General features: G+C 42.3%; 53 protein-coding genes and 1 other annotated feature (2 of these 54 cut by a window edge). Of the genes, 12 read left to right on the top strand and 41 right to left on the bottom strand.

Features of this window, described 5'->3' with window-relative positions:
• Positions 1–1433, bottom strand: partial view of a DNA topoisomerase III gene (locus ACY8D0_RS01600; RefSeq protein ID WP_462408768.1) — the 5' portion only. The gene continues 757 nt to the left of window position 1, outside the view; only the first 1433 of its 2190 coding nucleotides appear in the window; its start codon is at positions 1431–1433; the stop codon falls past the left edge of the window.
• Positions 1434–1597: 164 nt separating this feature from the next.
• Between ACY8D0_RS01600 and ACY8D0_RS01595 the strand changes: the two genes are divergently transcribed.
• On the top strand, positions 1598–2866 hold the full coding sequence (locus tag ACY8D0_RS01595; protein WP_462408767.1) for an MDR family MFS transporter: 1269 nt from the start codon (positions 1598–1600) through the stop codon (positions 2864–2866).
• An 85-nt stretch (positions 2867–2951) separates the two neighbouring features.
• Positions 2952–4184: an aminopeptidase gene (locus tag ACY8D0_RS01590; protein ID WP_462408766.1), complete on the top strand. Its 1233-nt coding sequence runs from the start codon at positions 2952–2954 to the stop codon at positions 4182–4184.
• A gap of 32 nt (positions 4185–4216) precedes the next feature.
• Here ACY8D0_RS01590 and ACY8D0_RS01585 read toward each other — a convergent pair whose 3' ends face one another.
• Genes ACY8D0_RS01585 through ACY8D0_RS01575 form a run of 3 tightly spaced genes read right to left on the bottom strand, consistent with a single transcriptional unit; the run spans position 4217 to position 6453 of the window.
• A complete protein-coding gene (locus ACY8D0_RS01585) occupies positions 4217–5464 on the bottom strand; it encodes a hypothetical protein (RefSeq protein ID WP_462408765.1) in 1248 nt (415 codons plus the stop codon).
• A 13-nt stretch (positions 5465–5477) separates the two neighbouring features.
• The gene (locus tag ACY8D0_RS01580; protein WP_462408764.1) at positions 5478–5864 is read right to left on the bottom strand and encodes a DUF6114 domain-containing protein; all 387 of its coding nucleotides are present in this window, start codon (positions 5862–5864) and stop codon (positions 5478–5480) included.
• Between the two features lie 16 nt (positions 5865–5880).
• Positions 5881–6453, bottom strand: a complete 573-nt coding sequence (locus ACY8D0_RS01575; protein ID WP_462408763.1) for a DUF6230 family protein — start codon at positions 6451–6453, stop codon at positions 5881–5883.
• Positions 6454–6664: 211 nt separating this feature from the next.
• Here ACY8D0_RS01575 and ACY8D0_RS01570 point away from each other — a divergent pair, with 211 nt between their 5' ends.
• The 3 genes from ACY8D0_RS01570 (at position 6665) to ACY8D0_RS01560 (ending at position 9300) form a co-directional block, all read left to right on the top strand.
• Positions 6665–8152 (top strand): response regulator transcription factor, encoded by a 1488-nt coding sequence (locus tag ACY8D0_RS01570; protein WP_462408762.1) that lies wholly within the window; start codon positions 6665–6667, stop codon positions 8150–8152.
• A 66-nt stretch (positions 8153–8218) separates the two neighbouring features.
• On the top strand, positions 8219–8608 hold the full coding sequence (mscL, locus tag ACY8D0_RS01565; protein ID WP_462408761.1) for a large conductance mechanosensitive channel protein MscL: 390 nt from the start codon (positions 8219–8221) through the stop codon (positions 8606–8608).
• Positions 8609–8691: 83 nt separating this feature from the next.
• A complete protein-coding gene (locus ACY8D0_RS01560; RefSeq protein WP_462409917.1) occupies positions 8692–9300 on the top strand; it encodes a Bax inhibitor-1/YccA family protein in 609 nt (202 codons plus the stop codon).
• Positions 9301–9340: 40 nt separating this feature from the next.
• Here the strand turns inward: ACY8D0_RS01560 and ACY8D0_RS01555 are convergent, their stop codons facing one another.
• The 10 genes from ACY8D0_RS01555 to safA form a co-directional block, all read right to left on the bottom strand.
• Entirely contained in the window at positions 9341–10678 is a 1338-nt protein-coding gene (locus ACY8D0_RS01555) for a polysaccharide biosynthesis protein (protein ID WP_462408760.1), read from the bottom strand.
• Positions 10679–10766: 88 nt separating this feature from the next.
• Positions 10767–12533, bottom strand: coding sequence for an FTR1 family iron permease (locus ACY8D0_RS01550; RefSeq protein WP_462408759.1), 1767 nt, complete (start codon positions 12531–12533; stop codon positions 10767–10769).
• Positions 12534–12563: 30 nt separating this feature from the next.
• Entirely contained in the window at positions 12564–13850 is a 1287-nt protein-coding gene (efeB, locus tag ACY8D0_RS01545) for an iron uptake transporter deferrochelatase/peroxidase subunit (RefSeq protein WP_462408758.1), read from the bottom strand.
• On the bottom strand, positions 13851–14699 hold the full coding sequence (efeO, locus tag ACY8D0_RS01540; protein WP_462408757.1) for an iron uptake system protein EfeO: 849 nt from the start codon (positions 14697–14699) through the stop codon (positions 13851–13853). It abuts the gene before it with no gap.
• A gap of 131 nt (positions 14700–14830) precedes the next feature.
• Entirely contained in the window at positions 14831–15463 is a 633-nt protein-coding gene (locus ACY8D0_RS01535) for a response regulator transcription factor (protein ID WP_462408756.1), read from the bottom strand.
• Positions 15456–16505: a sensor histidine kinase gene (locus ACY8D0_RS01530; RefSeq protein WP_462408755.1), complete on the bottom strand. Its 1050-nt coding sequence runs from the start codon at positions 16503–16505 to the stop codon at positions 15456–15458. The genes ACY8D0_RS01535 and ACY8D0_RS01530 overlap by 8 nt, the downstream gene beginning before the upstream one ends.
• Positions 16502–17236 carry a cell wall-active antibiotics response protein LiaF gene (gene liaF, locus ACY8D0_RS01525; RefSeq protein WP_462408754.1) on the bottom strand — a complete coding sequence of 245 codons (735 nt, stop codon included), beginning with the start codon at positions 17234–17236 and terminating at the stop codon, positions 16502–16504. Before liaF ends, ACY8D0_RS01530 begins: the two co-directional genes overlap by 4 nt.
• Before the next feature lie 90 nt (positions 17237–17326).
• Complete coding sequence (locus tag ACY8D0_RS01520; protein ID WP_462408753.1) at positions 17327–17971, bottom strand: PspA/IM30 family protein; 645 nt, start codon at positions 17969–17971, stop codon at positions 17327–17329.
• A 147-nt stretch (positions 17972–18118) separates the two neighbouring features.
• Positions 18119–18463: a lmo0954 family membrane protein gene (locus tag ACY8D0_RS01515; RefSeq protein WP_462408752.1), complete on the bottom strand. Its 345-nt coding sequence runs from the start codon at positions 18461–18463 to the stop codon at positions 18119–18121.
• Between the two features lie 146 nt (positions 18464–18609).
• Complete coding sequence (gene safA, locus ACY8D0_RS01510; RefSeq protein ID WP_462408751.1) at positions 18610–19221, bottom strand: SafA/ExsA family spore coat assembly protein; 612 nt, start codon at positions 19219–19221, stop codon at positions 18610–18612.
• Positions 19222–19523: 302 nt separating this feature from the next.
• Here safA and ACY8D0_RS01505 point away from each other — a divergent pair, with 302 nt between their 5' ends.
• Both ACY8D0_RS01505 and ACY8D0_RS01500 read left to right on the top strand, forming a co-directional pair.
• The gene (locus tag ACY8D0_RS01505; RefSeq protein ID WP_462408750.1) at positions 19524–19667 is read left to right on the top strand and encodes a hypothetical protein; all 144 of its coding nucleotides are present in this window, start codon (positions 19524–19526) and stop codon (positions 19665–19667) included.
• A gap of 130 nt (positions 19668–19797) precedes the next feature.
• Positions 19798–21321, top strand: a complete 1524-nt coding sequence (locus tag ACY8D0_RS01500; RefSeq protein ID WP_462409916.1) for an FAD-dependent oxidoreductase — start codon at positions 19798–19800, stop codon at positions 21319–21321.
• Between the two features lie 183 nt (positions 21322–21504).
• On the opposite strand, the gene ACY8D0_RS01495 is transcribed toward ACY8D0_RS01500, so the two are convergent.
• The 10 genes from ACY8D0_RS01495 to ACY8D0_RS01450 all read right to left on the bottom strand — a co-directional run bounded on the left by ACY8D0_RS01495 (position 21505) and on the right by ACY8D0_RS01450 (position 31488).
• On the bottom strand, positions 21505–21639 hold the full coding sequence (locus ACY8D0_RS01495; protein WP_462408749.1) for a hypothetical protein: 135 nt from the start codon (positions 21637–21639) through the stop codon (positions 21505–21507).
• A 56-nt stretch (positions 21640–21695) separates the two neighbouring features.
• Positions 21696–23165: an amidase family protein gene (locus ACY8D0_RS01490; protein ID WP_462408748.1), complete on the bottom strand. Its 1470-nt coding sequence runs from the start codon at positions 23163–23165 to the stop codon at positions 21696–21698.
• A gap of 329 nt (positions 23166–23494) precedes the next feature.
• On the bottom strand, positions 23495–24169 hold the full coding sequence (locus ACY8D0_RS01485) for a DUF2642 domain-containing protein (RefSeq protein ID WP_462408747.1): 675 nt from the start codon (positions 24167–24169) through the stop codon (positions 23495–23497).
• A 29-nt stretch (positions 24170–24198) separates the two neighbouring features.
• Positions 24199–25551: an arsenic transporter gene (locus ACY8D0_RS01480; protein WP_462408746.1), complete on the bottom strand. Its 1353-nt coding sequence runs from the start codon at positions 25549–25551 to the stop codon at positions 24199–24201.
• Positions 25552–25866: 315 nt separating this feature from the next.
• Complete coding sequence (locus ACY8D0_RS01475) at positions 25867–26535, bottom strand: DUF2642 domain-containing protein (protein WP_462408745.1); 669 nt, start codon at positions 26533–26535, stop codon at positions 25867–25869.
• A gap of 132 nt (positions 26536–26667) precedes the next feature.
• Positions 26668–27768 (bottom strand): spore coat protein, encoded by a 1101-nt coding sequence (locus tag ACY8D0_RS01470; RefSeq protein WP_462408744.1) that lies wholly within the window; start codon positions 27766–27768, stop codon positions 26668–26670.
• A 120-nt stretch (positions 27769–27888) separates the two neighbouring features.
• A complete protein-coding gene (locus ACY8D0_RS01465) occupies positions 27889–28965 on the bottom strand; it encodes a CotH kinase family protein (protein ID WP_462408743.1) in 1077 nt (358 codons plus the stop codon).
• A 435-nt stretch (positions 28966–29400) separates the two neighbouring features.
• Positions 29401–29805 (bottom strand): hypothetical protein, encoded by a 405-nt coding sequence (locus ACY8D0_RS01460; RefSeq protein WP_462408742.1) that lies wholly within the window; start codon positions 29803–29805, stop codon positions 29401–29403.
• A 151-nt stretch (positions 29806–29956) separates the two neighbouring features.
• Entirely contained in the window at positions 29957–31093 is a 1137-nt protein-coding gene (locus ACY8D0_RS01455) for a DEAD/DEAH box helicase (protein WP_462408741.1), read from the bottom strand.
• Between the two features lie 98 nt (positions 31094–31191).
• A complete protein-coding gene (locus tag ACY8D0_RS01450; RefSeq protein WP_462408740.1) occupies positions 31192–31488 on the bottom strand; it encodes a DUF5658 family protein in 297 nt (98 codons plus the stop codon).
• 260 nt (positions 31489–31748) lie between these two features.
• On the opposite strand from ACY8D0_RS01450, the gene ACY8D0_RS01445 reads away from it, so the two are divergent.
• Positions 31749–32084 carry a hypothetical protein gene (locus tag ACY8D0_RS01445; RefSeq protein ID WP_462408739.1) on the top strand — a complete coding sequence of 112 codons (336 nt, stop codon included), beginning with the start codon at positions 31749–31751 and terminating at the stop codon, positions 32082–32084.
• A gap of 65 nt (positions 32085–32149) precedes the next feature.
• Here the strand turns inward: ACY8D0_RS01445 and ACY8D0_RS01440 are convergent, their stop codons facing one another.
• From ACY8D0_RS01440 to ACY8D0_RS01405, 8 genes are all read right to left on the bottom strand, one after another.
• A complete protein-coding gene (locus tag ACY8D0_RS01440) occupies positions 32150–32923 on the bottom strand; it encodes an enoyl-CoA hydratase/isomerase family protein (protein WP_462408738.1) in 774 nt (257 codons plus the stop codon).
• Between the two features lie 20 nt (positions 32924–32943).
• Positions 32944–33777: an SDR family NAD(P)-dependent oxidoreductase gene (locus ACY8D0_RS01435; protein WP_462408737.1), complete on the bottom strand. Its 834-nt coding sequence runs from the start codon at positions 33775–33777 to the stop codon at positions 32944–32946.
• The gene (locus ACY8D0_RS01430; RefSeq protein WP_462408736.1) at positions 33774–35663 is read right to left on the bottom strand and encodes an AMP-dependent synthetase/ligase; all 1890 of its coding nucleotides are present in this window, start codon (positions 35661–35663) and stop codon (positions 33774–33776) included. The genes ACY8D0_RS01435 and ACY8D0_RS01430 overlap by 4 nt, the downstream gene beginning before the upstream one ends.
• Before the next feature lie 120 nt (positions 35664–35783).
• Positions 35784–36149 (bottom strand): SCP2 sterol-binding domain-containing protein, encoded by a 366-nt coding sequence (locus ACY8D0_RS01425; protein WP_462408735.1) that lies wholly within the window; start codon positions 36147–36149, stop codon positions 35784–35786.
• 48 nt (positions 36150–36197) lie between these two features.
• A complete protein-coding gene (locus ACY8D0_RS01420; protein WP_462408734.1) occupies positions 36198–37406 on the bottom strand; it encodes an acyl-CoA dehydrogenase family protein in 1209 nt (402 codons plus the stop codon).
• Entirely contained in the window at positions 37366–38529 is a 1164-nt protein-coding gene (locus tag ACY8D0_RS01415; RefSeq protein ID WP_462408733.1) for an acyl-CoA dehydrogenase family protein, read from the bottom strand. The genes ACY8D0_RS01420 and ACY8D0_RS01415 overlap by 41 nt, the downstream gene beginning before the upstream one ends.
• Before the next feature lie 188 nt (positions 38530–38717).
• The gene (locus tag ACY8D0_RS01410) at positions 38718–39320 is read right to left on the bottom strand and encodes a TetR/AcrR family transcriptional regulator (RefSeq protein WP_462408732.1); all 603 of its coding nucleotides are present in this window, start codon (positions 39318–39320) and stop codon (positions 38718–38720) included.
• Positions 39321–39451: 131 nt separating this feature from the next.
• Entirely contained in the window at positions 39452–40468 is a 1017-nt protein-coding gene (locus ACY8D0_RS01405) for a 4Fe-4S binding protein (RefSeq protein ID WP_462408731.1), read from the bottom strand.
• A gap of 451 nt (positions 40469–40919) precedes the next feature.
• Positions 40920–41172, top strand: a binding site (T-box leader).
• A 63-nt stretch (positions 41173–41235) separates the two neighbouring features.
• Here ACY8D0_RS01405 and brnQ point away from each other — a divergent pair.
• Positions 41236–42582, top strand: coding sequence for a branched-chain amino acid transport system II carrier protein (brnQ, locus tag ACY8D0_RS01400; protein ID WP_462408730.1), 1347 nt, complete (start codon positions 41236–41238; stop codon positions 42580–42582).
• 46 nt (positions 42583–42628) lie between these two features.
• Here brnQ and ACY8D0_RS01395 read toward each other — a convergent pair whose 3' ends face one another.
• The gene (locus tag ACY8D0_RS01395; RefSeq protein ID WP_462408729.1) at positions 42629–43615 is read right to left on the bottom strand and encodes a Gfo/Idh/MocA family protein; all 987 of its coding nucleotides are present in this window, start codon (positions 43613–43615) and stop codon (positions 42629–42631) included.
• A gap of 503 nt (positions 43616–44118) precedes the next feature.
• Here ACY8D0_RS01395 and ACY8D0_RS01390 point away from each other — a divergent pair.
• On the top strand, positions 44119–45774 hold the full coding sequence (locus ACY8D0_RS01390) for a glutamine--tRNA ligase/YqeY domain fusion protein (protein WP_462408728.1): 1656 nt from the start codon (positions 44119–44121) through the stop codon (positions 45772–45774).
• Positions 45775–45822: 48 nt separating this feature from the next.
• Here the strand turns inward: ACY8D0_RS01390 and ACY8D0_RS01385 are convergent, their stop codons facing one another.
• The 7 genes from ACY8D0_RS01385 to ACY8D0_RS01355 form a co-directional block, all read right to left on the bottom strand.
• Positions 45823–47013, bottom strand: coding sequence for a hypothetical protein (locus tag ACY8D0_RS01385; protein WP_462408727.1), 1191 nt, complete (start codon positions 47011–47013; stop codon positions 45823–45825).
• 147 nt (positions 47014–47160) lie between these two features.
• Positions 47161–48309: an HD-GYP domain-containing protein gene (locus ACY8D0_RS01380; RefSeq protein WP_462408726.1), complete on the bottom strand. Its 1149-nt coding sequence runs from the start codon at positions 48307–48309 to the stop codon at positions 47161–47163.
• 178 nt (positions 48310–48487) lie between these two features.
• Positions 48488–49726, bottom strand: a complete 1239-nt coding sequence (locus tag ACY8D0_RS01375; RefSeq protein WP_462408725.1) for an ATP-binding protein — start codon at positions 49724–49726, stop codon at positions 48488–48490.
• Positions 49727–49903: 177 nt separating this feature from the next.
• The gene (locus ACY8D0_RS01370; protein ID WP_462408724.1) at positions 49904–51319 is read right to left on the bottom strand and encodes a branched-chain amino acid transporter BcaP; all 1416 of its coding nucleotides are present in this window, start codon (positions 51317–51319) and stop codon (positions 49904–49906) included.
• Positions 51320–51581: 262 nt separating this feature from the next.
• The gene (locus ACY8D0_RS01365) at positions 51582–53090 is read right to left on the bottom strand and encodes an amidase family protein (RefSeq protein WP_462408723.1); all 1509 of its coding nucleotides are present in this window, start codon (positions 53088–53090) and stop codon (positions 51582–51584) included.
• 488 nt (positions 53091–53578) lie between these two features.
• Positions 53579–54028, bottom strand: a complete 450-nt coding sequence (locus tag ACY8D0_RS01360; protein ID WP_462408722.1) for a threonine/serine exporter family protein — start codon at positions 54026–54028, stop codon at positions 53579–53581.
• Positions 54029–54045: 17 nt separating this feature from the next.
• Complete coding sequence (locus tag ACY8D0_RS01355) at positions 54046–54807, bottom strand: threonine/serine exporter family protein (RefSeq protein ID WP_462408721.1); 762 nt, start codon at positions 54805–54807, stop codon at positions 54046–54048.
• A gap of 185 nt (positions 54808–54992) precedes the next feature.
• Here ACY8D0_RS01355 and ACY8D0_RS01350 point away from each other — a divergent pair, with 185 nt between their 5' ends.
• Positions 54993–57068, top strand: coding sequence for a carbon starvation CstA family protein (locus ACY8D0_RS01350; RefSeq protein ID WP_462408720.1), 2076 nt, complete (start codon positions 54993–54995; stop codon positions 57066–57068).
• Positions 57061–57264, top strand: coding sequence for a YbdD/YjiX family protein (locus tag ACY8D0_RS01345; protein WP_462408719.1), 204 nt, complete (start codon positions 57061–57063; stop codon positions 57262–57264). Before ACY8D0_RS01350 ends, ACY8D0_RS01345 begins: the two co-directional genes overlap by 8 nt.
• Positions 57265–57449: 185 nt before the next feature.
• On the opposite strand, the gene ACY8D0_RS01340 is transcribed toward ACY8D0_RS01345, so the two are convergent.
• Positions 57450–57671 carry the 3' portion of a YrdB family protein gene (locus ACY8D0_RS01340; protein WP_462408718.1) on the bottom strand. Its footprint extends 117 nt past the window's final position, so 222 of the gene's 339 nt are visible here — the last part of the coding sequence; its start codon lies off the right edge, out of view; it ends in the stop codon at positions 57450–57452.

Below are 57671 nucleotides of genomic sequence, written 5' to 3'. Positions count from 1 at the left end.
GCCGGAGGCTTTGTTTGACCGGATGTTTGCGCAATGAGACTTGTGTTTAAGGTATCACCTTTTTCAATCCGAGGTAAAATCTGTTCTTTTAAATCATCACTTTCATCTTCATCATCAAAGTGGTTGTTATATACTTCTTTCCAGCCCATCGAAATAATGGTTTTTCCTCTTGCAACAAAATTTTCCTCACCAATTTTCGCCCGAAGCGTTAATTGCTCATACTCAAATGCAGGGAGCAATACGGCCAGGAACCTTTTTATTACTAAGTCATAAATTTTCCGTTCTTTATCTGTAAATGCGGAATAATTCACGTATCCTTCAGTTGGAATGATCGCATGGTGATCGGATACTTTACTATCATCCACAAACGCTTTAGAAGCCTTAATGGGCTGTTTTAAAATTTTGTTAGCTATTGTTCGATAGTCACCAATTGCACACGCCTTAAGACGTTCTGGAATCGTCGGAACAATATCTGTTGAGATAAACCGTGAATCTGTACGCGGATAGGTTAAAACTTTATGCTGTTCATACAGCTTTTGCATAATATTCAGTGTCTCTTTAGCTGAATAACCGAATATTTTATTGGCATCGCGCTGTAATTCTGTTAAATCGTAAAGTCCCGGAGAGAAGGACTTCTTCGGTTTTTTCTCAATCTCCGTTACAACGGCATTTTTGGTTCCCAATTTTTTCACAATCGCATCTATGATATCTTTATTAAAGCTGCGGCTGTTTCCTTTTGCATCCTGCCAAGTCAGCTTCAATTTTTCTTTTGTCTGCGCCTCAATGCCATAATAGGTCTGTGGCTTAAAGTTTTTAATTTGCTCCTCACGGGCTGCTATAATTGCGACAGTAGGAGTTTGGACACGTCCGCAGTTGAGTTGGGCGTTGAATCGAGTTGTTAACGCACGGGTTGCATTAAGACCGATATACCAGTCTGCCTCGGAACGGGCAACAGCGGAAAAATAAAGGTTTTCATACGCCTTTCCTGGCTTCAAAGACTTGAACCCATCTTTAATTGCTTTATCCGTAACAGAAGAAATCCATAACCGTTTTATAGGTTTGTTTATTTTCGCTTTTTCAATGATCCAGCGGGCAACTAATTCACCTTCTCGCCCCGCATCAGTAGCGATGATAATCTCCCCTACATCAGAACGAAGTAATTGGCTTTTTACCGAATGAAATTGCTTACCTGATTGTTTGATAACTGTAAGCTTTAACTCATTAGGTAACATGGGTAAGTCTTCAAGGTTCCATGTTTTATATTTATCATCGTAACTTTCCGGATCGGCAAGTGTAACTAAATGTCCCAGCGCCCATGTAACGATATACTTATCTCCTTCTAAGAAGCCATTTCCCTTTTTATTACAATTCAATACCCGTGCAATATCACGAGCAACAGAAGGTTTTTCGGCTAAAACTATACTTTTTTTCACTTTATAAAAACATCCTTTCAATCACCCATTAAATTATAATATAGCACAAAACATAATATAATTCAGATTCACAGTAGAGGTAAACTCTGCCTCTCTATTTCTTGTATATTCTTCCATGCCGATAGTATGATGGTAAAGCGAGAATTTTTGAAATGGGGTTATCTATGAGAATCAAAGATTGGGATATAAATTTAAAGGTGCGCTTGTTTGGAGAGGCTATGATGAACATCACCTATTGGATGTTCTTTCCCTTTTTAACGATTTACTTTGCAGATGAGTTTGGAAAAAGCAAAGCAGGTTTATTGTTAGTTTTTTCTCAAATATTTTCAGTCATGGCCAACCTGATGGGCGGATACTGTGCGGACCGGTTTGGACGGAAGCGGATGATGGTGCTTTCTTCCATTGGCCAAGGACTTTCGTTCTTGGTTTTTGCGGCGGCCAGTTCGCCACGGTTCCATTCGCCTTGGACAGGTTTTGTTTCCTTCGCCGTCGCTGGGGTTTTTGGCTCGTTTTACTGGCCGGCCAGTCAAGCCATGGTTGCCGATGTGGTTGAGGAAAAACACCGTAGCAATGTGTTTGCGATCTTTTATACCGCCATAAATATTGCTGTCGTCATTGGTCCTATTATAGGAGCAATTTTTTATGTCAAGTATCGCATGGAACTGCTTCTGATTGCGGGAATGGTCTGTCTCCTGCTCGGCATGGTTCTGGCCAAGTGGACACATGAAACAGCCCCCATCCACAAAGCAATGGATCAGGATGTTGATGGAAGATGGTACTACTTTCTTCTCAATCAATTAAGAGATTATCATTTAATCATTAAAGATAAAACGTTTCTTCAATTCATTATTGCCGGTGTATTGGCCGGCCAGACGTTCATGCAGCTGGATTTGCTGTTCCCGGTCTATATCAAGGAAGCTCTCATGGATTCGTCCTTGTTTTCCGTTGGTGATTGGTCCGTATCGGTCAAAGGAGAGCAGGCATTCGGGATAGTTTTGGCAGAGAATGGATTCCTTGTTGCCTTACTGACCGTGTCAGTGACTAAATGGATGTCCAAATATAATGAGAGGAATGTCTTTATCTTCTCTTCCATCACTTATGCTGTTTCGGTTATCCTCTTTGCCCAAACGGATTGGATATGGGGGTTCATTTTGGCCATGGCTGTGTTTACTTTTGGTGAATTAATGGGGGCCGGACTGCAACAAGGCTTTGTTTCAAAACTCTCTCCCGAACATATGCGGGGGCAGTACTTTGCAGCCGCCAGCCTGCGATTTACCATTAGCCGGACGATTGCGCCGTTATCTATTCCCATGACCGTGTGGATTGGCTATGGCTGGACGTTTTTTGTCTTGTTTCTTTTAGCTCTTCTAAGCGCAGTCATGTATTGGGTGATGTTTCATACCTTTGAAAAACAAAAAATAAAGCTGCAGTGATAAATAACGGCATTTCGGTTTCCTTTTCTTTTTCGCATTAAAAACGCTAAAATAATAGAAAGATTCTAAAAAAGGAGAGATACATATGAGTGAATTTCAAAAGAACCTTGAAAAATATGCCGAGCTTGCGGTGAAGGTTGGCGTCAATGTCCAAAAGGGCCAGACATTAGTTGTGAACAGCTCCATCGAGGTCGCTGAATTTGTCCGTCTTGTGGTCAAAAAAGCTTATGAGGCGGGTGCGTTTAATGTCATCGTCAATTGGTCTGACGATATTGTAAATAGAACCAAATACGACCTGGCTCCCGATGAAGCGTTTACGGAATATCCTGAGTGGCGTGCAAAGGAACAAGAAGCATTGGTTGAAAAAGGCGCCGCGTTTATGTCCATAGTGTCTTCAAGTCCGGATTTGTTAAAAGGTGTCAATCCGACCCGGATTGCCAATTTCCAGAAAACAGCCGGAAAGGCATTATCAAAATATCGCCAAGCCATTCAATCTGACAAAGTCAGCTGGACCGTTATTGCGGCAGCATCCACTGCTTGGGCCGCAAAGGTTTTCCCGGACATGTCTGACGGACAGCAGACAGCAAAACTTTGGGATGCCATTTTTAAAGCGGTTCGGGTGGATACAGAAAATCCCGTGGAAGCATGGAAAAAGCATGATGAAACTCTTCACAACAAAGTCCGGTATTTGAATGAAAAACGGTATGCCAAGCTGCATTATTCAGCACCTGGGACTGACCTTACAATTGAGCTTCCAAAAAAACATCTATGGGTGGGGGCAGGAAGCCTGAACGAAAAAGGCGATCAATTTATGGCCAACATGCCGACAGAAGAGGTTTTCACGGTTCCTTTAAAAACCGGAGTAAACGGAACGGTGGCAAGCACAAAACCACTTAGCTACGGTGGAAATATCATTGACCGGTTCTCGGTAACATTTGAGAATGGGAGGATTGTCAATGTAAAAGCAGAAGAAGGAGAAGAAGTATTAAAACATTTGGTGGAGACAGATGAAGGCTCGCACTTCCTGGGTGAGGTTGCCCTTGTACCTTATGATTCTCCGATTTCAATGTCGAATGTTTTATTTTATAATACTTTATTCGATGAAAATGCTTCGAACCACTTAGCTATAGGAAGTGCCTATGCCTTCTGTATTGAAGGCGGCAAGAAAATGACAGCCAAAGAACTGCAGGAAAATGGCCTGAATGAAAGCCTCACCCATGTTGATTTTATGATTGGTTCAGCTGCAATGGACATCGACGGAATCACAGCGGACGGGAAAACGGAACCCGTATTCAGAAAAGGAAAATGGGCGTTTTAAAAGTAAAAAGAGCAGGCCCTCCTGCTCTTTTTCTATGGGGAATAGATTATCGCTCCATCAGGCTCTTTTAATACCTTATCACGCATTTTATAGAGCCGATCCATTGGGTCACCAATAATTCTTCCTAACAAATCAATGAGCCCAAGTGATTTTAATAAGCTCTTTTCCAAGTTCCCAATCACTTGAAATACCGAAGTATCCTCTTGACACACTTGGTTGAGCTGTATCTTTTTGGAAATCGCTTCATCAATTAAATCCAAAGCAAGTTGTTTGTTAATAACTCCTTTGGCATCACGCACCTTGGTACATACGGTTTGAACCACTTTGTCCGCCGTTCCCACGGTACCGCTCACAACCGGTTCTAAAGGCTTCGTTACTTGATTGAGTACCGGCTCTAGTGGTTTCGTTACCGGCTTAAGTATCGGTTCAAGCGGTTTTGTTACTTGCTCTAGTATCGGTTCAAGTGGTTTTGTTATTGGCTCTACTATCGGTTCAAGTGGTTTTGTTACGGGCTCTAGTATCGGTTTAAGCGGCTCCAGTACCGGTTCCAAAGGTTTTGTTACGGGTTCAAGCGTATCCAACACAGGCTGCAACGGGTCCGTGACACCCCCAATAACATCTTGGAGCGGCTCCGTTCCAGTCCCTGGCGATTCCTTCGCACTCATCGACCCGTCACTGCAAGTAAGGGGAAGCTGTCCGGCTGTTATTTTTTCCAACTCTTTGTCCAGCTGGTTGAATGGCAACGTGGCCAAATCTTGTAGAATTTGCAGTTGCCCTGGTTTGTTGGGCTGTGCATTGCCGTTTACTGTTTTTAGTACCAATTGAGCAATGACACTATTATCTGATTTCATATAATGGGCAACCATCACTACATTTTCCATGCCAAGTTGCGGGATGGTTTCTCCCGCTATCAAACACGCTCCCTTAAAAGAGAGGGCGGTTGTGTCAACTGTCATGCCATAAACTGTCACAGGCCCTTTTGCACTTAAGGTTATACTGACTTCGCCGTTACCCGTACTTACTGGTTTCGTTAACTTCATCCCATAAATGGTTGCCGATTCATATTGAATTCGAAGCATGAGTTTACTGTCGCTTTCCGAGGTCTCGCGGCTTACAATGGACGCCTTCATACCAGTGCCAACAACTCTATCCGCCTCGATGATAAATCCGTCGGTATCCGTTTTTTCAGCGGCCTTTATATGATTTACAGGTGAGAGCAATGACAGGCACACAAGCACCAAACTACAAATGACTAAGATTACCTTGCTTTTCCACCACATATATTGCTCTCCTTTAGAACGATTCTACCGTTTCTTCGACCCCCGTTGAATGGGAGGTTTTTACTTTTGCCGGTCCTAAATGCCACGCTGTCAATAAAGAACCCCCGATGATACCAAAGATGGTTCCAAACAAGAACCCCCCTAATGCACCAATAACGGAAAGGATGGAAAGGAAGATGGTGAAGATACCTAAAATCCTGGAGGCATTTGGGAAGAACATCGCAACAATTCCAATCAACGTAATGATCCCGCCAAATAACAAACCAATGACTGCTATAGAACCAGGAAGAAAAGTCGCAAGATAAAGGTTTAATGGTACCCATAAGATGGTTCCACCGCTAATAATTGTTATTAATGCACCCCAAAACGGCCTTTTTTTTCGCCATTTATTTAAACCCATTTATTTTCCCACCTGACTATTTATTAATTTTCTCAACTGTAAGCTTCATTCCGTTCATATTAATGGTCTTTTGGAAAAGATAATGCGTTTTCAATTTTGCATGTTCCAGCACAATCTTGGATGAAGTTTGCTGGAATTGCTTTTGCCAGTCATCACTATGTTTTTCTTGCAGCACTAAGTCTTGGAATGTGGCGTCTGCCTCAATCAGCCCAGCATCATGCTGCAATCCGGTAATTTGCACTGGCTTTGATGCGGTAATTTTAACCCGAATCCACTGATTTCCTACATTAAAATCCTTATATAATTGCAAATTCGTAATCGTTAAGTTCTCAATAAGGTTTGTCCCTTGTGGTGCTGAATCCGCGCTCGAGGTTTCCCCCATTTTTGGATAGAAAGTGTAACCGGTACCTTCCAATTTATCAAACTCAACGTAAAAGTCTCCTACCCCAGCAATTGGAACAGCGTATGCTACACCCGATACACCAAAAGATACCAATAGCAATCCAAGGGCCAATAACCCTGATGCCATTGCTGTCCAAAAAGCTTTCTTACTTGTTGTCCCCTCAACGAGTTGAACCGGACTTTCCATTTTATAACCCCTCTCACTTTTCTGAATTTTAAAAATAATAATTCCTTTCTCTACCATACTATCCTTGTATTACTACCACAATCACGGAAAATATCGTAATATTATTTATAACCCGTCAAATGTCGGGTGAAATATCTGTCACGGACGAATGGGCATCTAACTAAAGAAGAAAAATAAAGGATCGGGTGGGGCTCCAAAAGTGGAAATAAAAATGGAACAGTTGTTACATAAAGGTTTTACCATTATCACAGGTCTTCTGGCTGATTTTTTAAATGAATGGGAACAATTATTACCTTTCATAAAACAACAGAATGAACAGTTAGCACCTAAATACGATGGGATGATCCGATACTCGGTTAAGGGACTATCTTCAGCCAAATCTATTAGCATGGATTCGTATATATTTTCTTTACTGACAGAATGGGAAACACGTTTTTCAAATCATTATGATGAATATGAGACCATATCCTTTATCACAACAATAGAAAATATATTTCATAAACTGATAGCAAAGAATACCGCCAGCACATTTATGGATCATCAGGCAGTACAGGCCTTCTTTTTAAGAATACTGGACCAATCCTTGTTGACACGGGATTCTGCAAGGGGAATTGAACAATGGGCAAGAATGATCATGTCTTCTAACTTTGTCCCTATGAAGTGGCTTGTTGTCGTAAAAAAGGTTCAAGAGGATTACCAGATTAATTGTGTGATTTGCTCCGAACAACACCAAGTGGACAACCAATTAATCGACATGTGTTTAACATTAAAAGCACCGCAACTGGATTATCTCTCCGTAGCTGTCGAACGATTAATCGGTATAAAAAAGGGGAAAACGCCGATTATCCAGATTCCTTGTATAAACGACACACTGCTGGTCTGTTTACAGGATGATGCTGTCATTAACCAGCAGCAAATAGATGTCATTAGAGGCATGTATCTGCGGCAATTGAAGGTCCAACATCTTGAAAATAAAATAGATTGGAAAAATGCCTCCCTGCTTTTCTTACAGCATCTTTTGCCATCAAGGAGCGCCGAAGCAGCAGTTAAAGCGATTACGCGCGCCCTGGTGGAATATATGCCATTTAAGAGATGTGCTATATTCATATACAATCAGTCAGAAGTTCAAGGGATTAGCGTATCGGGGCACAATGTAAGCCTCCCCTCTATTCAGCCAATCAGGGAGAAAATATTCCAATTGCCATTCATCCAAAAATACTTACAGACACTGACCTATGCCCAGCCGCTATACTTTTCAAATGCTTCTGAAGTACTGCCGGAAAAATATATTCAAGCCTTTAAACTAAAAACATTAGTTGTGCTCCCATTGTATGCACCGAGTAAACAGCAACTGTTGGGAATCGCCTTATTGGACCAAGGGGAACATTCCGAGTTTATCGTCGCCCCCCAAACCTTGACCACCCTGATTAAATTTGGCCAATATGCCGGTGAATCTTTGTATTCCATCAGGGAAGAAATCCCCCGGCAATCGGTTGTGCCCAGCACAATCCTTTCACAGCGGGAGCGTGAGGTTCTAAAACTCATCGCTGAAGGGGCTACCATCAGTGAGGCCGCGAAGGAACTCCATTTAAGCAGCTACACCGTCCGGGATTATGTATCTATTATTATTCAGAAACTGTCTGCGAAAAACAGAACAGATGCCGCTGTAAAGGCGATTCGAATGAATATAATCTCCTAAAAATGGGTTGCAAAGGACATGATTCAAAGGTACAATGTCCCCTAAAGAGAAAAGGAGAGGAATAGCATGTGGAAAGAATTTAAGCAGTTTGCCATGAAAGGCAATGTTCTCGATTTAGCGATTGGGGTAATTATCGGCGGTGCATTCGGTAAAATTGTTTCTTCTCTCGTTGCTGATATCATTACGCCAATCATTGTATTATTAACAGGAAGTGTACACGTTGAAGACCTGGCTTATCAAGACATCAAATACGGTGTCTTTTTGCAAAACGTCATTGACTTTTTTATTATAGCTTTTTCCATTTTTCTTTTTGTGAAATTTTTAAACCGGTTTAAAAAGAAAGAAGAACCACAGAAAGTAGAAGTAAAGGTAGAACGGACGGAGGAACTGCTGGCAGAAATTCGGGATTTATTAAAAGAAAAAGAAGATTTATCTAGAAAAAATGAAACATCTTGACCACAAAATCGTATATCATAGATGTAAGAAATTATTCCAGAGGTGAAGAGAAATTGTATACACAAACATCTTCAGTTGATTTTATGCCATCGGTTTTACGGACGTTTGCTTTGTCGCTTGCCATCGCCTTTGTCGGCACCATGGCGGGGTCATTCGTGCCACCCGCATTAATATTGCCGTTATCGATCTTAGAATTCGTTATGATTATTGCAGCAGTGTTTTTTAGACGCAAAAAGGCCATCTCTTATTCGTTCCTATACATCTTTACGTTCATTTCGGGGATTACCTTATACCCGATTGTCGGTTATTATGTGGCGACAGCAGGAGCCAATATTGTCATGATGGCATTTGGAACTACTACTGTTGTGTTTTCGGGTATTGCCGTTTATGCGGCAAAATCAAAGCGGAACTTCTCGTTCTTAGGTGGATTTCTATTAGCCGCTCTGCTGGCATTGGTTGCTATTTCGATTTTTAACATCTTTGTTCCGCTTAGCTCGACCGGTATGCTGGCATACTCGTTTATTGGGGTTCTTGTATTCAGCGGCTACGTTCTTTTTGACATCAGCCAAATGAAACACTACGGTGTCCGGGCGGAACATGTGCCTTGGATGGCATTAAGCTTATACTTGGATTTTATCAATTTATTCATCAGTATCCTGCGCATCTTCGGTATTCTGAACAGCAGGGATTAACGAAAGCAGCAAGGGCCGCCAAGCAATTGGCGGCCCTTTTTTATCTCTCCATGGTTTTTGGCACGATTCCCTTCATGAAAAAACTGAGCCCGATTTTTTTGCAGACTGTCAGGTAATGCATCAGATACAACAGTACGGCACCTGCATTCATCCCAATAATCACGCCGTCCATTCTCCACTCCGGCCTTGCCCCTAGAACAAAAATGATGGCAAAACTAACAATGTGCGACCAAATGATGTGAAAGAAAGCCTCTTTGATTAAATCAAGGCCAAGCAGAAAGGCCTGCAGCGGAATAATAAAATAATGAAACAGGAAAAACGGCCAAAGCATCTGCAAATAGATGGCCGAAGTTTCCGACTTAAAAAACAATCCCGTCAATTGAGGGGCGAAAAAGTAGAACACGGCTACCGCGGCTATGCCATAAACAAAAGTCAGCTTCATGACTTGCTGAAGCATTTTTTGCAGGCTTGGATAATCTTTTTCCGAATGTGTTTTAGACACGGCTGGAATCAGGACTATCAATAAGGAATGGGCAATAAACGCTGGGAAAAAGCCTATTGAAACCGCGATTCCCATCAGCATGCCAAATTGCTCGGTCGCAAGTGTCTCTGTCATTCCGGAATGTTCCAAAGCTGCTTTTATCAAAAACGGCTGAACGGCGCCGGTTAGCGCTGAGAATAAACGCATGCTTGTAGTCGGGATGGACACTGCCATTAAACTTTTTCTAACCGTTTTCCGATTTAAATTGGAAAATGGCATGCTTTTGATATGATGGAATTGGAGCATAAATAGGTAAAACAAGTAGAGGAAAACAATCAGCTCACTGCCGATAAAAGTCCCAATTGCTACGAGCAGGGATGTTCCGGCATCGTAATCAAAAAGCCGAAATAAGACGAATAAAGCAATCAGCTGAACAATCTTCCGCAGGAAGTTCGATACGGCGATTCTCCCCATCTGCTGCCTGCCCATAAAATAGCCTCTTGCTACAGAGGTAAAGGAAATAATCGGTATCAGCAGCAGGACCAGCCATCGGATATACGGGTGGTAAGCATGAAAAATCGGTATGTAGGGAATGACCACTGTACCTGCCAAGAATAGCACCACCGTAAAAACGATTGTAACCGTAATGGCATGGTGCAGGATATTTCGATGATAGCGCTCCTCCCTCTCCGCAATTAGTTTGGAAATGGACACCGGCAGTTCAAAGCTTGCCAAAAGGACTATCAGAAAAACCGTTGGCAGTATAGACATATATACCCCTAAGCCATGAGACCCTAATTCACGTGCCAAGATCATGTTGACCAGAATCTCGATACCCTCTCCCAAGCAGGCGGCCGCCGCTAAAAAGAAAATACTCTTATAATAACCCGCCATCATTGCATCCCCTTTTTAACAGTATACTTTTATTAACTTATGAGACAAGTTCATGAAATAGTAGAAGAATTTAGGCAACAAAAAAAGGCCATTAGGCCTCTTTTATGTTGCCGGCGGTAATTGTTCGTTTTTTAACCAGCCAAGTCATTGCAACAATGATAAGAATTAAAACTAATTGAGTTATTGTCGTTTCCCAAGTTGGATATAACCCCAGCCAATCGACAAATGGGAGTGTTTGGACCGAGCTTGTCGGCAAAACATTGGAAATTTGCAAAGCATGGATGCTGATTCCAAGAATTTTAAAAGCCAGGATGTAGATTAAAATAGTTGCCGCTTTAAAAAATAGCCTAATCGGTATTTTCACACTATAATTGATAATCACAAAACCAACAATAACGAGAATAATAATGGCTGCTGCCACACCTATTACAAGCTGCTGCAAGCTTATATACGGGGTAATTCCTGCATAAAAAATAATTGTCTCTGCACCTTCACGGAAAACGGATAAAAAACTGATAAAGGAGAAAGAAAACAAGCTCCCTTTGGCAATTGCCTGCTGCATCTGCTGGTTGATAAACTTATTCCAGTTCCCGATGCTAGATTTGTTATGAAGCCAAGCTCCGATCGTCAACATCATAATAACTGCCACAATACCGGTAATGCCCTCAATATATTCCCGGCTGGAAGCTGCAGCAATCTTGGAAAAGACGAGATTAATCACTACCGCTAGACCAGCGCTTGCGGCAATTCCAATGGCAACTCCTGTCCATATCCACCTTTGTTTATCTTGCTGCCCCATTTTCTTAAGAAAGGCCATTAGTGTAGCCACTATTAATAAAGCTTCCAGCCCTTCTCGTAATAGGATAAGGGCCGCATCCCAAAAGGAATAATCTGTTTTGCTTGTTAAAGGTGCCAGTCTTGAATTCAAGTCCTTCACAATATCCGTTGCTTTTTGTGCATCTACTTTTTCGGAGTTTAAAAGGCTGATAGCTGAAGGAACTTTGGTTTCTATATCGCTATACAGCTGGTTGTCTCGTGTTTGGACATCCCCTTCTACCATTGGCCAAATGTTGAGAATCTCATTCAAGCTGCTGCTCGCATTTGAATAATTCTGATCGGAAATCTCCTTTATTGCCTGATCAAAAAGATTAGCTAAATCTGTTAAGGTATAGTTGCCCTCAATCTGCTTAGCCGTTTTACCGGCCATAAAGTTTTCAACTTCTTGTTTCAAAAGGGCTGTATTCTGTTCCGCTCCCGTTATATCCGCAGGATCCTGTGTTATCGCAATACGGATTAGAGCCATATATTTTTCAATATTACCGTAAGCTGCGATGCTTTCATCATGAACAATTTTTTCAGACGTATTCCATTGATTAAGTATTGCTTGATACTGAGAGGTTAAGGCTGTCTGATTCCCCGTTTTAATCGATTGACTTAATTGGCTGATCAGCGGCAGCAGCTGCTGTACTTGTTCTCTCCCTTTTGCTTTATCCACGGGATTTTGCTCTTCATCATACAACACCACTGAACTCGATAAAGCGGAAAGACCTTCCGAAAGCTCCTCATTTGCTGTGTTTCCATCCGCTAGGGATCTTTGAACCTCTTTTAGTTCTTGATCAACCTTTTTTGCCTGTTTACTTTCAGGTTTCCTAATTGAATTCCATAATTCGGCAAACTGATTGATATTTTTTGCAACGGTTTCCCGGTCACCCTCTTTGGCTTTCATTAAGCTGTCCCCTATCAGGACGAAAAGCTCGTCATGATTTGCTGCGGCAGCTGCTGGCTGAAATAATTGAAAAAACACCAAAAATGCAGCAAGCACCGCCAATAGATGCTTAACTTTCTTTAATCCATTCATCTCACTCTCTCCTCCATAAATCGAAACCCTTTAGTTAAATAACGTTTCTCCGATAAAACCGCCTTCTTTGGTTCCGGGCAGGCAGGCAAAAAGCGCACTGCCGCGGTGGGAGGTATATTCATTCAACTTATCCATTTTTGCCAGCCGTCCTTGAATGGGGATAAATTGCTTACTTGGTGACCGCTGAAAACAAATAAACAGCAATCCTGCATCAAAGCTTCCTGTCTTGACATCCATACCATCCGAATAAGAGTAGGACCGGCGCAATATTTGCTGCGACCCATCGCCATGCGCTAACCGGGTATGCGAATCCACCGGAATCATATAATCGCCTTTGTCATTCTTCTTTTCTAAGTCAAGCTTTTCAAATTCATCTTTTTGCCCTAATGGGGCTCCGCTGTCACGATATCGGCCAAATGTGTTTTCCTGTTCCTTTAATGTTGAACGATCCCATACCTCAATAAACATTTGGATCCGTCTTACCACTAGATAGCTTCCGCCTGCCAGCCAATCAGGGCCGTCCCCAGGCTGGACATATATATGCTCGTTGGTTTGTTTATCGCTTTTCACGTCTGGGTTTACAGTACCATCTTTAAAACCAAATAGATTCCTTGGCGTTTCTTCCTTTGAATCTGCCTGTTTGGTTCGCTGAAAACCCGTTTGTGCCCATTTCAATGCAGCTTTTCCTCGAGCGATCCGAATCAAGTTCCTTATCGCATGAAAGGCAACCTGCAAATCATCAGCACATGCTTGAATACACAAGTCCCCTCCGGTCCATTCTGCTTCTAAAGCATCGAACTCGAATTTAGGAAGTTCCACTAATTCTTTCGGCTGCTTTTGTAATAATCCAAACCGGTCGTTGTTGTCTTTTAGAAAAAGACTTGGTCCCACTCCAAAGGTAATTGTTAAATTGGATGGTGATAAGCCTGCAGCTTCCCCTGTGTCCTTTGGAGGAAGATATTCATTGCTGGAAAGTTCACCGACCGTTTTTCCTTCCGTCATCAACGCGGCTGCATCAGTCCATTCTTTAAAAAGCTTTATTAGGTCTTCCTTTTTGGTGGCCGTTACATCTAAGGCGGCAAAATAAACATGGTTTTGAGGCAGTGTCGTAATTCCGCTTTGATGCTTACCGTAAAACGGGACGATATCTTTGTTGTCCTTGTTGGTTGCTTTTCCTTCAGTGACGGCCATTACCCCGCCAAGTCCCGATGCACCCAGCAGCACCCCTACACCGCCTATACCAGCAGTTTTAAGAATATTCCGCCTCGAAACCTTTTTTTCATTTAGTGCATCGAAGATGTTCGTTTCCTTTTCCAATTAGGACGCCTCCGTTACAATTCCTATTTGAGAAAGCGGCTCAGCCAGTGCATCAATAGCCTGACTCAGTTCTTTTACTTCGGTTTCCGTCAGGTCAGTGTAAACCTTATAGCCGTCCCCTTGCTTATGTTTATTCAGTAGACTGTAGACATCATCAAAACGGGCTTGGATCTCCTTGGCGAGGTCCTCATCCTGCTCCTTTAAAGCCGGAGTTAACAGTTTATATATTTTTTCAGCCCCTTCGACGTTGGCTGCAAAATCATATAGATCGGTATGGGAATAGCGATCCTCTTCTCCTGTCACTTTTGAGGTAGAAACCTCATTTAGAAGATCAACTGCACCAGTGATTAACAATTCTGGTGTAACCTCAACAGTATCTACCTTCGCTCTCAATAGATTGACATCTTTCATTAGCTGGTCCGCATACTGTTCGTATCCCTTTGTTGTGTTTTCAGCCCATAATCCTTTTTCAATTCGGTGGTAACCGCCCCATTCTCCTTCAGGTACATCGCCTTCGCGGGCATCAATTTTAGGATCGAGGTCGCCAAACACTTCGGCAATCGGTTCTGCGCGCTCGTAATGCATTCGGGATGGGCCGTACAATGCCTTCGCTTGATCGATTTCCCCGTTTTTAACGGCTGTTGTAAATGCCTCTGTTGCTTTGACAAACTCTTCAATTTCTCCGAGAGCATATTGGCGGTACTCATCCGTGACCCCTTTTAGAGCATCAGAAGATGGATTCTTTATTTCCTTTTCCTTATTAGAAGTTGAGCTTTCTTCGTTATTAGAACAGCCAAACAGCAGACTGCTAGAAATGAATAGAATACTAGATAATTTGATTAGGTTCATGGCTAATGAATCCTCCTAATAATGATAATCATTTTCATTTACTATCATATCAGCAATTGAGAAGAATTTTCAATTATTTTTTAAAATAATGAAAAAAAGACCTTCCAATCTCTGTTTGGAAGGTCTTCATTTCATTTTATTAGGGAATGTTTAAAAGCATATATTACCGCCTGGGTCCGGTCTTGAACACCAAGCTTGCTGAGAATGTTACTGACATGGGTCTTGACCGTTTTGAGGGCGATAAATAACTCATCGGCGATTTCCTGATTGGTTTTGCCCTCTGCCATTAGCAGCAGAATTTCCAACTCCCGGCTGGTCAGCTCTTCATGAGGCAAATGCTGAGATTTCTGGCGCATTTTTAACATCATTTTTCCAGTAACCTCCGGTTCAAGAACCGATTGGCCATGGTATGTATCCCGTATGGCATTGGCTATGTCACTGGCCTTTGAGGTTTTTAGCATATAACTGGCCGCCCCTGCCTCTAATGCTGGGTAGACCTTTTCATCGTCGAGAAAGCTGGTTACAATAATTACTTTTGCTTCCGGCCACTCTTCGATGATTTGTTTAGTGGCCTCAATTCCATCCATTTCCTTCATGACTAAATCCATGAGGATGATATCAGGTCTTAGCTTGAGTGCCAGTTTTACCCCTGTTTTTCCGTTATCCGCCTCACCGACTACCTCAATATCCGGCTGGGCAGAAAGATAGGCGGAAACCCCGATTCGAACCATTTCATGGTCATCCACAAATAAAACCCTAATCATGTGCATGCTCTCCCTTATTTAGCACTGGAATTTTCACTTCCAGCCTTGTCCCTTTATTTTTCACGCTGATGATCTTGACCGTTCCACCTATTTCCAAGGCACGTTCATTAATGTTCTGCATCCCGTAGGAACCTGCCTTATCTTCTCCGGTGTCAAAACCGACTCCATCATCGACCACCCGCAATATCACTAGATCTTCCCGTTTAATCAACAGGACTTCTAAACTACCCGCCTTTGAATGTCTCAATGTATTGGATACAGACTCTTGAAGAATGCGGAATAAATGGTCTTCTACCCCTTTATCAAGCGGAAACTCTTCAACCTTCCAATTGATATTCATCGTCACTTTTTGGGATAGTTCCATTAACAGTTCTTCAATCCCCTCTTGCAGCGATTTATTTTTAAGCGGGACTGGACGCAAATGAAGGAGGAGGGCACGCATTTCCAGCTGGGATTGGTGGATCATCTCTTCGACCATTTTAAGCTGTTTTGTTTCATAGGTTTCCTCAGCTAATTGTTTCGTTTCGTTAATCGCCGACATCATCATTGACGCGGCAAATAGTTGCTGGCTGACAGAATCATGCAATTCTCGGGCAAGCCGGTTTCGTTCCTGCTCAATGATCTCTTGGATTCTTGATTCCTGTTCTTCGACTTTCTCTGTTGCTAACCGCTGCGAAAGCTTGGCCTGTTCTGTAATTTGCCTGCCGATTTTCTCGATTCTGCCGGCAATTGTTTGCATCTCCGTAACAGACGGTTTTCCACTAATAGCAACATGCTTTCCCTCTTCTAATCGATGCAGCGATTGGTCGATGGTTAAAAATTGCTTTCTCCAATAAAGGCCGGATATGGCCCCTAGGATGATTCCCGTTGCAATGCTAAAGACAGGAATAAACACCACGATAGGTATGTCCATGAAATGTCTAGTCCATAATTCCGACCAGTTGTTTAACGGAAAAACGAACATAAAAACCGCACCGAGAATGATAGAAATCACAATGGCAAAGCCGGCAGTCCATACTATTTGGCGTGCTGTTGCGCTCATATCCGGCTCACCTCGATATTACCGACGATAATGGATGTAAAGATTTTCACCTTTTGTTCCGCCTCATCATAGCCAGATGTTTTAAATTGGTACGCCTGATTAAAAATTTTATCCTCGTGATTTTCAAATATCGTTGTGGAACCCGCAAAACAAGAATGATGGACACCCACTTCTATGTCATAGGGGACAAGGATCTTTACATTGCCAATTAAGCTTCGAATGAAAATAACGGTTTCCCCTTTAGGCAGCATCGTATAGCTAAGATCAATCACCGTATCCCCAATCCCCGTTTGTATATTGACATCATTCCAATCATAGACACTTGCAGGCGTTTTTTGCTGTCCGATCAAAACATTCCCGAACATTGGGTTTGTTTTAATTAGTGATTCTTTTTGGGGTGGGATAGTAGGTTCCTTCAGATCAAGGGATATTTTATTCGGCTGTCTTTTGGAGTTTAAATATTGGATAAAAAAGTGCAATAAAATAGCAAGCAATAAGAACTTAAACGTCATCATATTCAAAACACTGACGGCCAAGAAAAAAATCCCGCCATAAAACAGCAACTTACCACTCTTTTTCCCGCGCTTATTCCTGCCTAAATAGACCATCCCGCCTGCAATAAAAAGAGAGAATATCAGCCCCCGGTTAAAAAACAAGATTTCCAGCAGCAGAACAACCGCACCAATAAACACGAGCCATCCGGTATATTCATTTTTAAAATTTTTAAACATGGGCTCACCCTCCCTTATATCATTTTTGCAAGCATCTATATAGGCAAAAGGCGTAGAACCCTACGCCTCTAAGCATACCATGAATTGGCATTAAATGGACTTGCTTTCTTCCAATTTCATGTCTTTTTCAATTTCGGCAATTCTTGCGTCAATCGTACTGCGATAATACGAACTATTCACTTGATGCTCTAATCGGTCAAGATACGATTCGATTTCCCCAAACCGTCCGTAAGCCTTGTTGGACGCCTGGTTGGCATCCAACACTTGATTGATTCGATGGTTCGCACGAGCAATATTTTCCCGCCCCATCAGTTCCATCCTGCGCAGTTGCATATCTTTCAATTTGTGCTTCATTTCCTCATATTTTCTTTCCAAATCATTCAGGCTGGCCTGGGCCTGCTTGAGAGAAGCATCGAGCCGTTGTGCCCGCTCAGTGTATTGCTGATGTTCTGCTAATGCGAATTGATACAATTCAGTTTCTCCGGCTTTTGAGGCAACCTCTGCTTGGCGCTTGCGTTTTTCAGCCAGTTCAGCTGCTTGGTGATATTCCCTGGCAAACTCCTCTCTCAGCTTAGATTGGCGTTCCAGCAGCTTGCGGACTTTTTCTGTTTCCTGCTCGCATTGGCGAAGATATTGGTTCAGCATCGCGATAGGATTTTGGCTTTCTTTTTGATCCATTGCTTCATGTAAATCGGCCACCACTGTGTTTTTGATTCGGGTAAATAGGTTTGTCATTGTTTTTCTCTCCTTTTTTGTAAAATGTATTTTTTATCCAATTTTTTGGTGAATAACTGTGTTGGTTTGTAGAATAAGTAGTAACTTCTGTGGAATCCTTCGCCGCTTTTGTAGAATTTCGTTTCCCCAATTTCAGCGAGGCCTGTTTTAACGGTTTAGCTCATTCCACTGTTTCTCGAAGTTTACGAATGGGTCGGAGTCATCATGGTTGTTTGTGTATTTGTTCTCGTTCCACTTTTTATAAACCAGGTAAAGAACATATGCTGCAGCCACTCCGATTAAGGCTGGAACATGATGGAGGGTCGCCATCAGAACGATAAACCCTATTCCCGCAAGGCAAATTTTTGCAAACACCGATTCCGTTTTTAAAAATTGCTTGAAGATGAAATACAGTAAAACTAAGCTGATCAATAAACCTGCCATCGGGCCAATGGTTGACAACAGAACAATCGCTGCAATGCCTCCTGCCAAAAGTAATCCGAATCTTTTCATTTCCTTTTCACTCCTTTTCTTATCTTGATTTCATCTTACCTTTTTTCATAAACTTTCATAATTGCGCCTAAGCTTGATTTTCAACTCGGTCTTAAGACGTAGAAAAGGTCAGTCCCTTAAAATTTAGAGACTGACCCTCTCAACAATTATTTGGAAATAAACATCTGTACCCAATAATGCCCGTAAGACCCGCCTTTGGCATAACCCACGCCAATTCGGGTGTTGGCACTTAAAATATTGGCCCGATGCCCTGAACTGTTCATCCATGATTGGACCACGGCCTGCGGTGTGGTCTGTCCTGCTGCGATATTTTCGGCTGCAGAACGATAGGTGATGCCAAAGGCCTTAATCATGTCAAACGGACTGCCATAGGTTGGGCTGGTATGGCTAAAATAATTTTTATCTCTCATATCCATTGCCTTGTAGCGGGCAACCCTTGAAAGCTCCCAATCCGCCACCATTGGTTTTAAACCATTTTTGGCACGCTCTTGGTTGGTGAGAGTAATTACTTGGCTTTCAATCGACTTAATGCCACTCAAGTCAGGGATGGTGACCTTTTGGCCCGGATAAATCAGCGCCGGATTTTTAAATTGCGGGTTGGCAGCGATAATCTCCGTGATTCCGACTTGGTACTTTACTGCAATTTTCCAAAGTGAGTCACCCGGCTGGACGGTATAGATTTGCTGGGCAAACGAAACACTTGGGATACAGAAAATAGATAACAAAAACAGTAACCCAAACCATAATGATTTCTTCATTTTTTCGCCTCCTCCGAATATATATTTTTGATTTAACGTTCAAAATATACAGGAAAATTTGTGCCCGCTAAAGAAATTACATTTTGTCCCAAAAATAGGTCGTAATGATACGATTTAAGGTCGTAACGGTTTAATATAGGTCGTATTCAACCAAAATGAGGTCGTTATTGATAAGAGATTAGGGTGAATGAAAAAGTGGCTCGCGGAAAACCTTATATCATATTTGGCAAAAACAATCTCCTTGCAGCATATATCTTTAGAAAGCACATTCTTAACGTTCTAAAGATAAAGGAGGATGTTCAATGGCTCTCTGGTGGGTCACAACAATTGGCTTTGTCATTTGCCTTGGTATTGTCGGCGGGATAATGGTTCATTTTTTAAGAACGGCACTTGATACAGAAGATTCTGTTCGGATTGATAAGCTTGACAGTCCGAAAGACCAATAATGAAAACGAATAAAACCCTTGATAAAAGGGTTTTTAATTTGCAATAAACTTCCATCCTTTCACATGATTTTTGAAATTCAGGAAAAATTAAACAAGAATACATTTTTCTTGCTGGAGGGTATAGATGAATATGAGTGAAAAGATCCCGCAATTTCCGAAGCCATATTGGCGCGATCTTAATTTGCCTTCTTTTAATAAACTGGACAAGGATATCACTGTGGATGTGGCGATAGTTGGAGCGGGAATTACCGGAATAACGGCCGCCTATCTGCTGGCCAAAGAAGGAGTCAAGACGGCATTAATTGAAGCAGGCAGTGTGCTAAACGGGACAACTGGCCACACTACGGCTAAGCTTACGGCCCAACATGATATTATTTATGATGAATTGATCGGCCACTTTGGGGAAGAAAAGGCCAAGCTTTATTACGAATCTCATATGGAAGCATTAAAATTTGTTGAGAATACAACTGCTGAAAACCAAGTAGATTGCGATTTCAGCAAGCAGGATGCCTATGTGTATGCAACCACCGAACAAACATTGGGCAAACTCAAAATCGAACTTGAAGCTTATCAAAGACTCGGGATCCCCGGGGAGCTAAAAGACTCGATTCCATTTGACATTCCGGTTAAGGGTGCCCTGGTGATGCAAAACCAAGCACAATATCACCCGCTAAAATTCCTGCGCGCACTATTGGAGGATGCGGTAAAAGCAGGTTGTTCCGTATATGAATACACTACGGCCACCGACATTCAGGATGACGAATCGCAGCCGACAGTCATTACCAAAGGAGGGCATAAAATAACCTGTCAACATGTCATTATGGCATCACACTGGCCATTCTACGACAAGCCAGGATTGTTTTTCACGAGAATGTATGCTGACCGTTCCTACGCGATTGGCATTACGACTGACAAATCGTACCCAGGCGGCATGTATATCAGTGCCGACAGTCCCTCCCGTTCGATTCGTACCACTCCATTTAATGGGGAAGAACTCCTGATTATCGGGGGAGAAGGACATAAAACCGGCCAGGGCATTGACACCATGGTACACTTTGAAGCGCTCGAGAAATTTGCGGAAGAAGTTTTTGGCATTAAAGAATACAGGTATCGCTGGTCGGCTCAGGACCTGGTAAGTCTCGATAAAGTCCCTTACATCGGACCTCTCACGGAAGACAGGGAGCATGTTTTAGTGGCGACAGGATATAAAAAATGGGGCATGACGACGGGCGTTCTGGCTGGGCATTTACTGCGGGATTATGTTTTGAATAGGAAAAATCCATACAAAGAGTTATATTCCCCTTCCCGGTTTCAAATGGACCCTGGTATGAAGAACCTAATCACTGCCAATGCCGATGTGGCAAAGCATTTGATTAAAGGAAAACTCGAGTTTGTGCCAAAAGAAGCCGAAGACTTACAGCCTGGCGAGGGTTGTTCTGTCATGTATAATGGAAGCCGGGCAGGCGGTTATCGGGATGAGAACGGCAAACTGTACGTTGTCGACACCACCTGCACTCATCTAGGCTGTGAATGTGAGTGGAACCATGGGGAAAAGACATGGGATTGCCCGTGCCATGGCTCACGTTACGACATAAACGGAGAAGTCATTGAAGGGCCGGCAGTCAAAGCTTTGACCTTGCTGAAAGAAGAATAAAGAACGCCTCCCAATTAGGGAGGCGTTCTTTTGTATCTTCCTTGGGCAACGAAAGAAAGACCAACTCTCAGTGACCTTCAGAGCACTTTCTTTTGCTCTGGGTACTGGGAGTCCCGCTCAGTGACCTCAACTACATTTTTTGCTCCAGTGGGCACTAAGAGACCTAGCCGTCACCTTACTTTGTTAATTATCCTTTGGACGGTTTCTCTTTAGTGCTTCACCAGTTTCAAACTCAACTAATTCTTCGGCCGTGCGCATGGCTTTTTTCCTGTTGTTGTTCCGCTGGGCATTGGCATTTCCTAGTTTCTGTCTTCCCACATATGACATCTCCTTTAAAAGAAATTCAGTCATAGTATGAGTGAAAAAGAAACGGGTTATTCTTTCTCCAAAACAGGCGCCTTGCGATAACGAGTCATCTGCTCAAACGCATAGGCTGCTTCCATTAAAATTGGTTCACTATAGGCTGTTCCGGCAAAAGTCATTCCTACCGGTTCCCCATCAGGTGTATAGCCTGCGGGAACGGCAATTGATGGATAGCCAAGCATGGCACTGATGATGCACCCTTGCTCGTAAGGAAAAATCAGCAAATCTAAATTATTGGTCTCTAGCGCGTAATCTATACCACGTTTTGAGGCATGATAAAAATTGAATTCTAACGAATTAATATATTCGGCTTCCTTCAACGAGCCGCTGGTTGCTTCAGAGGCCAATAGGACTTCCTGTCCGTATTTTAGCATGGTCTTCTCATTTTGCTGGTTAAACTCAATCAGATCTGCCAGAGTCCGCACTGGCACAGAAGGGTGGAGTGCGCTTAAATAGACATTCAAATCTGGTTTGAATTCGTATGTTAATACATTGATGTCCCAGTCCACTTTGGCGCAAGGTATCTCAATATCAGCAATCACATCAGCCCCCGATGCGGCGAAGGCCTTGATGGCTTCCTGAACCACCTGTTGTTTGTCTTCTGGCAAATTTTCAATAAACCCACTTAAGGCAATTCCGATACGTTTTCCTTTAAGACCATCTTTTAACAAATGTTCTGTAAAGTCTTTCCCCGTAAACGGATTGGTCTGCGTTATCGGGTCCCGCTCGTCTATTCCGCATAATGCACTCAAAAGGATGGCAGCATCTTCGACAGTCCTGGCCATTGGGCCCGCTGTATCCTGTGTATGGGAAATTGGAATAATCCCCCTGCGGCTGATAAGCCCGACTGTTGGTTTAATACCAACAATAGAGTTTTTACAAGAAGGATTAAGGATAGAACCGGAAGTTTCCGTTCCGACTGCCGCTGCAGCAAAATTGGCAGCTACAGCTGCCCCTGAACCCGAGCTGGAGCCGCCCACATCAAATTCCCCCGGTCCATACGGGTTCAATACCTGTCCGCCGCGGGAACTATAGCCATTCTTCATGTTTTCAGCCATAAAGTTGGCCCATTCCGTCATATTGGTCTTTCCCAAGATAATGGCTCCCGCTTTGCGCAATTGTTCGGCCATGAAGGAATCCTTCAGGGCAATCGAGTCTTTTAATGCAAGAGAGCCGACACTTGTATGCATTTTGTCATGGGTATCAATATTGTCCTTAATTAAGATCGGTATCCCATGCAACTGGCTGCGCGGGCCAGTTAGTTTCCTTTCTCTATCCAATGCTTCTGCAATGTGTAAGGCGTCAGGATTGATTTCTAATATCGAGTTCAATTTTTTATCAAAAACTGATATTCTATGTAAATACAAAAGCACCAATTCTCTTGAGGTAAGCTCACCACTCTCAAGTTTTTCTTGCATTTCATGAATGGTTGCTTCCTCTAGCCATTCCTCACTAAAACGAATTAATTTTGGATTTTCCACTTGTTCTCCTCCCTTGTTTCCATCATTATATAGGAAATTCTCCAAATATTCTTTGCTTCCTTTCTGAGATTTGACCAAAACAAAATAAAAAATCCCGGTTCTCTAGTCCATTTGTCACTAATTTTCCCCAAAAACATATCTTAGCAGTATGAGGTACAATAAATAGGATGACCGAGATGATCACATCACGGTCATGTACAACTCAAGTTATGAATAAATAATCCATCTTCGTCTGGAAATACAAGGTGGATTATTTTTTTTTGGTTGTCGAAGGAGAATCCCAACTGACTCACCGAAAAAAATGGAATTTCTATCCTGCAACATCTTCATCATGCTAATTGTATCATTTTAATATGATCCAAATTCCAATAAACCGTATCCCCTTCAGCTGTAATCAGCATTAATTTGTTATTTTGTACCTTTTGGAATAAGCCAACTTTTTCGTGATTATCGCCGCCATCAAGAATGACCAATTGATTCTCAAACTTTTTCAGTTGTTCGACTAGAGAGTTGGCTGCGGAAATTGTTCCTGGGGTGACAGCCAGATTTTGATTATCTAAAGCATAGAGTGATTTATTTGGCGGATAAGGAATCATCCATTTTATATGGTTCATTGATATAAACATGGTTTTATATACTGGGGAATGAAATATGATATAATCGTTTATCATACTTGTTATATAACCGTGTATGGATTTATTGCCAGTTACATAAACCTGCACGAATATCCCTATAGCATTCGTAAATATTTTTCGGCAAGAGATTGCTTCACCATCGATCGGTTTTTTTTCTGGAGGGTCATAAGTTGCATCCTCTTCTTGTAAAGTGATTTCTTTCAGGCGCTGCACATGGGCAAATGGAATGTAGAGAAAATGATTGTTTGCCCCATCGTATATGACCACAATGTCCAAACCAGAATCAATCAGAATCCCTCGGTGAAAATGGCCGCCTGAAATTTCAACTTCCACATGATTTCCAATTAAATTTAAAAAATCAATAAGCATCTTCCTTCATTCTCCTTTTCATTACTCGCTTAACGCTGAAGTGTATCGCTAAAAAGCCAAGAAACCCAATAATAGAGGACCACTAAAGTAAATAATGTCGCTGGCGGGATAACTACTGTAGTAATTTTCACATATTCCTTCCAGCTAATCATTACCTTCCCTTTCCTTACAATATGCATCCACATAAGAGTAGCCAGTGTTCCCATCGGTAGAAGCAATGAACCCATATCACTGCCGATAACGTTTGCCAGATAGGCAATCTTTAGAGAAAGGGGAACGAGATCCATATTTGTTAAAGTGAGCGTTCCAACCATTAGAGCGGGGTGGTTATTAAAGATATTCGACAGGACCGAAAGCAGGACACCCATTAACACACTTGCATGGAGCAGGCTTCCGTTAACCATGGGATGCATAAATTGAATGAGCCATTTAGTAAGCCCTACATTATTCAATCCGTAAATGACCACATACATGCTAAAGGCAAAAACGATGATATACCACGGCGTTTTTTTCAACATATCGCTCGGAGGAATCTTTAGATATGCCCATCTCCAGCCTAAGAGGATTAAGGAACCGATAACCGCCATGAGAGAAACAGGGATGTGTACAAAAGATGCAACAAAGAGACTGACGCGGACAGCGAATACGAACAACAAAACGTTACGCATGAATTTGGAACGTTGCTTTTCCGAATCATGGTTCATCGGACTGGATTTAAGCGGGTGATAGGAAGGGAGTGTCAGGCCTGAGACCTTTACAGGAACCTTTTTCGGAAGGACTTTTCTAAAACGAAGGAATAGTAAGCAAGTGAGAAGCAACAGCCCAAGGGTTGCCGGAACGAACATCATCGCGGTATGCAAATACAAATCCATATGCACGATTTTAAGGGCTATCAGATTGACGATGTTACTGACACCGATGGGAGCACTGGAAGCTGTCGCAATCAAGGCCCCCGACAATAGATATGGAATTTTTTGACGATTTTTTAGTCCCATATTATTCAGCAGCATAACCAAGATAGGTGTTGTGATTAAAATGCTGCCGTCGTTATTAAAAAACAGGGTCATCAGAAAACATAGTAGATTAACGTACCAGAATAAGCGGATTCCTGACCCCTTGGCTCTTTCGGCAAGCTTTTCCGCTACCCAGTGAAAAAATCCAAAGCTTTCCAAAACGATGGCCATTACGATGGTCGCCATGATGGTAATGGCTGCACCGCTTATCGTTTCGGCTATAGTTACAAGATCGGATAAAGAAACACTGCCACACAGGATCACAATAACTGCTCCTATTGAGGCAGGCAGAGCTTCGTTGATCCCTCTTGGTCTCCAAAGAATAAACACTAATGTGATTAAAAAGGTTAATATTGTAATCCAAACCACTACATATATTTCTCCTTTCTTTCAGTCGATCAATTATTATCAAATGTTGGGGCATCCTTTGATTCCCTCTGCTCCAGATGTCCCCCCCTTCCATCTATCACTGTTGTGATGTTGTACTATATCTATATGTATGGCACATCAGACAGGCCATAGGTTTGTACCCTATTTTTCAAAATTCCACTAGAGTCTATTACAATCTCAATTAGGCAATCAATATTGGCGGATAACAAAAAAGGCGAAATTTTCATTTCGCCATAAGGGTCTGCATATGTACTCATTACTTAACCTGCCCTTGACCCTAGGACAGGTTAAGTTTTATGGCCAGTGAACTACTTTGATATGAGGGACTTTCCAAAAGACGGTTTCCCCGTTTGCTATATTAAGTTCTGCAATATTATTATGAACGAGTTTTAATAAGCCAATTTTATAAGGGTGATCTCCTAGATCAAATACCACTAAGCTTCCTTCCAGTTTTTTTAGTTGATCTTCAATGGAGCGCTGCAGCGGAATAGAAGTTGGCTGAAGCGGCAAATCTTCATTTGGGAGTGTGTAGGGGGTAATATTGGATTGGTAAGGAGTAAGCCATTTTAAATGGTTTAAGGAAACCAGCATAGTTTTGTATACAGGCGAGTAAAAGACAAAATAATCGTTCAAGACACTGGTGACGTATCCATGAATCGATTTATTGCCTGTCACAAATATTTCTAAAAATTTCCCCTTGGCATTCATGAGTGTTTTCCTGTAGGAAATGCTTTTCGATTCTTCTGTAATCGGTATTTCTGGTGGGGTTCCCTCATATTCCAATTCAATTTGGTTATCCGCTCTTATATTATGAATATGGAGAAAAGGAATATATAGATAATCTTTCCCATTAAAAATGACAACGATATCCTGACCTATATCGATAAGGATACCTTGAAACAAGGTTTTTCCGGAAATCTCCATTTCGACTTTTTGCCCTTTTAAAGTGATTAAATTTTTCACTGAGATTTCCCCTTTTCAGCTTGGTGTATCCAATAGCCTCATTCTCTAGAATTTTTAATTTGGTACAATGAAGTCAATAGTATTCCAGGCATCCTTTTTAAACTCAAGAATGCCTGGTTTTGTGGTAAGCGATTAACGTGGCTTCCATACATAGTCGATTTTTTTAACGACTCTTTCGCGTCTGTAGTGGTCCGAACTGCTTGAGCTGCTGGAGGATTTGCTATTATCTTTCCTGGATTTTTTGCTGCTGGAATTATTACTTTGCCCGCTTTGGTTATTTTGATTTTGTTGCTGGGACTGCGAATTTTCTTGATTTGAATTTGAATTTGAATTATCTTGCTGTTGCGAATTGTTATTGTTGTTTTGTTGTTTCATGGCACCTTTAGGGCCGCTGCTAATGCTTTTAATATGATAAGGATTAATCCTTAGCACTTCATCATTGTTTACAATCGTGTAGTGTCCGCCCATCCCTTGGACTAAAACGCCTTCGATTGCCTCTGGTCCTCCCCTATTGATGGATACCCATTTGTGGCTCATCTGGCCAAATAGGTCGTGGAAATCATCAGCATGGACGTATTCAGGAATTTGCACCTGCTGTCCGGATTCTTGAGAATTATTATTATTATTGTTGTTGTTATTGTTATTGTTATTGTTGTTATATTCACTAATGCTCTTGATATGGTGGACGTTGTAATAAACGACACCGTCATCTTCGGTTAAAATCGCTACATAGTTGCCTGAACGGTCAAGAAGCATACCTGCTTTAGACTCAGGACCTCCAAGGTTAATCTGAACATACTTTTGAGTAAAATTCTCCATTAACATATCAAAGTTGCCCGCGCTATAGAATTCATTCTGTTCTTGTGTATCACTCTGATAGCGTGGCATCGAATTGGATTTAGTGTTTTCACTAATGCTTTGGAGGTGCTGAGTGCGATAATAGACAACGGTTGACTGTTGGTTTTGGTTTTGGTTTTGATTATTTACGTTATTATTTTGGTTATTATTTTGGTTGTTGTTATTCTTGTTATTATTATTGTTGTTATTGTTGTTTTGGGCCAGCACACAAATATAATCAGATTGTACATCCAATAATGTCCCTTGTTTACTTTCAGGACCCCCTTTATACACTTGTACCTGTTGACCCACTAATGATTTTAGAAATGAATGGTATGCATCCAATGGAATAGATTGATCTGATTGGTTAGATTGATTGCTTTTCCTTCCCGCCATTTAGTTTTTTCCTCCTTGTCAAATATCCATAGGGGATAGTTATACTTCATGTATACGTACCCTAGTTCTTGAGTGCGATGAAGAAATTGCCTATTTATTAAAAAAGTTGCTTACGCCTATTTATTCCAAATCGATTACATGTTTTTTTAGGTAATTTCGCCTAGCTTCAATAAACCGAAGGATAAACTCAGGTTCCTTCTCAAAAACATTGAATTGGCCTTTAAGGTAAGGGTCTTGGTTATAATGGGGATGAATAGCAGAGTGTAATTTGTAAATCTGAGGTTCCATTGCTTCCGTCGTAAAATTTTCAGTTAAGATTTGATTCAGTAAATTGGCATATTGCTTTCTAAACCTATCCACATCCAAAAGCCTTGCGGTTAGTGTGTTAAATCCTTGGATTCGTACATAATCATACTCCATTTCCTCTCCATGGATATCCCTTCCCCATGTTGCATCATAGTCCCAAGGAATGATTTCATAGAGTCCTGTTTCTCCATTCCGATATAAGGCGTAATTGTGAACAAATCCATCATAGTTCTGAGTACAGACCACCCCCGCCAGCCAGCGAAAGTACTTATTAATATCTAACAGTTTGGGGATATCGGCTTCGAATTCTTTCTTTAAGGTTGTATTCAATCGATATATAAAATCGGCCAGGCCGAGTAAATCTTCTTTTGTCCCTATTTTTTCCTCATAGCCTGCTGAGAGGTCAGACTTGGCTTTTTCGTCCACAGGGCTCAATAATGAAAAATTGGCATCATCATTAACAGCATAAAAGATGGGGCCAATGGGAAGTTTCCTTTTTTTCAAAAAGTTTTCATCTACTGATTCAAGTTGAAGGTAAATTCCTTCAGCCTTTCCGTTAATAGAGAGGAGAACATGCCTGGAGGATGGGGAAAGACAACCAATTTGGTGAAAAAAATCAAGGGAAAGTTTATTTCGAAGCAGGGAAGGGTCCTTGTATTCCGAGTTTAAATGAATCTCTTTTATCCCCATAAAGTTGGACTTGAAAAGTGAAATATGAAATGACTTCTTTTTAAATTTTCTTATATGAGAGCCCCTATAAGAGATGTCAATTTCTGCCCTTTTTTTTCCTATCCTTAAAGAAGCCGGTAACGGGTCATCGTTCCATATATCAGATTTAAGTTCCCGTAAATCGGCAGGGTTAATAAATAGTTCTATTTTTGGCAAATTCATAGCTAAGCCTCCTTTTGCACTCAATAAATCGTATGTACCAATGCAAAAAGAAGTTCTTAACTAGACAAGAGTATATTTTTATTTAAACTGTATGTTTGTCTAATCAGTACCTATCTTTGAAACGTAACTTGTAGTACAGGGTGGATGATTGAATTATCTGATTCCGCCTTAGGAAAATGAATGGGGGTAAATTTATGAAAGTTTACGAGGTATGTGATATCCAGCAGGCGGTTGAGGATGTAACTACCCAGGGAATGGATGAGTTTCTAATCCAAGAACCTTATTCTAACAGAAGAAGGCGTTCTCGAAGATCAAGCCGCGGTCGAAGTTCTGGCCGCACTGGCCGTACTGGCCGTACTGGCCGCACTGGCCGCACTGGCCGCACTGGCGCTACTGGCCGCACTGGCCGCACTGGCCGCACTGGCCGCACTGGCGCTACTGGCCGCACTGGCCGCACTGGCCGCACTGGCCGCACTGGCCGCACTGGCCGTACTGGCCGCACTGGCCGTACTGGTCGTACTGGTCGCTCCGGCCGTTCTGGTCGCTCCGGCCGTTCTGGTCGCTCCGGCCGTTCTCGTCGCTCTGGCTCTGGTCGCTCTCGCCGGTCTCGTCGCTCTGGCTCTGGTCGCTCTCGCCGTTCTCGTCGCTCTGGTTCCGGCCGCTCTCGCCGTTCTCGCCGCTCTGGTTCCGGCCGCTCTCGCGGGTCTCGCCGCTCTGGTTCCGGCCGCTCTCGCGGGTCTCGCCGCTCTGGTTCCGGCCGCTCTCGCGGGTCTCGCCGCTCTGGTAGAAGACGGAGAAACAGAAGACGCAGAACTTCAGGGGCGCAATCCAATTACACAACGGAAAGACGTTATTGGTATAATGGTAACATGGTTGAATTAAGATTAAATAGGTAACAACATACAGGCATGCTAAAATGGCATGTCTGTTTTTCTCTATTAGAAAACTCTATCAAAAGTGGCAATAGAATAAGGCATGGAATCCATGCCTTTTACCTATTTAACTTCTGCCCTTCATCCGCAATTTGACCTTTATAAAAAACTCGTTTATGAAGTGAAATCTTTAACTCCTTGCAAAAACGTTTCAATTCTCTTTCTTCCCTTTCCGTCACTAGCGAAATGACAATGCCATTTGCCCCCATGCGCCCGGTTCTTCCTGCACGGTGAACATATTGAGCCAAATCCTTCGGAAAGTCAATATTCACCACATGAGTAACTCCTTCAATATCAAGTCCTCTTGCGGCAACATCGGTCGCAACCAGCATGTTCATTTTCCCGTCACGGAAAGATTTAAGTGTTGACTGACGGTCCAGTTTTTTCATATCACTATGCAGGACCCCAACTGAAAGTTCCTTGAAGTTCAATTTCTGATTGAAAACCTCAAGCTCACCAATGTCATTGATAAACGCCAGCGACTTACTTTTCTCTAATCGGGATATCTTTTCCAACAGCTTAACCTTGTCTCTTCTATCACATAAAAAATAGATATGTTCGACTTCCCCGGCTGTAGCAGCCGCCTGTTTATCGATTTTAATGGTTTCAGGATCATTCATTAATTCCTTGGCTTTTTGTTCCGTTTCCGGCTTAAGTGTAGCTGAAAACAGGACGATTTGACGATCCCCCATGGTCGACTTAATTATATTCATTACAGTGCCGTAATGTTCTGCAACCAGGAGCTGGTCCCCTTCATCCAGTACGACCATTTTCACTTCATGCATCTTCACTTTTTTCTGTTTGATTAATTCAAGTAATCGCCCCGGCGTTGCAAAAATAATCTGGGGGCGTTTTTTTAACTTTTCCAGCTGTCGCTTCGGGTTGGCTCCTCCGATAATCGAAACCCCTCTAATGCCGCTGTTTTCTGACCATTTTTGAAATTCCTGGAATATTTGCATGACCAGCTCCTGGGAGGAAGCTAAACAAATAGCTTGCAAAGATTGGGAATCTGTATCTATTCGTTGTAGCAATGGCAGGAGATACGCAAGGGTTTTGCCTGTGCCTGTCGGAGATTCAGCCAGCACATCTTTCCCATCCAAAATTACAGGTATTGCCTTCTCCTGAATGGCAACTACCGATTGAAAGCCTGATTTTTGCCAAGCTTCTTGAATAAAAGGTTTTAGCGTGTTTAACATGATTTGCTCCTTTTTTCCAAACATTTTTCTTATTATTACCTAATTTTCATATCGTATTGATACTACCTTAACGGATGCCTTAGTGTCCAATATTTCTGTTACATGCGAAAGGTGTAGAGGGCAATCCAAGTCAGGTGATAAAGGAGGACGGAAAAATACAAGATGCTTGCCGAAATCAAGAGCTTTTTCATTAATGCGGTGATGGGGTGAACGATTAAGAGCACTATTAATACGACTGGAAGGAGAATTTTGATGAGATAAAACAAGGACCAGTTTTTTTCGATAACAAACTTCATGACGGGATTTCCTTCTTCAATCACGCCGAATTGGATTCCAAAATGGGTCAAACAGGCATCCAATATTCCCGATAACAGTAAGAACAGACCAAGTTTCATAGCATTCCCCTTTCATCCATCAACATTTTCTGGCTGTACTAATATGTATGTATCGATCATTTTTTAAACACTGGTTTACACTGTGTATTCAAATGATACCATAAAAAGCTTATTTTGTTCTCAATTAAGAACAATTTGTGAAGATTTATCGACTTGCTTTTTGAAAGGTTTGTGAACATTGCCCTGAAACTGATTTAACCTATTTAAAAGGATGTTAGAATAAGGCAACAAAACTTAACAATATTATGGAGTTGGATATAATGTTTAAAAAAATTAATATAATCTTCTCCATGTTGTTTTTTCTATTGGGAACGAATGTATTGGCAGATTCCAATTGGAAAAGTGCCTCCTATCAATCAGGATTGGGCATTTCTGAATTTGCAAGCGGGGAAGCAGCAGGATTAAAAGAACAAGCAACAGCTAAACTAAATGCAGCGAAGGAAAAGACTGTAGCAGAATCGGCAGCAGTCAATCAATCTGCGGAAAATAAACAGCCAGCCATTATTAACTATATACTTCCGGTCCTTGTTGGGATTGTTAGCGTCATTGGGATTGCAAGTTACTGGCTGATTTTCCGCAGGAAACATATACATTGATAATTTTGAAAAAAAGCGTATTCCAAATGGGATACGCTTTTTGGTTCAAATAGAGTTGCAGCAAGCTATTTTCCTTTAAATTCCGCTTTTCGTTTAGTAAAAAAGGCGGTAACCCCTTCAATGGCATCTTCACTGTTTTGAACGGCCAACATGTTTTCGAGTTCAATCCCGGTTCCATCTTGAATCGGGAGTTCCATTCCGCGGTTAACAGAGTCAAGGATGCCCTTCATCGCAAGCGGGGGACCTGCGGCTAATTTTGATGCCCAGTCCAAAGCTTCTTCCATCAGCTTTTCCTGCGGAACAACCCGATTAACTAATCCGTATTCTAATGCCTTATGGGCAGAAATCCTATCCCCGCTCAGCATGAGTTCGACTGCCCGGCGTCTGCCAATGAGCCTGGGCAAACGTTGGGTTCCTCCGTATCCTGGGATAATGCCAAGCCGTACTTCCGGAAGGCCAAATTCGGCAGTCTCAGAAGCAATCGCTAAATGGCAAGCCATTTGCAGTTCGTTTCCACCGCCCAAAGCCTTGCCATTAATACAAGCGATTACTGGCTTTGGAAAACGCTCTAGCCTAAAAAAGAAATCATGAATCTGCTGAATATTGGTTCGCGATTTTTTTGGGTCGCTCATGTCACCGAATTCAGAAATATCTGCTCCGGCGGAAAAAATTCGATCACCTGATCCTGTCAAAAGAATGGAACGGATGGAATCATCCTTTTCTAGTTCACCTAATATCGAATCCAGTTCTGCGAGAGTATCTCGGCTTAATGTGTTCATCGGCGGGCGATTAATCGTTACCAAGGCAACCTGGTCCTTCTTTTCGAGTAAACAATTCATCAAACTTGTCTCCCATCATATTAAAAAGTAAAAAGGTCAATTCCTCCGGTAACGGGAAGACCAACCCCCGTGATATATCCAGCCTGTTCAGAAACGAGGAAGCAAATCGCGTTGGCAATATCCTCTGGTTCGCCGGGACGTTTGAACGCGGTTCTGGCAATCATCCGTTCCCGCATGGAAGGGTTGGTAAATTCAAACGCTTCCGTTTTGATGATACCTGGAACAATGGCATTGACTGTAATATTGTACCGAGCCCCTTCCAATGCAAGCGATTTGGTCAAACCGAGGATGCCGGCCTTGGTTGTCGAGTAACTTGCCTGTCCGTAACCGCCCAACGTTCCGGCAACCGAGGCCATGTTGACAATCCTGCCCCAATTCTGCTCCTTCATGTACGGCCAGACGGCTTTGCAGCAATTATAGGCCCCCGTTAAGTTCACCCGTAAGTCGCGCTCCCAAAAGCCGTCATTTTGATCCTCAATCCTTGCCGTGTGATCCAATGTCCCTGCATTGTTAATCAGGATATCAATCTTTCCAAATTGCTCCTTTACCTGTTTCATGACAGCTTCCACTTCAGAACGGTCGGTCACATCCATTTTAAAGGCTGCCGCCTTCCTTCCCATTGCCCGGATTTGTTCAGTAGTCGACTTGGTGTATATTTGTTTAGTTTGTGTCATGATTTGCGCAATGGGTCCAAGTGATTCCGAGGTATCTTCTAGATCTTGGCCGTCCTCTATTAAAATGTCGGTGACAACCACATCCGCCCCTGCTTCCGCAAGCTTTAAAGCGTCCGCTCTTCCCAGCCCTCGGGACGCTCCCGTAACCAAGGCGACCTTTCCTTCTAAAGGCAGTGTCATTTTCCTCTCTCCCCTTCTGCATATTTCAATGATAATCCTACTGCCACTTCATTTGCTGCGGTCAGCAAATCAGTGAATCCTTCCTCTGCGTAGGCAAGGGCAATTACTTCTTGATATTTTTTCTGAATCTCCGGTAGACGTACTTTTAGGGATGGAGTAAGTTCCCCGCCCTCTACTGTCCATTCCTTTCCGAGAATAATAATTTTTTTCGGCTGCTCATGCTTCGGAAACTTGCTAGTCAGTTTTACGACTTCTCTCGTTAACAGCGCTTGTGTTTCTGTATGTTTGACTAGCTGGTTCACATCGGTTGAAAGCCCTTTCTTTTTAGCCCAAAGCAAAAGATATTCAATGCTTGGCGTTATCATGGCAATGACATACTTTTGGTCTTGACCAATCAGAACGGCATTTTGGATATGCATACTTTGTGTCATCGCATTTTCCACTGGCTGCGGAGCGACATTTTTGCCCGTTTTCAAAACGATGATTCGTTTCTTGCGATCAACAATTTTTAGATAGCCTTCTTCATCCAGGCTCCCAATATCACCGGTTAAAAACCAGCCATCCTTGAATACCTCAGCAGTTGCTTCGGGATCTTTGTAATACCCCATCATCACACTGGGGCCTTTGACCATGACCTCTCCATCCTGGGCTATGGCCACTTCAAGATTTGGAAGCGGCCTACCCACCGTTCCTACTTTCGTCCGCAGCATAGGATTGGTACAGACGACCGGAGAGGTTTCCGTTAACCCGTACCCCTCAAGCGCCGGAATATCGACGGCCCAAAAGAACTTGCCAATCTCAGGATTTAAGGCACCGCCCCCGGAGATCAGCCCGCGGATTCTCCCTCCTAATTTCTGTTTCACTTTGTTATAGACCAAAGCATTGGCGAGCTTCCATCTTCTCTGAAGTTTCTTTGGTAAAAATCCGTTCCTCATTAACCCATCAAAGGTCTGATTCTGGTAGTACTCGTATTTCATCATTCCAACATCAATGGCCCAATTAAAAATCTTCTTTCTTAACGGGGTGCCCGATTCCACAAGCTTTTGGGCCTGCGCATAGACTTTTTCAAACAATAGCGGCACGCTGACTAAAACAGTGGGCCTGACCTCCAAAAGGTTTTCCTGCACTTTCTCGATTCCTTCCGCATAGGCAATCGTAGACCCGGCGGATAATGGCATAAACTGTCCTGCCATCCGTTCAAACACATGGGATAATGGCAGATGGGACAGCAAAACATCATCAGGTCTTGCTTCCAATACCCAGAATTGAACGCCTTCGATGTTGGCCAAAATGTTTCCATGGGTTAACATGGCCCCCTTCGGTTTACCGGTCGTTCCGGAAGTATGGATAATAGTGGCAAGTTCCTCTCTTGAAATGGCACTATACCCGGCTTCCCAATGATAAATGGGATGAATGGACCCAAGATAGGCCAAGTGCTCAATAGTTAAAAGTTGGTCTGTATTCGTAAAATTCGCTGGTGGATAAAAGATCGCTGTAGGCAGTGGTGCGGTGGCGTCTGTGTGGATGATTTTTCCCAAATGATGTTCGTCCTGTACAAAAAGAAACATACAATCGGCATTCTTTAAAATGTAGGCAATTTGCTCTGGAGGCAGTGTGGAATGGATGGGCACGCTGACAGCGCCCAAACTCATAATCGCCAAGTCGCTGATGGGCCAATTGGGATTATTTTCTGAAAGAATCGCTACTTTATCATCTTTTTTCACTCCAAAGTGTGCAAGCCCGGCGGCTACCTGTCTCACTTTAGTCCAAAAAGAGAAATAACTGATCCCTTGATATCTTCCATTTTTCTTCCACAAAAAAGCATCCTTATCGGAATAACGCTGTACCGTCCGGGACACCATTTCTACTAAATTATTCGGCTTCATTTGACACCTCCAATCATATACATTGGGACTATCCCCCACCACTTTAACGCTTTACTAGGTTGGGGGACAGGCCCCCACCGCTTTACCGCGTTACTAGATTGGGGGACAGGCCCCTTAAGTTTATAGGTGTTCTTTAACGTTATATTGGCGGAGGATGCTTTCGATTTTAAGGGCTTTGCCTATGTCCCCTTTGATTTTTAATTTTCCGGTCATAAAGGCGACTGTTCCGTTTAACTTGCCCAGCATAAAGTCATGGAAGCTTGCCAGGGACATACTCAAGGTGCAATCTGCTGGTGTGTCAGCGCCCGCTTCCACGGATGCTTTGCCATCTTGGAAACGAAGCTGATATTGTCCGCCGTCATCTCCGGTGATATCAAACAGGTAAGAGGCAGTGAATCCCTCAATTGGCCCGGAATTTTCGTTTAATGTTTCCTCGATTTTGTTGAACAACTCCGCTAATGAATACTCTTCAATTGTTTTTGTCATGGTTTCATCCTCCAATATAGTAAGTTATGAAAATATGGCTGAAAAAGATTAAACTCGGATGCCAAAAGGTTCGTATAAATGTCTCGCGATAATGAGCTGTTGAATTTGGTTGGTTCCCTCAAAGATGTCAAAAATTTTCGCGTCGCGGTACATTTTTTCAACAATGTGGTTTTCCAACCCAGTCGGCCCTAGCAGCTCCAGGCATTTTGAAGTGGCTTCTAGTGCCATTTTCCCCGCAAACGCTTTGCACATGGCCGCCTCTTTGGCATTCGGCAGACCTAAGTCCGCCTTCCATGCAGATTCCCATGTCAAAAGCCGTGCGGCCTCAATTGATTGCTGGATGCTTGCAAGTGTTTCCGCCGCCATTTGGAACTGCCTTCCATGTAGCGGATACTCCTTTTTGATTAAATCGATGGTATATTCATAGGCTCCTCTGGCAATCCCGGTGGCCATGGCCGCAATAATGGGTCTTGTGGTATCAAATGTTTTCATTGCCACACGAAAACCGGACGGGCCGGAACCTTTATTTTCATAATACGCTTCACCGCCAAGCAAATTCTCTTCTGGAACAAAGCAATCTTCAAACACCAGCTCAGCCGTTTCTGAAGCCCGAAGTCCCATTTTATGGGCAACACGGGAACAGGAGAAACCTGGTGTGCCTTTTTCCACAACAAAGGCACGATGCCCGGCCCGGCCCAGTTCTTTGTTGACCGTGGCGAACGCAACAACCCAGGAAGCCCGTTTGCCATTGGTAATAAAGATTTTCTCACCGTTTAAAATATATCCGCCTTTTGTTTTCACAGCTGTTGTCTGGATGCCTGACACATCCGAACCTGCCTCCGGCTCCGTCAAAGCATAGGCACCCCAGCGCGGTTCCTCATCCCTGGAAAAGATGGATAGGAACCTCCTTTTTTGCTCTGGCGTCCCGCTATGCTGGATGGGGGGACCGCCTAATCCTGGGCCGGGAAGTGTCAGAGCAATTGCGGCATCTCCCCAAGCCAGCTCCTCAGTGGCGATGACAGCGAGTCTGTTCCCCTGCCGCTCCTTCTTCTCAACCTTCTTTTTCGATTCGTCCCCTTCTCCTAAAGTGGAAGTACTCATGGAAATGCCGATACTGTTGACCTTTCTAAGCCATTCATCCGGTACACTGGCTAACTTGTCAGCCAGCATAGAGATTGGCCGCATTTCATTTTCGGCAAACCAGTGGACAATCTCTTTAACTTGTTGCTGCTGTGGTTCCATTTCGTAGGATATCATCAGGTTCCCTCCTTTCTTTCCCTAGTAACAGATATTCACCGCTTTTCACCAACAGTTCCTTTTCGCTGTCCCATAAATTCACTTGTGCTTGGGCATCCCGCATCCATTTTTCGACTGGATGATCCTGAACATATCCATGTCCGCCCAACAGTTGAACGGCAGAATCTGTAACAAATCGGACTGCACGATGGGCGAAATGGAGCGCGGACAGCGACGCCTGAACCCCATCCGGTTCTCCGTTATCCAGCTTTTTGGCGGCTGCCCAAACCAAATTCCGAGCCGCTTGGGTTTGCATCGCCATTTGCGCGGTGTTAAAAGAAACTCCCTGGAACTTAGCAATTTCCTGGCCGAAAGCTTTTCTTCCGGCCGTATATTCGATCGTATAGGTTAGAGCAGCAGCCATAATGCCAATCTCTTTTGCGGCTTCAAGGACACGAATTCTAGCTAACGAGCCTTGAATGACTTGACGGGCAGCCTCCCCTCTCGCCAGCACGTGGTCTTCGGACACTTCCAATTGATCGAATTGTAGGCGCGCGCATTTTGATGCTAGTAAACCCAGACGGTAATCGCCCCTGACCGTATGCCACTGGTGTGTCCCGCTTTCGAGCAGAAGAAGTACATCCTCCCGATTCTCATCCTCCCCGGCAATGACTACCCCAGTTGCAGCCTCTCCCATTTTAATAGGAATGGACACCCCATCTAAACGGTAGCCTTTGTCATTTGTTTGAATGGAGATTGGGCGATTCGATTGGTTCGCCAATAAGGATATTGTTGGCCGACTGCCGCCTTTCTTTAAGGGAGCAAATAATGGATTACCGGGAAGCAGCCGGATAAACGAAGCCGCTTCATTTAATCCCGGTAAGCCTTGAATGGCGGCAAGGTCGCCAAAGCATAGCGCTTCGAGTATTTGGGCCTGCGACACCAACGGCAGTTCCAAACCATCATAGTCTTCCGGCAACTCAAGTGTTGTGAATCCCAACCCGTGTAACTTTTCTGAGATGTCTTCGGGAACTTTTCCCGTTTCTTCTATTAATCTTGCTTTTGGGCGTATATGTTCAATGGAAAAGGCTCTAGCAACCTCAACAAAGGACTTTTCATCCTCACTCGGCATAAAGGAAATCATCGGTTCCCTCCTTTTTATTAAAATATTCAAAATATTTTATTATAATTAAATGATACCAATACGTATTCGTACTACACAACAAAAACTGTTCGACTATTTTCGACCACCTCTTATACTAAATGTGAACAAAAAACATGCATGGGTCATTTCCCACCCATGCATAAAAAGGATACTATCATGATTTTTTTTCAACTGGCCAAACTCACAAATGATGCGATAACAATTCGGTTCAGAAGTCGGGCAAGGTCATCAAAATGAACAAGGCTATCTCCGTCTTCATTATAGTTTTGGATCACGACTTCATTAATCGCCCCAACCATGCCCTGGGAAACAATGCGAATTTCCTGTTCTGAAACGGTATTTGGCAACACGCCTTGAACCATCTCAGCCATCATTCCAGCAAACCGGCGATGGGCTTCGCTGCGGACTTTTTCAACCTCTGGAGACACCCCCACCGATTCTACCAGTACAAGATTGGCAGCTTTTATATTAGTAAAGCAAATTTCAATGTAACGGTGAATCCCTGCATATGCTTTATAGGCGGTTCGGTGTTCGTTGCTTACGGCGAGTTTTACCTCTTCCATGATTTCTGCAGCCAAAACATCAAAAAGATATGCCATCAATTGTTCCTTACTGCTGAAATGCTGATAAAAGGTGGTTTTGGATACTCTTGCCAATTCGACTATATCAAGCACTGACGTATTTTTAAACCCATCATGAGTAAAAAGCATAAGGCCGGCAAAGAGAATTTTTTCTTTTGCCTCTTTCGGCATTTCAGAAATAAACAGCATGTTCATCCATCCAATCTTTTTCAACAGTACGAGTTAGTATCTTCATTGTAAAAAAGATTCTTCTGTTTCACAACCTGGTTTTCAAAAAAAATAAGCAGCCCCTGCTAAAGGCTGCTCACTCCTTTTAAAAATTAATGACCGACCTCACTTGCAATGGGAATCAACTGCTCCCATTCCTGATAGGTAATAATCGAGTTCCAGTGGCCGGTGATTTTTGCAACGGTCACCACAACAAAAAATAAACCAAGAAAGCTAACCGGAATAACCCATTTATTAACCTTCTTATTAACCACCGTCATGTTTAGGGTATCTTTTATCGGACAGGCTTCCACGCAAGACATGCAGGCATTGCAATTAAGCGAATTGACAGCCTTTTTCGTATGAACCTGAAGTCTTTGCGGGCAAACCTTGGTACACATTTCACAATTGGTACAAGTCGCTTCATTACGGCGGACTTTGGTAATCCTAAAGAGAGACCCCAACCCGATTAAAGCACCATACGGACAAAGAACCCGGCACCAGAAGTTTCGGAAAAACAGGGATAAAACAAATATCACGAGTAAGAATTTCAAAGCAAAGCCGCCAATATTAAAAAAGAATAGCAGCATTTTCACATCTGAAATTTTGTTGTATGTATCATTGATAAATACCTCTGCCTGGTAGGTTGGCATGGCAATAATCATGCTGATAAAAAAATACAGCAGCACATATTTTAACGGTGTCAGCAGCCAGGTTAACCATTTTGGCATTTCAAAATTCTTTTTAAATATTTTTTTCCCAAGATCGGCAATAAGTCCGCTGACTGTTCCAACCGGGCAAATCCAGCTGCAAAACGCCCTGCGAAACAAAAGACCCGAACCAACGAAAAAGGTTAATAGGACAAGGCCGGCTGGATGAATCGTGTCAAATTGTCCTGTAGTTACCCAGACCTTGAAGGCAACAAGCGCACTAATAGGCAAAAATCCTTCAACCGCAGAAGGTCGCTTGACAAAAGGTTTTTCCCCCAATGATTCGAAATGCATATAAAATTGATAGAATTGGAATCCTACGTACAGTAAAAACAGGAGAAAAACAGTTTGAATCACATATCTCGTGATTTGCACCGGCTTTCGTTTCAACTGCTTTTTATACCATGCTTTAGACTTCATATCCTTCCCTCCATATTGTTTTTACATATACCATTAACTCTTTTCAACGATAATATTAACTTTTTAAACTCTATTGATTGGAGCGGATAAGCTCGACCCCTGCGGGAGTACGGGGCCGAGGAGGCTCCCCGGCACGCCCGCCGGTTTTGCTGAGCGCCTGAAGCGGAGACCAACAGCCTAATTAACAGAGTCTTACCATTAAAACCATACCCAACCTGTAATGTGAAGTAAATCATCTAAGAGATGGTTTCAAAAAGCTGTCACAAGGGTTTTCTCAAATATGTCAAATTAATTTTAATAATATTGTAATATTATATTTTTTTAAAATTTAATAAGATTTTTCAGAAAAAAATCACTTGCAAAACTATTAAAAAATAATATAATTAGTTTATCAAAAATACTTTTAATCAAACTTTCCCGCTGAATCAACTAAATCTAGCGGGCTCAACAATGAAAATCAATGACGAGAAGAGTAGCTTGGTACCCTTGACTGCAGAGAGCCGGCGGTTGGTGAAAGCCGGTGTCAACAAACAAGTGAAAATCATCTCTGAGATGCCGGGTCGAAATGTTCATTTCACGAGTAGGCCTTGCCGGAACTTCCTGCCGTTAACACAGGACACGTATGATGGTACGTTGATCGAGAGCCGCAAATGCTATTTGTTTGCGGAAGTAGGGTGGTAACGCGAGATAAGCTCGTCCCTATTACGGGGGCGGGCTTTTTGTATGGATTTTTATTGTTGTCAAAGGAAAAAAGGAGAGCGAAAGAAATGAAAAAAAGAGACACTTTTTTTGTAGGTTTAATGTTATTTTCGATGTTTTTTGGAGCCGGAAACTTAATTTTCCCTCCATTTTTGGGAATGGGAGCCGGCACCGTTTTTTGGCCGGCCATCATCGGTTTCATTATTACGGCAGTTGGATTGCCGGTCCTTGTCCTCATTTCCATCTCCCTTGTAAAGGACGGCGCGAATAGTCTTGGAAGCAGAGTGCACCCATGGTTTGGACCGGCTTTCACCATCATCGTTTATTTATCAATTGGGCCATTTTTTGGAATCCCCCGGAATGCCAACGTAGCCTTTGAAATGGGGTTAAAACCGTTTCTTGGAAACGTTTCTGTCAACTCATCCCTGCTGTTACTTGGTTTTACAGTCGTCTTTTTTGCCTTGGTCTATCTGCTGAGCCTCAATCCTTCCAAGGTTATCGATTATATGGGGCGTTGGATTACCCCCGCATTATTGTTATCGATTGTTATCCTTTGTGTTACCGGCTTTGTCAAATTGGACAAGCCATTGCAGCCACCAGTTGAAACCTACAGGACCGCCTCCCTGTTTAAGGGATTTATTGATGGTTATTCCACCATGGATGCACTTGCGGCACTTGCATTCGGGATTGTTATTTTAACGGCCATAAGACAAAAAGGGGTGACAGATAAGAAACAATTGACTGCCTATACCATCAAAAGCGGACTCGTAGCCGGGGCAGCATTGGCTTTGGTTTATGTCGGGATTGGCTTCCTGGGGGCAAAAATGTCTTCCTATGGAAAATTCGAAAACGGAACTGACCTTCTATCATCCGCTTCCACGCTTCTTTTAGGCGGCGGCGGCAAAATTCTTTTGGGCGCCATTTTTACGCTTGCCTGTTTTACCACCTGTGTGGGTCTTACCATCGCCTGTGGCCAATATTTTTCAAAAATTGCTCCAAAAGTAAGCTATCGTGTTGTGGTCACTTTAGTCACTGTTGCCAGCTTTTTAATTGCCAATCTTGGCCTGAACCAAATTATCACGATCTCTGTGCCATTCCTCGTTATGGCCTATCCAATCACCATCGTACTGGTGAGCTTGGCGTTTTTCCATCGTCTCTTTGGCGGATCTCACAAGGTCTACACTGGTGCTATCCTATTAACCGGTCTGGTTAGCTTTTATGATGGAGTGAAGATGTTTGGATTCAAATGGGATCTGTTAGATTCCTTCATCGCTTATCTCCCACTTGCGTCAGTTGGCCTTGACTGGGTTATTCCAGCGCTTGCCGGAGGTTTGGCAGGCTTCATCCTGGAAAAAATAGCACCCGCCCAAAAACTTAAAGAGAATGAAGTTCTTGATCTTAAACAAGCATCCTGATAATAGCGCAAAAAATGCCAGTGGACGTTTCATCCACTGGCATTTCTTATTTTTCTGAATCAAAAAGGATACGATTCTGCTTTCTTGCTTCTTCTGTTATTTTAAGGACGATCTTATTTAAGCTTTTTAGCTCTTCATATCGTTGGTTATCTTTTGTAGCAATGATATTCGCTATGTTGATACATTCGTATACCATATTATCCTTTTCTAGTTCCTCGCTTAATACCTTGGATTCTTTTGTATGACTGTCGATAAAAGTAATACTGGATATGGGTGCCGCATCCTCCAACAGGAATGTACCCTTCTCTCCATGAATTTCACACGGAAGAACCGAGTGGGATACTTTTGAACAAAGGATTGTGCAGACAAACTCATCATATTCTAAAACCAAGGTTCCGCTGCCGTCCACTCCGCTCCGTAAAATCACGGGATGATAAGTGACCTTTTTAGGTTCCCCAAACAATCCGGCTGCCAAGTAAATCGGATAAACCCCCAAATCGACTATTGCTCCGCCAGAATGCTTGGCGGAAAAGATGTTCGGCTCTTCTCCCTGCAAGAATGAATCATAACGAGAGGAATATTGAATATACGGAAGCATGGTGCTCCTTAAAGTCCCTGCCAGATGAAGCTGTTTCTTTAAAATCTGAAAATTCGGCGTGTGAATGTTGCGAATCGCTTCGAACAAATAAACGCCATGCTCTTCTGCCGTTTGATAGGCGATTTCCAGTTCCCGTGTGTTTGAAAAAATCGGCTTCTCACAGATGACATGCTTGTTATTTTTCAAAAACAGCAGAGCTTGGTCAAAATGGACTGAATTAGGTGAAGCGATATAAACCACGTCAAAATCCTTATTTTGAGCCATTTCCTCTAAATCAGTATAGATAGCTTGGGCACCAAATTTGTCGCCCAGTTTTTTTGCTTTATCGTATGAACGTGAGTAAACACCGATAAGCTGCAGCTGCTTACTTAACTGCGCTGCTTGAATAAAGCTTTCTGTTATCCAACTTGTACCTATAGTTGCAAAATTAAGCATTGACTTGACTACTCCCCTCGATGTATGGTTTCAACATCCTATTTTAGCGGTTTTCCCGCCAACTTACCAATTTTGTTTTCAAAAACAAATGCACAATCGCCCTCGTCAGCGCACGACAGGCCTGGAGCCTCTCCAACTGAGATAAAGTGAAACTTCAATCAGCGAGCGTTTTTCTCGCAATTTGTTAGTTGAACCAATCGGGTTCTTACGGGCAGTTGAGAATCTACTGCCCGTTGAACGGGATAAAGGAAACACGAAGAGCCGGAGGCGCATTCGTGCTTGACTTATCGTAGGGCGGAGAGCGAAGGACACTAGGCGCTAGGGTGCTGGAGCTGGACGTGTCTCGCTCAGAATAAAGTTTTCCACAGAGTTATAATATACAATTTCCTATACTATAAATAATTTTCTCCTCTATTTTTCGGATGATTTGCGGACAACAATGGAAAAATATCATTATTTATGGTATAGATAAGAGATAGATATGAAGAAAGAGGTTGAAAAGGGTGGATAATCAAACATCTAATTTTATAAAAGATATTATGGTAAAGGACTTAGAATCCGGAAAACACAAGACCATTGTAACCCGCTTCCCTCCGGAGCCAAACGGTTATTTACATATTGGACATGCTAAATCCATTGTCTTGAATTTCAGCTTGGCTGATGATTTTAACGGAACGACCAACCTACGTTTTGATGACACTAATCCAGCAAAAGAGGATATTGAGTTCGTCAATTCTATTAAAGAAGATGTAAAATGGCTCGGCTACGAATGGGAAAATTTATGTTTTGCCTCGAATTACTTTGACGAGATGTACAAACGTGCCGTGCTTTTAGTTAAAAAAGGGCTGGCATATGTGGATGATTTAAGTGCCGACGAAATCCGTGAATACCGCGGGACCCTAACCGAACCAGGAAAGAATAGTCCTTACCGCAACCGTTCCGTTGAGGAAAATCTTGACCTGTTTGAAAGAATGAAAAGCGGTGAGTTTGGCAACGGCGAAAAGGTGCTTCGCGCTAAAATAGACATGACTTCACCTAACATAAATTTACGTGACCCTGTTATCTATCGTATTTCCCATTCTACCCATCACAATACGGGCGATAAGTGGTGCATCTATCCAATGTACACCTTTGCGCATCCACTGGAGGATGCCATTGAAGGGGTTACTCACTCCATTTGCACAATTGAATTTGAGGACCAGCGACCATTTTATAACTGGGTGGTTGAGCAATGCGAAATGGAAAGCACCCCACAGCAAATTGAATTCGGCCGGTTAAATGTAACCAATACTGTGACGAGCAAACGCAAGCTGAAACAGCTGGTTGAAGAAGGATATGTGGACGGCTGGGATGACCCGAGGATGCCGACAATCTCCGGCATGCGCAGGAGAGGATTCACGCCTGAATCTATTCGTCATTTCATTAAAGAAACGGCGGTTTCTAAACATAATGCGACAGTCGATGTCGAAATGCTCGAACACTTTGTTCGTGAAGACTTAAAATTGAAAGCCCCCCGGACAATGGGTGTGATTAACCCATTGAAGGTTGTTATTACGAACTATCCGGAAGGCCAAATTGAGCTATTGGATGCGGAAATCAATCCAGAAAATCCCGAAATGGGCATGAGAAAAATTCCATTCTCCCGAGAGCTTTATATTGAGCAAGATGATTTTATGGAAAGTCCGCCGAAAAAGTATTTCCGCCTCTTCCCTGGCAATGAAGTCCGGTTGAAGCATGCTTATTTTATCAAGTGCGAGGAAATCGTAAAGGATGCAGATGGTAAAATCGTGGAACTTCGCTGCACTTATGATCCGCAAACGAAAAGCGGCACCGGTTTTACAGGACGGAAAGTCAAAGGCACGATTCACTGGGTGGAAGCCACTCATGCTGTGCCGGCTGAATTTCGCCTGTATGAACCCCTAATCATGGAAGATTCTGAGGATGAATCAGATGAAGGGAAAACATTCCTAGATAAAGTTAATCCTGATTCCATTGAAATCCACCAAGGGTTTGTTGAGCCGAATATGAAGGAAAGTATGCCAAACGATAAATTCCAATTCTTCCGGCACGGGTATTTCAATGTTGACCCTCGGTTGACCACCGTTGAAAAACTTGTGTTTAACCGAATTGTATCTCTGAAAAGCTCATTTAAACTATAAAGCAAAAGAGCCAGGCTGTCTTACCCAGCCTGGTTCTTTTAAATTCATTTAAGTCTTATTATGCTGATACTTTTTACTCCATGATTTAATTAAAATTATTAATAATACCGAAATCTGTAGTGAAAAAAGAAGTGCGTCCCAAAAGTCAATATTTGTTGGTCCTTTCAAGAAGCCTGGAAGTATCCTCTGTTTTCCAGCATATAATAATTCTGGTACATAATATTTACCGTATAAAGCAATAGTCAGAAAGATACCCGCAATATAAAAAATAGTATATAAGAAGATAAATTTCCTTTCAGTTGAGTAAACAACCTCTTCTTGACTACTGTTTTTGTAAAGCGGAATCCAATCCCTAATCTTCTTGTTTGCACTTTCCATTAAATTATAACAACCAGAAACGTTTTCTAGTACAAAATATAAATCTGTTTTCATATAGATACAACATTGATAGATAATTCTTGTGATAATATCAAAGACAGCAAGGCTGGATAACCCTAAAATAATTTTATGATCTTCCCCAAATTTCATTTGGCAGATTAAAGAAATCAATAGGATAACATTATCGAAGCAAAGGCCGGCAAAAAATAACACGTAGCGATTTTTTGATGGGAGTTTCCAAATCGACGACAGCTCTGTTTCAAACACGACAAAAAACAAGCGGTGGCCAACCCCTAATTTTGTCGGCAGATTGACAGCCCTCATGGCCAAAATATGACCAAATTCGTGAAAGAGGACTAAAATGAAAGTGAACGCCATCCACAAAATTGCATTAAGTACCATGACATCAAAAACGAATATATCAGTATACTCAGGGAAAAGAGATGGCCTGATAACAAAAAGGATGATATTCAACAAAAAAACAGCAATATAGAGAAGATATGCGAATTTATTAAAGAAAAATTTTCCGACTTTCGGTGATATCCACAAAAACCCAGATGTCTCACTTTTAGGTTTATTAAACTCCACTCTGTGGCCATCTATTTCTTCAATTAAATCAAGATCAATTAGTTGGCTGACAAAATCCAAAAGATTTACTTCTTCCTCAGGATATTGACAAGAAAGTTTTTTCTCTATTTTGTCTAGGGTCTCGCCTTGATTCATTAATCTTATGGCTTCAATACAAATTTCGGGCATTTCAAAAAACTCACCCGAGTATTTATCCTCTATAATGTAATGCTTCTTATCTTTGCGTATTTCTATTGGTACTAGAGATATATGTGATTCAAGTGTAACGTACATAAAAACACCCTTTAAATAGAATAAAGAAGGATGCATGGCTTACGCCAGCACCCCTCCTTTCAACCAGTTACTCCCAAGAACGGGCACCACCAGCACGTTGTCTTCACTTTCTTTAATTTGCGGATTTTCATCATCAATCCACCTCCTTTAGTACCCATATTTTTTTTGCCATGGAAACTTATCATGAAACTCGACCCACGCCGGATATACTTCTTTAAACTTTTCAACTAGCGAAGGATCAAATTGGGTACCCGTTCCACTAACGATACGTTTATATGCTTCATCAACTTGCATTGCAGCACGGTAAGATCTTGATGATGTCATTGCATCAAATGCATCCGCAATGGCAGTTATTCTAGCAAGTAATGGTATATCTTCACCTTTTAGTTGATCAGGGTATCCTTTTCCATCCCAACGTTCATGGTGAGATCGAATTACTGATATACTCCCATTAATCCCCTCAACTCCCTGAACTGCCTTAGCACCAACTGCTGGATGAGATTTAATGATTTCATATTCATCATTCGTAAGTTTCCCTGGTTTCATTAGAATCGAATCAGGAATATGGACTTTTCCAATATCATGCAATAAACATGCATGATAAAAAGATTTTTGTTCCGCTTTGGATAAGTCGCTACTGTGCTTTGCAAGTAATAACGCATAATAAGCCACCCGTTCACTATGCCCCTTGGTATAAGGGTCCTTTAACTCCAATGTAGCAATTATTCCTTTCACTATTCCTTCGAGTTGCTTATCGTAGGAATCACCAATTGCCTGAACATACCCCTGGAAACGTACTAATAAAAAGAATGACATAACCGATAAAACCGCCATTAATATTAATGGCATTATAACGTAAGAGGTATTTAAAATTATACCAGTCAAGGAATATTTAATGATTTCTCCTATACTCACAACCCAAAAGTATTTTCTATCTAAGAAAAGGGGCAATACAAGGATTAAAAAGACTTCTACCATATTCCCACTTGTGTAAGGAACATCATTTCCAATGTAGGACAAAATATCGACCATAAATACTGTTAAAAAATAGCTAATAATAAATACATACTTTATTAAAAATACTCTATTGGTTTTATTTAAAAAGTGTATGACGGGTATTAATAAAATTAATACTGCATAGTTTAAAAACCAAATTTTACTAGGAAACCCTACCTCTCTTTGAGTGGTTATTACTCCAGGTGCAATGTAATAATAAAAAACATCATAACTTACCATAATAATATAAAAAAATATAAGAAACCATTTAACGGTTCGCTGTTCTTCATGCGGAATCATACAATCCTCCAAAATATACCCATCATTATACAAACTACCTTAATATTTTTTCAAGAACACACCGATTTACATTTTATTACAAATTTCACCAAAATTCATCCATTTATACTATTATAGCTTAATAAAAAATACAGTAAAACATTTTAATAATGTAGTATTTGTAGATTTTATGCATCTGTTAAACTAATGTTATTGGTAATATAACACTAACTTTGGTTCCATTGTCAATGTTGCTCTCGATAGTAAATTCACCCTTATGTTCTTTGATAATCTGATTAATTACCATTAATCCTAAGCCAGTCCCATCCTTCTTAGTTGAAAAAAATGGTTCTCCAAGATTAGGCAAGTGTTCCTTCGATATTCCGTACCCCTCATCCTCAATCGTTATTTGCAGCTCTGAATCGTTAATAGCAGCCGCTTTAATTTTAATATGGCCTCCATCAGGCATTGCTTCTATTGCATTTTTTATGATATTAATGAAAACCTGTTTCAACTGGCTTTTATCGCAATCAATCCTTGGTAATGCTTCTTCAAATTCTGTTTCGACAGATATACCTTGATCTATAGCCCGTTGGTTTGACAACGAAGCGGTATAATGAATTATTTCTTCTATACTAACTTTTTCAAGATTCAAACGCCTAGGTCTGCCGATATACATTAAATCATTAACAATGGTGTTAATTCTATCAATCTCCTGTACCATGATTGAATAGTGATCATTTGTATTCGGATATTTTTCATTCTGAAGCTGAAGAAATCCCTTTAGAGAGGATAAAGGATTTTTTATTTCATGTGCAATGGCTGCCGACATTTGTCCCATGACAGCCAATTTTTCCTTTTTCCGTAGTTCTTCATATACTCCAGTTAAGGATTTAATATAGGAATCGAATCTATTTAGAAAAATATACGCAATGATTGACAAAATAATAATTATTACAATTGGTGACAAAACCGAGGAGTCTTGAAGGATTAACCCAATTAGTACATATTTTCCAGTGATTCCTAGCGTTGCAGCCCAAAAGTATTTTTCACTAACAAAAATGGGTGAAAATAATATAAAAAGCAATTCTACAATGTTTCCCGAAGCGAACTCCAACGTTGTTCCAAAATAAATCAGTACATTATCAATTACATCCACTAATATATAGATGAATAATATTAAATACTTTACAAAAAAAGTATTACCCTTTTTCATTTGATACAAAGAGAAGGGTAATAAACATAGGATAATGAAGTATAACCAAATTCCTAATCCTTGATGAAATAATTGTTGGTTTCCTGCTCCATTAAACTTTGGCAGTATATAAAACCAAAATATTTCAAATCCAAAAAAACAAATATAAAACAACCACAAAAAGAGCTTTAAAGCTTTTTTTTCTTCGTAAACCAACCTAGGGCTGCTGACTCTGTCTTTCATTAACTAAACCCCTTATTCCAAGTGCTCTATCACAAAATATTACATTTTCTCCTACCATTCTACCATCATTCCGAAACATTGTGACAAATTTTTAGAAAAAAATCGATGATATTCGACAAATTTTTCGCCCACCGTCACAAAAAAACAGGAATCCCTTCAGTTAGGATTCCTGCTTTCTTAGCTTGCTTTTTTCATTTGTATGGAAGTCTGATTTAAAGTCGAATGCTTTCTGCCATAGCCAAAGTATACTACCAGCCCAATTACCAGCCATACCGCAAAGCTAATCCATGTTAAAGCAGGCAATTGCACCGCTAAAAATCCACAGAATAAGAAGGCCAAAATAGGAATGTACGGGACAAAAGGAACACGGAAGCCAGATTTTGGCGCCTGCTTGCTTTTACGAAGAACCAATATCCCTACAGAAACAGTCATAAAAGCAAATAGCGTCCCAATATTCGTTAATTCCGCCAGCTTACTTAACGGAATCAAACCCGAGAAGATACTGACAAGGATACAAGTAATCCATGTATTGGCCATCGGTGTTTGGTTCTTTTCATCCACTTTTGAAAATACCTTTGGAAGCAAACCGTCCCGGCTGATGGCGTAGAACAATCGTGTCTGTCCATACAACATGACTAGCAGCACGGTAGTGATTCCAACTATCGCCCCAAGCGATATAAAACCTGCCACCCAATCTTGATGGATGTAATTAAGCGCAAAGGCAACCGGATTTTTTACGCCAAGCTTCTGGTAGGGAACAATTCCTGTCAATATGGCAGAAACCGCAATGTACAAAACCGTACAAACTAATAAGGAGGCAATAATCCCAATTGGCATATTGCGCTGGGGATTTTTTACTTCCTCCGCAGCGCTGGACACCGCATCAAAGCCAATATAAGCAAAGAATACAGTAGCCGCTCCAGCCGTTACACCGGAAAATCCAAAAGGCATAAACGGTGTCCAGTTGGATGGTTTTACATACCAAACCCCCACCACCATAAACAATACAACAACGGCCAGCTTGATAATAACCATAATTGAATTGAACCGGGCTGACTTTTTGACGCCTTGTGTCAGTAATAAGGTAATCACAAAAACGATTATGATCGCAGGAACATCGATGAATGTTCCATTTGCTGGATCATAGGCGCTCGTTATTGCCTTGGGAAAATGGATACCAAACCCGGCAATCAGCCCCTGGAAATACCCTGACCAGCCGCTTGCAACCGCAGAAGATGCCAGGCCATATTCTAAAATCAAATCCCATCCCAATATCCACGCAATAATTTCACCAAAGGTGGCATAGCTATACGTATAGGCGCTTCCCGAAACCGGTGCTGCCGATGCAAACTCGGCATAGCATAGGGCTGCAAACACACAAGCCAATCCGGATAGGACGAAAGACAGAATCAGTGCGGGACCTGCATGTTCAGCAGCAGCCACTCCTGTCAGTACAAATATACCCGTTCCAATAATTGCCCCAATCCCAAGCATGGATAAATCAAATGCTCCCAAATCCTTCTTTAACGTAACATCTTTATGTTCAGCTTCTTGTATTAGAGTCTGTATCGACTTTTTTCTAAATAATTCCATAAGGTATTCCTCCAATATATATCATGCAATATGCAGTATATTCTTAAAAAAAGGTATATTGGAATAATATTATCTTTTTATTAAAAAATCAATATTTTTTGAAAAATTTATTAATTTCAATATAATCCCAGTTATACCAAAGGAGAACAACAATCAATGACCCATATCTTTTTCCGGTAATTATTTTAGTATATTATTTTTAATTTTTCCTTAAATTAATTTGTGATGCAAAATAAAAAGAAGGCAGTTAAGCCTTCTTCGATTAAGATTTATCCTTATAAAATGAATTCTTCTCGACCGGAATCCAAGAACCGGTTTGCTCCAGCTGCCCGGCGAGCGTATATAGTAGGTCTTCCCTTCCCCTAGCGGCCATAAATTGAACACCGACAGGAAGCTGGTCCTCTGTGAGATGAAGTGGTACCGTCATGGCTGGCTGTCCGGTTAAATTCGCCAACTGGGTGAACGGTGTTTTTTTCAAATTATTTTCCGCCACCTGTTCCACTATCCCAAGTTTCTTGAGGATGCCTCCTGCTCTGAGCCTGCCAGCAATTTGCATGGCCATTCTTTCCGAACGGGTCGGTGAGAGCTCGCCAATTTCTGCCGGGGGGAAAGCAGTTGTCGGTGTCATGTAAAAATCATAGGCTTCATGGAAATGCTCCATCGCCCGTGCTGCTTGGTCCCATTCCCGAATACTTAAAACCACTTCCTCCGCAGAGGTTGCTTTTCCCACTAATCCTAAAATCCAAGTGGTTATTTCCACATCACTCATCACAGCTTTTCGGCCAAGTGTTGCTTCTAAAGATGTCAAAGCGGCAGCTACCTCACCGAAATACATCGTTAAATAACTTTTGGCAATTTTGCTTCCGTCAATTGGGGCATCTTTTTCCTCAACGTGGTGTCCCAGCGACTCCAACAGCTTGGCAGTTTGATACACGGCCTGTTTGCATTCGGGATGGACCTCTGTCCCCATTGGCGATTGTACGGAAAATGCGATAACGAATCTTTTGACGGGTGGAGTTTGCAACTGTTCCAGGTAGGATCCTTGAAAGGGCGGCGCTTGAAAAGCGGCAGACTTTTCAAAGAAGCGAATCTCATCGAGCATGGCTGCACTGTCTCTTGCCGTTCTGGACAGAATATGATCTACAGAAGCACCTTGCCAATGGCGGCCATAGTAAGGCCCAACCGGAGTTCTGCCCCTTGTCGGCTTCATGCCGAAAAGGCCGCAATAAGCACCGGGGATCCTAATGGAACCGCCCCCGTCGTTCGCACCGGCAATAGGTACCATTCCGCTGGCAACCGCAGCGGCCGAGCCTCCGCTCGAACCCCCAGGTGTGTGCGCCAAATTCCATGGGTTTCTTGTCGGACCGTAATACTCCGGTTCAGTGATCCCCATTAGCGCAAATTCCGGTACATTCGTTTGCCCAACAAATAGAACCCCCGTCTTCCGCACCAGGTTTACATATAGTGAATCACCTTTCGACCGGTAGTTTTGCAGGGATTTTGAGCCTGAAGTGATTTTTTCGCCTTCCATTTCTTGAACGATATCTTTTAACAACATAGGCACTCCGGCAAACGTTCCTGTCAAATCCATGTTTTCAGCCGCAGCTTTCGCTTTATCGTAAAATTTATTAATGACAGCATTTAATTGGGGATTATGCTGTTCAATCGTCTTTATCGCCTCATCCAACACTTCCTTAGGAAGGATTTGTTTCTTTTTCATTAATTCCGCCAAACCAAGAGCATCATAATTTTTATAAATAAATCCGTCCATGTTGAATACTCCTCCAATATCTAAAATCTGTCCTGTTTAATCATATTGGCTTGAGCGATAAAAAAATCCTGCTTTCTATCCTTCCGATTATTTGCAACGCAGCAAAATAAAAAATAGTATTGACATCATTTACAACAGGGTGTATTATTAGTAATTGTGCTTGATATGAAAGTAACTTGAACAGAGATAAATATGTGTAAGATTTTTAATACTGGCTTTTCACTAATGTTTTATCGGAAAGACTTATTCACACTGGAACGGCTTCGGAGCCGTGAGGATGTAAGAGAGGTAGGGCTTACGTCGTTTAGGTTTATAAAACCTTACAGGTGAAAAATTGAACCGCGGCAAAAATTGTTGAAACACAATAATTTGAAATACTTACATGATATATACACTTAAAGATTGTTGCAGCCATTCAAGTTACCAAACTTAAATGCGAGCAAAAAAGAAGGCAGAGGATTCTAGGTCCCCTGCCTTCGCCCATTTTATCAGATTTTTTTGGGTTCATGGTTGGTGATTTTACGCAGGATTTGGTTAATGACCTCTGAAAAAACAAGGCCAAAAGCAATGGCCCCTGCCAGCAATAGCGTTTTGGCTGCCAGCCCAAGCGCACCATTATAATCATTCTCAACAAATTTCCTCATGGCATCATAAGCCAGTCCGCCGGGTACCAACGGGATTACGCCGGCAACACTAAAGATAATAACCGGCGTTTTATAGACCTTTGCCATTTCCTGACTAATGACAGCTATAAAAATCGTGGCAGCGAGTGTGGCAAAAACAGCATCCCCCATACGCCCTTCCAGAATATAATAAACAAGCCAGCCACCCATCCCAATCAGACCGCATTTTATTAAAGACTCCTTCGGTGCATTGAAGATGATTCCAAAAGCCCCCGTAGCAATAAAACTTGTCATTAACTGGGCTAAAATGTCCATCTGCCCTGCCTCCTGTTTTACAAAAATGTTAAGACCACAGCAATTCCTGCCCCAATGGCAAATGCCGTCAAAAAAGCCTCTGCCCCTTTTGATAACCCTGCAATCAAATGGCCCGCCATTAAATCCCTAATGGCATTGGTGACCAGCAGTCCGGGAACGAGGGTCATAACAGAGCCGATAATGATTTTATCCAGTTCCTTTCCGAGGCCAAGTCTTACAAAGATCAGCGAGAGCAATCCAATAATGAATGCGGCCAAAAACTCCGAGAAAAATTTAATGGGCACAAAGCGATGAAATCTCACAAAACTAAGGTAGCCCATGCCACCCGAAATCATCGACGGAATAAAATCATTCCAACTGCCCTTAAACATAATCATAAAACAGCCGCTGGCTAATGAGGCGGCTGCCGTTTGAACCCAAAGCGGGAAGGTGATATTCATCTTTTCAATTTCTTTTAAGTGATGAAATGCCTCTTCTAAGTTGAGCTCCCCGGTCGTGATTTGGCGGGAAACACTGTTGACCAATGCTACTTTTTTTAAGTCTGTCGAGCGTTCTGAGATTCGGATGAGTTTGGTTTTAGTTGGCTCATCCCCTTCTGCCGAGAAAATGATTCCTGTCGGCGTCACATAGCTGTGGGTTTTTTCCACTCCCAGGGCGGCAGCAATCCGCATCATCGTATCTTCCACCCGATAGGTTTCTCCGCCGCTTTGCAACATGATTTTTCCGGCCAGTAAGCATACCTCCATAATTTCGTATGTCTTTGTTGCTTGATCGTTCATCTTCTTCACCCATTGTCGATGCATTTGTCTCTTAGTTTAAATCAAAATAAAGCAACCGTGCAATGATTATCGGGCTCAAAACCAACCTTCAGATATATCAAAATTATTAGAAAAGTATTATATAATTTTTTCCAACTTTAAATTATAATAGTATTGTCAAATTATTCGGAAAGGTGTGATCTGTTTTGAAAGCGCTTAAATCTATCTTAATTTGGGGATTGATCTCAGCATTAGGTGCCGTCGGTTTTGGTGTCATGGCCCTCAATCGCGGCGAGAGTATCAATGCCATCTGGCTATTAACGGCAGCTGTTTGTGTTTACGCGGTTTCTTATCGTTTCTACAGCAAGTTTATTGCCCAAAAAGTTTTTCAGCTGGATGATAAAAGAAAAACTCCAGGGGAAATACATAATGATGGCAAAGATTATGTGCCCACTAATAAATGGGTACTGTTTGGCCACCATTTTGCGGCCATTGCCGGGGCCGGTCCTTTAGTCGGTCCGATTCTTGCCGCACAGATGGGTTACTTGCCGGGCACCTTATGGATTGTTGTGGGAGTTGTTTTAGCCGGTGCCGTACAAGACTTTATTATCTTGTTTGCCTCGATGCGCAGAAATGGAAAGTCTCTTGGCGAAATGATCAAGGATGAGATGGGTAAATTCACAGGCATTGTTTCCATGATTGGGATATTAGGTATCATGATTATTTTACTTGCTGTTTTAGCATTGGTTGTTGTAAAAGCGCTTGTCGGCAGCCCATGGGGAATGTTCACAATTGCCGCAACCATTCCAATTGCCATTTTAATGGGGATTTATATGCGGTTTATCCGCCCAGGCCGGGTTGGAGAAGCTTCTTTGATTGGGATCGTGTTATTACTCTTAGCCCTCTTCTTTGGACAAACGGTATCCGAGAATCCGACGTTGGCTAATATGTTTACCTTTAAAGGTGAAGCCATTGCCATCATGATGATTATTTATGGTTTTGTGGCTTCCGTGCTTCCTGTCTGGCTGTTGTTGGCACCTCGTGACTACTTAAGTACGTTTTTAAAGGTCGGTACGATTCTAGCCTTGGCAATAGGAATCGTCGTGGTTGCCCCGACTTTGGAAATGCCAAGCGTTACTAAATTTATTGACGGTACCGGTCCTGTTTTTGCCGGAAACCTCTTCCCGTTCTTATTTATTACGATTGCTTGCGGTTCTGTATCCGGATTCCATGCCCTTGTTTCTTCGGGAACAACTCCAAAAATGATTGAAACCGAAACCCATTCCCGTCCAATTGGCTATGGGGCTATGTTGACGGAATCCTTTGTTGCCGTGATGGCAATGATTGCGGCATGCGTACTACATCCAGGCGTGTATTTTGCCATTAACAGTCCGGGAGCCTTGATTGGAACCGATGTCGCCCAAGCCGCCACCACGATTTCAAGCTGGGGTTTCACGGTCACACCGGACGATTTGTCCACCTTGGCCAAAGACGTGGGTGAAGCCACGATTTTATCAAGAACCGGCGGTGCCCCGACATTAGCCATCGGAATGGCAGTGATTTTCTCCAATGTCATTGGCGGCAAAGCGCTAATGGCGTTTTGGTACCATTTTGCGATTCTTTTCGAGGCCCTGTTCATCTTAACCACCATCGATGCAGGTACCCGCGTTGGACGGTTCATGATTCAAGATTTGATTGGAACCGTTTATAAGCCATTTAAAAAGACAGAGGCGTTAGTTCCAAATTTAATTGCCACTGCTTTATGTGTTTTATTCTGGGGTTACTTTTTATACCAAGGCGTTATTGACCCGCTAGGCGGCATTAACACGCTCTGGCCGCTGTTCGGTATAGCTAACCAAATGTTAGCCGGTATTGCCCTCCTGTTCGGTACGACCGTTTTGTATAAGATGGGCAAAAAAGCCTACACTTGGGTGACATTGCTGCCAACCACTTGGCTATTGATTGTCACCTTGACAGCCGGCTGGCAAAAGTTATTTGATCCAAATACAAAGGTCGGCTTCTTATCGCATGCGAAAGTATTTAAAGAAGCTTATGATGACGGAAAGGTGTTGGCACCGGCCACTACGGCTGCCCAAATGAAGCAGGTGATCGTCAACGACTATGTGGACGCAGCACTTTGCGGTATTTTCATGCTGGTGGTATTGATTGTTCTTATTTCCTCTCTAAGGATTTGGTTTAAGATTATCACCAACCACAAGCTGCCGCTGCAAGAGTCACCATATGTGCCGCGCGGGGAAGGAGATGTGCAGAAATATGCTTAATCAGCTAAAAAAATTCAACACTTACCGCAAACAGTTTCTCAGTTTGCTGGTCGGGGTTCCGAGTTATGAAACCTATGTGGAGCATATGAAAACGCACCATCCTGAACAGCCTGTTAAATCACGGAAACAATTTTTCTGTGAAGCGCAGGAGGAGCGCTACAATGCAAAAGGCGGGAAAGTTTCACGGTGCTGCTAAAGAGAAACGCGTAGGTGCCCTGAGCGCTCGACGGGACTCCTCAAAAAAGCTAACGCTTTTTGTTGGTGCGATGCCTATGCTGTCGAAGCCCTCATTGTGGAGCTGGACAATTCTCAAAGTAGAATTAACTTCCATTAATTTCAATAGTAAACAGCCTGACACCATTTTTGGTGTCAGGCTGTTTTTCATTGGTTCCAGAGTTTCATTAACACAAGATTGACCAGGGCAATTATTCCATAAACCCATGCCCATGTATCTTTTCCTATAACGTACAAAGCGACTACAGGTAAACCGAATATGACAATTTCCAACAAAAGAAATGGAAACCCGCTTAAAGAATAAGATGCCTTAGGGGCACCGAACATTCCCCAAACTATGGCCGCCAATACAGGGGTTCCGATACCAAG

The sequence above is a fragment of the Neobacillus camarae genome, from assembly GCF_054950115.1.
The sequence above is the reverse complement of the archived record's forward strand: the minus strand, read 5'-3'. Positions and strand labels throughout refer to the sequence as shown.

Excerpts from the sequence above, each read along its gene's own strand:
- ACY8D0_RS01595 (WP_462408767.1), top strand. The coding sequence starts at position 1,598 with ATGAGAATCAAAGATTGGGATATAAATTTAAAGGTGCGCTTGTTTGGA.
- ACY8D0_RS01590 (WP_462408766.1), top strand. The coding sequence starts at position 2,952 with ATGAGTGAATTTCAAAAGAACCTTGAAAAATATGCCGAGCTTGCGGTG.
- ACY8D0_RS01585 (WP_462408765.1), bottom strand. The coding sequence starts at position 5,464 with ATGTGGTGGAAAAGCAAGGTAATCTTAGTCATTTGTAGTTTGGTGCTT.
- ACY8D0_RS01580 (WP_462408764.1), bottom strand. The coding sequence starts at position 5,864 with ATGGGTTTAAATAAATGGCGAAAAAAAAGGCCGTTTTGGGGTGCATTA.
- ACY8D0_RS01575 (WP_462408763.1), bottom strand. The coding sequence starts at position 6,453 with ATGGAAAGTCCGGTTCAACTCGTTGAGGGGACAACAAGTAAGAAAGCT.
- ACY8D0_RS01570 (WP_462408762.1), top strand. The coding sequence starts at position 6,665 with ATGGAACAGTTGTTACATAAAGGTTTTACCATTATCACAGGTCTTCTG.
- mscL (WP_462408761.1), top strand. The coding sequence starts at position 8,219 with ATGTGGAAAGAATTTAAGCAGTTTGCCATGAAAGGCAATGTTCTCGAT.
- ACY8D0_RS01560 (WP_462409917.1), top strand. The coding sequence starts at position 8,692 with ATGCCATCGGTTTTACGGACGTTTGCTTTGTCGCTTGCCATCGCCTTT.
- ACY8D0_RS01555 (WP_462408760.1), bottom strand. The coding sequence starts at position 10,678 with ATGATGGCGGGTTATTATAAGAGTATTTTCTTTTTAGCGGCGGCCGCC.
- ACY8D0_RS01550 (WP_462408759.1), bottom strand. The coding sequence starts at position 12,533 with ATGAATGGATTAAAGAAAGTTAAGCATCTATTGGCGGTGCTTGCTGCA.
- efeO (WP_462408757.1), bottom strand. The coding sequence starts at position 14,699 with ATGAACCTAATCAAATTATCTAGTATTCTATTCATTTCTAGCAGTCTG.
- ACY8D0_RS01535 (WP_462408756.1), bottom strand. The coding sequence starts at position 15,463 with ATGATTAGGGTTTTATTTGTGGATGACCATGAAATGGTTCGAATCGGG.
- ACY8D0_RS01530 (WP_462408755.1), bottom strand. The coding sequence starts at position 16,505 with ATGAGCGCAACAGCACGCCAAATAGTATGGACTGCCGGCTTTGCCATT.
- liaF (WP_462408754.1), bottom strand. The coding sequence starts at position 17,236 with ATGTTTAAAAATTTTAAAAATGAATATACCGGATGGCTCGTGTTTATT.
- ACY8D0_RS01520 (WP_462408753.1), bottom strand. The coding sequence starts at position 17,971 with ATGACAAACCTATTTACCCGAATCAAAAACACAGTGGTGGCCGATTTA.
- ACY8D0_RS01515 (WP_462408752.1), bottom strand. The coding sequence starts at position 18,463 with ATGAAAAGATTCGGATTACTTTTGGCAGGAGGCATTGCAGCGATTGTT.
- safA (WP_462408751.1), bottom strand. The coding sequence starts at position 19,221 with ATGAAGAAATCATTATGGTTTGGGTTACTGTTTTTGTTATCTATTTTC.
- ACY8D0_RS01505 (WP_462408750.1), top strand. The coding sequence starts at position 19,524 with ATGGCTCTCTGGTGGGTCACAACAATTGGCTTTGTCATTTGCCTTGGT.
- ACY8D0_RS01500 (WP_462409916.1), top strand. The coding sequence starts at position 19,798 with ATGAGTGAAAAGATCCCGCAATTTCCGAAGCCATATTGGCGCGATCTT.
- ACY8D0_RS01485 (WP_462408747.1), bottom strand. The coding sequence starts at position 24,169 with ATGCTTATTGATTTTTTAAATTTAATTGGAAATCATGTGGAAGTTGAA.
- ACY8D0_RS01470 (WP_462408744.1), bottom strand. The coding sequence starts at position 27,768 with ATGGCGGGAAGGAAAAGCAATCAATCTAACCAATCAGATCAATCTATT.
- ACY8D0_RS01465 (WP_462408743.1), bottom strand. The coding sequence starts at position 28,965 with ATGAATTTGCCAAAAATAGAACTATTTATTAACCCTGCCGATTTACGG.
- ACY8D0_RS01455 (WP_462408741.1), bottom strand. The coding sequence starts at position 31,093 with ATGTTAAACACGCTAAAACCTTTTATTCAAGAAGCTTGGCAAAAATCA.
- ACY8D0_RS01450 (WP_462408740.1), bottom strand. The coding sequence starts at position 31,488 with ATGAAACTTGGTCTGTTCTTACTGTTATCGGGAATATTGGATGCCTGT.
- ACY8D0_RS01445 (WP_462408739.1), top strand. The coding sequence starts at position 31,749 with ATGTTTAAAAAAATTAATATAATCTTCTCCATGTTGTTTTTTCTATTG.
- ACY8D0_RS01440 (WP_462408738.1), bottom strand. The coding sequence starts at position 32,923 with ATGAATTGTTTACTCGAAAAGAAGGACCAGGTTGCCTTGGTAACGATT.
- ACY8D0_RS01435 (WP_462408737.1), bottom strand. The coding sequence starts at position 33,777 with ATGACACTGCCTTTAGAAGGAAAGGTCGCCTTGGTTACGGGAGCGTCC.
- ACY8D0_RS01430 (WP_462408736.1), bottom strand. The coding sequence starts at position 35,663 with ATGAAGCCGAATAATTTAGTAGAAATGGTGTCCCGGACGGTACAGCGT.
- ACY8D0_RS01425 (WP_462408735.1), bottom strand. The coding sequence starts at position 36,149 with ATGACAAAAACAATTGAAGAGTATTCATTAGCGGAGTTGTTCAACAAA.
- ACY8D0_RS01420 (WP_462408734.1), bottom strand. The coding sequence starts at position 37,406 with ATGATATCCTACGAAATGGAACCACAGCAGCAACAAGTTAAAGAGATT.
- ACY8D0_RS01415 (WP_462408733.1), bottom strand. The coding sequence starts at position 38,529 with ATGATTTCCTTTATGCCGAGTGAGGATGAAAAGTCCTTTGTTGAGGTT.
- ACY8D0_RS01410 (WP_462408732.1), bottom strand. The coding sequence starts at position 39,320 with ATGCTGTTTATTTCTGAAATGCCGAAAGAGGCAAAAGAAAAAATTCTC.
- ACY8D0_RS01405 (WP_462408731.1), bottom strand. The coding sequence starts at position 40,468 with ATGAAGTCTAAAGCATGGTATAAAAAGCAGTTGAAACGAAAGCCGGTG.
- brnQ (WP_462408730.1), top strand. The coding sequence starts at position 41,236 with ATGAAAAAAAGAGACACTTTTTTTGTAGGTTTAATGTTATTTTCGATG.
- ACY8D0_RS01395 (WP_462408729.1), bottom strand. The coding sequence starts at position 43,615 with ATGCTTAATTTTGCAACTATAGGTACAAGTTGGATAACAGAAAGCTTT.
- ACY8D0_RS01385 (WP_462408727.1), bottom strand. The coding sequence starts at position 47,013 with ATGTACGTTACACTTGAATCACATATATCTCTAGTACCAATAGAAATA.
- ACY8D0_RS01380 (WP_462408726.1), bottom strand. The coding sequence starts at position 48,309 with ATGATTCCGCATGAAGAACAGCGAACCGTTAAATGGTTTCTTATATTT.
- ACY8D0_RS01375 (WP_462408725.1), bottom strand. The coding sequence starts at position 49,726 with ATGAAAGACAGAGTCAGCAGCCCTAGGTTGGTTTACGAAGAAAAAAAA.
- ACY8D0_RS01370 (WP_462408724.1), bottom strand. The coding sequence starts at position 51,319 with ATGGAATTATTTAGAAAAAAGTCGATACAGACTCTAATACAAGAAGCT.
- ACY8D0_RS01365 (WP_462408723.1), bottom strand. The coding sequence starts at position 53,090 with ATGGACGGATTTATTTATAAAAATTATGATGCTCTTGGTTTGGCGGAA.
- ACY8D0_RS01360 (WP_462408722.1), bottom strand. The coding sequence starts at position 54,028 with ATGGACATTTTAGCCCAGTTAATGACAAGTTTTATTGCTACGGGGGCT.
- ACY8D0_RS01355 (WP_462408721.1), bottom strand. The coding sequence starts at position 54,807 with ATGAACGATCAAGCAACAAAGACATACGAAATTATGGAGGTATGCTTA.
- ACY8D0_RS01345 (WP_462408719.1), top strand. The coding sequence starts at position 57,061 with ATGCTTAATCAGCTAAAAAAATTCAACACTTACCGCAAACAGTTTCTC.